Source organism: Stenotrophomonas sp. 05N37, assembly GCF_056397365.1.
In genome coordinates, this window is record NZ_JBFTNG010000003.1 from 392811 (window position 1) to 446957 (window position 54147).

Consider the following 54147-nt stretch of genomic DNA (forward strand, 5'->3'; position numbering starts at 1 on the left):
TGGTCGCGGGGCCAGAACAAGACCGAGGACGTGCCGCTGGAGTCGATCGACCCGCTGCGCGGCACCGTCGGCATCGCCTTCGATCGCGACACCTGGGGCGTGGAACTGGCCGGCACCTTCGCCAGGCGCAAGGACCGCCTGCCGCCGGCCGTCGGTGCCAGCGCACCGTTCGCCCCGGCCGGTTACGGCGTGCTGGACCTGATGGCGCACTGGGAATTCGCCCCGGGCGCGAAGCTCAACGTGGGCGTATTCAACCTCGGCGACCGCACCTACATCGATTACTCGGCGATCACCACGGCACTGGCCACCAACAGCACCGTGATCGACCGCTTCACCAACCCCGGCCGCACCGTGTCGGCCAATCTCTCCGTGAGCTGGTAGCCCTATGAGCCGCGCCCTGTCCGCATTGCGATCGACCGACCCGGCAGTATTTCCCGGTCGCCTTCCCACCGCGCGGCAGCTGGCGTCCCTGGGCACCGTGCTGTGCCTGTACCGCCCGGACAGCAGTGAACTGGGCGGCTGGAAACACGCCGTCTCCGCGCACGCCTGCCAGGGCATGGACAGCGAAGGCATCCGCGAGAGCCTGTGCTTCGCCGACGCACGCGGCCGTTGCTGCTGGCGGCTGTACCTGCTGCCCGACAGCGATTTCCTGGCCTGGGACCGCCTGGTCTCGGCCTTCCCCGCGCGGCCGGAACCGGTCAACGACGGCGGCGTGGCCGAACGCCTGTGGCGCCGCCTGGCCACGCGCCTGGGCGCCGAACCGTGGCGGATGTGCGCCTTGCGGCTGCACGCAGGCGATGGCCAGGGGTTGTCGGCCAGCCTGGCCGCGTTGTCCTCGCTGGGGGCCAGTGCCGCGCGCCGCATCGCCCACGTCGAGGGCGCCGACGGCGAGCTGTGGATCGACGACTGCTGCTGCGCCTCGGCGGCACGCCTTGCGCCGCCGCGGCGTGATCCCACCGAGGCGCCGTGGGTGCGGTTGTGATCGGCCCCGGGATTCTTGATCGGCCAGCGATGGCCAGAACGTTCTGCACGCCACTCCTGAAGGAAACCAGATGACATTCCAGACCGCCAGCGTAGCGATCCTGCTTGCCAGCAGTGCGGCCGCCTACGCCCAGCCCTCCACGCTGCAGCGCGACCACGACAGCATCCTGGCGATGAAGGGGGAATACGTGGTCGATTTCGCCTTCGACGAAACCGTCCTGCTCAAGCCGGGTTACGAGCGTGCGCCGGCCGTGCGCAGCGGTGGCAACGAGGTGGTGATCGTGGTCGAGGACACGCCCACGCGCGTGGTGCTGCAGCACCTGCTGGTGGATGCCAAGAGCGGCCACGTCACCAAGCATTGGCGACAGGACTGGGTCTATCAGGCACCGAGCCGCTTCGAGTTCAGCGCCGACCAGACCTGGCAGGTGCGCGCCATCCCGGCCGCGGTCAATGCCGGCGCGTGGACCCAGTGCGTGTATGAAGTGAGCGACGCGCCGCGCTACTGCGGCACCGGCAAATGGGCCTACGACCATGGCGTGGCCACCTGGACCAGCGACCTGAGCTGGCGCCCGCTGCCGCGTCGCGAGTACACCCGGCGCAGCGACTACAACGCGCTGGCGGTGATCAACCGGCACACCCTCACGCCCAACGGCTGGACCCACGAGCAGTTCAACACCAAGATCCTGCGCAATGCCGACGGCAGCCAGCAGGAAATCGCCCGCGAGTTCGGCTTCAACGATTACAACACAACCACCGAGGTCGACTTCAAACCCGCCTACGACTACTGGGCGGCAACGTCGGGCTACTGGGCCAAGGTGCGCCAGCGCTGGGACGGTTTCCTCGGCCAGGCCCCGGGCGTACACCTGAAGACCAAGCTGGACGGCATGGCGATGATCATCCCGTTGTTCACCCAGGCCCAGGACATCCAGGACGGCAAGCAGGTCAAGGACGCGAAGATCGACGCGGTGTTCAAACAGTGGGTGGAGAAGGCGCCCGCCGACCCCGCCCGGTAGAGCCGATCCACGCTCGGCTACCAAAGCTGCAAGCCCGGTAGAGCCGAGCCATGCTCGGCTGCTCTTACTCGATCACCGCCGTAGCGTCCGGCGAAAGAGGAACGTTGCTGCCGAGCATGGCTCGGCACTACCGAATCCGACGCACCCGCGCCCCACCGCATGGCTCGGCACCACCGCATCCGACGCACCCGCGACCCACCGCATGGCTCGGCACCACCGCATCCGACGCACCCGCGACCCACCGGGTGGGTCGGCCCGACGGAATCTGCAGGCCGGGTAGAGCCGAGCCATGCTCGGCTGCTCTTCCTCGATCACCGCCGTAGCGTCCGGCGAAAGAGGAACGTTGCTGCCGAGCATGGCTCGGCACTACCGAATCCGACGCACCCGCGACCCACCGCGTGGCTCGGCACCACCGCATCCGATGCACCCGCGCCCCACCGCGTGGGTCGGCCCTACGGAATCTGCAGACCGGGTAGAGCCGAGCCACGCTCGGCTGCTCTTCCTCGATCACCGCCGTAGCGTCCGGCGAAAGAGGAACGTTGCTGCCGAGCATGGCTCGGCACTACCGAATCCGACGCACCCGCGACCCACCGGGTGGGTCGGCCCGACGGAATCTGCAGACCGGGTAGAGCCGAGCCATGCTCGGCTGCTCTTCCTCGATCACCGCCGTAGCGTCCGGCGACAAAGGAACGTTGCTGCCGAGCATGGCTCGGCACTACCGATGCTGACCGCCCCGGCGCGCATCGCCCTCACACCTCGCGCAGTGCCAACGCCGGCGGCGTATGCAGGATGCGCCGCGTGCCCCACCAGCCGGCCAGCATGCTCAATGCAATCCCGATCGCGCCGCCGGCCAGCAACGGCGCCCACGGTGGGCTCAGCGTCAGCTCGAACACCTGCCGGGCCACCACGCTGCCCAACAGCGCCGCCGTGCCCACCGCCAGCAAGGCCGACAGCAGTCCCAGCGCACCGAACTCCACCAGCACCGCCCCGCGCAGCTGGGTGCGCGTGGCGCCCAGCGTGCGCAGCACCGCGCTGTCGTAACGGCGCTCGCCGGCGGTGGCCTGCAGCGCGGCCAACAGCACCAGCACGCCGGCCAGCAGGCTGAAGCCCATCACCAGCTGCACCGCCTGGGTCACCCGGTCGACCACCTCGCGCACCCGCTGCAGGATGCCGTCGATATCCAGCAGCGAGATGTTGGGCTGGTCGCGGGTCAGCGCCGCCAGCTGCGGTGCCTGCGCGCGCGGCAGGTGGAAGGCGGTGATCAGGTTGTACGGCGCATCACCCACCGCGCCTTCGTTGAGCAGCAGGAAGAAGTTGACCCGGAACGAATCCCAGTCGGCCTTGCGGATGCTGGTCACGGTGAAGCTGCGTTGCTGGTCGCCCATCTGCAGGGTCACCGTGTCGCCCAGCTTCATGCCGTAGCGCTCGGCCCAACCCTGTTCGATCGAGGCCTCCGCCGCGGTGCTGTCGGGCGTCCAGTAGCGACCGCTCAACAGGGTATTGGCCGGTGGGAAGTCATGCCGCCAGGAGAAATTGACCGGGCGGTTGGCGTCATCGTCATCGTTGCTGTTGTCTTCGCGTTGCTGGCGTTGCGGCGGACGGTCGTTGACCGCGAGCAGGCGCCCGGTGCTGAACGGCTCGATGCCCGGGGCCACCACCCCCAGCCCCTGCAGGGTGTTCAGCACCGTCGCGCGCTGCTCGGGCTGGATGTTCATCAGGAAGTAATTGGGCGTGTCCACCGGCAAGCGGTCGCGCCACTGCGCGAGCAGGCCCGGGCCGATCACCGACAGCAGCAACAGCGCGCACAGCGACAGCGACAGGCCCACCAGCTGCATCACCGCCAGCCCACGGCGGCGCGTAAGCGCGGCCAGGCCCAGCTTCCAGCGCCCGCGCAGGCGCGGTTGCAGGCCGCGCAGCAGCCACAGCAGCAGCGCGCCCAACGCCCCGGCCAGGGCCGCCAACGCGGCCAACCCGCCCAGCACCCAGGCCGCCAGCTTCACGTCGCCGGTGGCCTGCACGGTCAGCGCCACCGTGGCGGCCAGTGCGGCCAGGTAGACCAGCAGCGAGCTGGGCGGCATCGCCGCGAAACTGCGGTTGAGCACGCGCATCGGCGGTACCCGGCGCAGGCGCAACAGGGGCGGCAGGCCAAAGCCCAGCAGCAGGACCAGGCCGATCCCGGCGCCGGTCAGGGCCGGGGTGGCCTGCGGTAGCGGCAGCCGGTTGGGGATCAACCCGCCCAGTGCCTGCACCAGCCCGGCCTGGGCAGCCATGCCCAGCCCGATACCGACCAGGCAGGCCGGCACCGCCAGCATCACCAGTTGCAGGACCATCGCACTGAGGATGTCGCGCTGGCGTGCGCCCAGGCAGCGCAGGATGGCCACCTGGTCGATCCGGCGCAGGGCGAAGCGGTTGGCGGCCAGCGCGGTGGCCACGCCGGCCAGCAGCACCGCCAGCAGCGCCGCCAGCGACAGGAAGCGCCCGGCCAGGTCGAACGCACCGCGCACCCCACGCTGGGTGTCGGCGATGCCGACGATGCGGTAGCCCTTGGCCTGCGGTGCCAGCCACGCGCGGAAGTCGGCGATCGCGGCCGGTGGGCCGGCGAACATCATCCGGTAGGAGGCGCGGCTGCCCGGCCCGAGCAGGCCGGCCGCGTCGACGTCGGCGCGGTTGACCAGCAGCGGCGGCGACAACTGCATCAGCTCGCCGGAGGTATCCGGCTCGGCCTGCAGCACCCGGGTGACGGTGAGGCGGCCGGCACCGAACTCCAGCGCATCGCCCACCTTCAGGCCCAGCGCCTGCATCAGCCGGGGATCGGCATAGGCCTGGCCGGCGGGCGGCGTGGTGGCGGCCTCGTTGGCTCCCCCCTGCAGGCTGCGGCTCACCAGCAGTTGGCCACGCAGCGGGTAGCCTGCGCTGACCGCCTTGATGTTGGCCATCTGGCTGGCATCGCCATGGAACAGCACGCTGGGGAAGCTGACCATGCGCGTGTTGGCCAGCCCGCGTTCGCGCGCGGCCTCGGCGAAGGCGGCCGGGATGTCGTCGCGCGCGTTGAGCCCCAGGTCGCCGCCGAGCATCTCCGCGGCGCTGCCGGTCAAGGCCAGGGTGACCCGGTTGACCAGCGTGCCGACCGCGGTCATCACCGCCACGCCGAGCACCAGCGCGGCGAAGACGGTCAGCAGGTCACCGGCCAGGAACTCGCGGCGCAGCGCCCGCGCGGCATGCTTGACGACATTCATGCGGGCACGCCGGACGGGCTGTCGACCAGCCGGCCGCCGTCGAGGCGATAGACGCGCTCGCAGCGCTGCGCCAGGCGCAGGTCGTGGGTCACCAGCACCAGAGTGGTATCACTGGTGGCGTTGAGCGCGAACAGCAGGTCGCTGATCTGCTGGCCGGTGGCCTGGTCCAGGCTCCCGGTGGGCTCATCGGCGAACAGGATCCGCGGCCGCGCCACGAACGCCCGCGCCAGGGCCACGCGCTGCTGTTCGCCGCCGGACAACTGGCGCGGGTAGTGGCGTGCCCGGTGGGTCAGCCCGACCTGCTCCAGCACCTCGCGCACCCGCGCCGGGTCCTCGCGCCCGGCCAGTTCCAGCGGCAGGGCGATGTTTTCTTCGGCGGTCAGCGCCGGCAGCAGGTGGAAGCTCTGGAACACGAAGCCCACCTCGCGCGCGCGCAGCTGGGCGCGCGCTTCCTCGTCGAGCGTGTTGAGGTCGGCCCCGGCCAGGGAGATCTGCCCGCGGCTGGGCAGGTCCAGTCCGGCCAGCAGGCCGAGCAGGGTGGTCTTGCCCGACCCGGAGGCACCGACGATGGCAATGCTCTCTCCTTCATGGACGGTCATGCCGATGTTGTCCAGTATGTGGACTTCACCCTCCGGGCCACGCGCGGATTTGCCCACATCCAGGGCGGCGATGGCGACGGGAGCGCTGCGGGGGGACAGGCTGTCGATGAGGATTCTCCAATGTACGCAACGATAGGGAAGGGACGCGCGGCCGCGATGGTGTGGCTGCTGGCATGGTTGCTGCTGGCGCCGGTGCTGGCCTGTGCCAAAGGTGCCGACACGCGCGCGGCGGTGCTGGTGGTGGGGGACAGCCTCAGTGCCGCCCACAATATCCCGGCCGAATCGGGCTGGGTGAACCTGCTTCAGCAGCGGGTTAAGCAACAGGTCAAGCCGGTGCCGACCATCGTCAACGCCAGCATCAGCGGCGAGACCAGCGCCGGGGCGCTGACCCGCCTGCCGGCGCTGCTGGCCAGGCACCAGCCCTCGGTGGTGGTGATCGAACTGGGGGGCAACGATGCGCTGCGCGGGCTCAACCCGGCGCAGTTGCGCGGCAACCTGGAAAAGATGATCGTGGCCAGCCAGAAGGCCGGGGCCAAGGTCCTGCTGCTGGGCATCGACGTGCCGCCGAACTACGGCCCGGCCTATCGCCAGCGCCTGAAGGAGGTCTATGCCGGGCTGGCCAGCCAGTACAAGGTGGCGCTGCTGCCGTTCCTGCTGGACGGGGTGGCGTTGCAGCCGGCGCTGATGCAGTCCGACGGCCTGCACCCCACCGCGGCGGCCCAGCCGAAGGTGCTGGACAACGTCTGGCCGCACCTCAAGCCCCTGCTCTGATCCGCGATTCGATTCCATGTGAGCTACTTCACACCGCCTCCACCGCCGATACGGCATGTTTCACAAAGCTGAAGAAAGAGGGAATCCCATGCGTCAGACAAAGGAGACCTCCGGCCTCGTGCTGGTGGTCGAGGACAACCGCAATATCTCCGAGATGATCGGCGAGTATCTGGAAGGCCGCGGGTTCGAGGTCGATTACGCCCAGGACGGGCTGGACGGCTATCGGCTGGCGGCGGAGAACAGTTATGACGTGGTGGTGCTGGACCTGATGCTGCCGCGACTGGACGGCATCGAAGTCTGCCGCCGGCTGCGCAATGACGCCCGCAAGTCGACCCCGGTGCTGATGCTGACCGCGCGCGACACGCTGGACGACAAGCTGACCGGCCTGGGCTTCGGCGCCGACGATTACCTGACCAAGCCGTTCGCGATCCAGGAGCTGGAGGCACGCCTGCGTGCGCTGATCCGCCGCGAGCGTCGCCAGGTCGGGTCGGAAGTGCTCAAGGTTGCCGACCTGGTGCTCGACCCGGTAAGCATGCGGGCCACCCGCGCCGGCACCGAGCTGCAGCTGTCGCCGATCGGCCTGCGCCTGTTGACGATCCTGATGCGCGAATCGCCGCGCGTGGTGACCCGCCAGGAAATCGAGCGCGAGATCTGGGGCAACGGGTTGCCGGATTCGGACACCCTGCGCAGCCATCTGTACAACCTGCGCAAGATCATCGACAAGCCGTTCGACCGTCCGCTGCTGCACACCGTGCAGAGTGCCGGCTACCGCATTGCCGATATCGCCCAGCCGATGAGCTGACGCGGATCCTCGTGGCAGGCGCATGAGCGGAGGGGTCCTGCGGGGCCCCGATCGAGACGACGGCCCGGCCCCTGCCGGGTCGTTGTCGTTTTTTGCACGATGGAATCACGGCGCGCTTTCCTATAATCGCCGCGAACCGCTCTGGATCCCGTAATGCCGCACGGTCTGCCGCGCAAGATACGCATCGTCTTCATCCTCCAAGCCGTGCTGGCCAGCCTGGGCATCCTGCTGGGCGCCTGGCTGGTGTCGTTGGTGATCAAGCACAGCCTGGTCAGCAGCGCGCTGAAGGAAGAGGCGGCGTACTACTGGCAGCTTTACGATGCCTCGCCGATGCAGCCGCCGCCGAACACGCAGAACATCCGCGGCTACCTGCTGGAGACCGGGCGCTCGCCGTTGAACCTGCCGGCCAACCTGCGCGCGCTGCCGCCGGGCTTCCATGAACTGAAGGCCGACGATCAGCTGGTGCTGGTGGATGCACGCCCGGAGGGCCGCTTGTACCTGGTGTTCCTGCGCTCGCGCGCAGAGATGCTGGCGTTCTGGTTCGGCATCGTGCCGGTGCTGCTGACCTTGCTGGCGGTGTACGGGGTCACGTGGATCACTTACCGGGCGTCGAAGCGGTTGGTGTCGCCGGTGAACTGGCTGGCGCGGCGGGTGTCGCGCTGGAACCCGGGGCATCCGGAGGCGTCCGACCTGGCCCCGGACAAGCTGCCGGCGGACATGCAGGGCGAGACCCGGCAGTTGGCGGCGGCGCTGCATTCGCTGGCCACCCGGGTGACCGCGCACGTGGCGCGCGAGCGCAACTTCACCCGCGATGCGAGCCACGAACTGCGTACGCCGCTGACGGTGATCCGGGTGGCCAGCGACATGGCGCTGGGCGATCACGAGTTGTCGCCGCGGCTGCAGCGCAGCCTCAACCGCATCCAGCGCGCGGGCCGGGACATGGAAGCGGTGATCGATGCGTTCCTGATCCTGGCGCGCGAGGCGGACGTGGAGCCGCAGGTCGAGCTGTTCGACGTCAACGAGATCGTGCGCTACGAGGTGGACAACGCACGCGAGCTGATGGCGGGGCGGCCGGTGGAGATTTTCCTGCACAGCGTGGGCCCGGTGCAGTTGCATGCGCCGCCGCGGGTGCTGCAGGTGGTGGTGAGCAATCTGCTGCGCAATGCCTGCAGCTACACCGACGAGGGCCGCATCGACGTGGATGTGCTGGAGGACCGCGTGGTGGTGCGCGATACGGGGATCGGCATGTCGGCCGAGGCGTTGAGCCGGGCGTTCGAGCCGTTCTACCGGGCCGAGCCGACGCGGCCGCAGGGCACGGGGCTGGGGCTGTCGATCGTGCGGCGGTTGTGCGACCGGTTCGGCTGGAAGGTAAGTCTGGACAGCAAGCTGGGGCAGGGCACGCAGGCGGCTGTGTTGTACCGGTAGGGGAGCGTCAGGGCCACGGCGGAGGGTTCTGGCCGGGGGGCCGCGGCCTCACCCACCGCGGCCACCCCTCGGCAAACCCGCGTCCGCCGTTGCCTCAATCGCACGTCACCTTCGGCGCCAACGCCTTCCGCCAGATCGCATACCCCTCTGGCGTCATGTGCAGCATGTCCTCGCGGAACAGCGCCGCGCGGGGCTGCGCATCGCTGCCCAGCATCGGCGCGTAGATATCCGTGTAGCCCGTGTTCGGCAGCGTGGCCAGCGCCGCCTTGATCATCGCGTTGGCCTCGTTGATCGCCGGCAGCAGGTTCGCGCGCGACGGACTGGGCTTGATCGAGATGTACTCCACCGTCGTCTCCGGCAGGTCGCGGTGCACCCGCTGCACGAACGCCAGCACATCGTCGCGCACCTGCACCGCGCTGCGGCCGCTGTTGAGATCGTTGTCGCCCGCGTAGAAGAACACCTTGCACGGCGCGTACGGCACCACGATCTGGCCCGCATACCAAGTGCTGTCACGCACCTCCGAACCGCCGAAGCCGCGGTTGAACGCCGGCTGGCCGGGGAAGTCGGTGGCCAGCGTGTCCCACATCCGGATTGACGAACTGCCGATGAACTCGATGCCGCCGCGAGGTGGCGGGCTGGCTGCGTCGGCCTTGGCGAAGGCCGCCATGTCCTGCGCCCAGGCCACGTTGGATACCTCGGTCGGCACGTGCGGTGCGGGCGGCGGGGACAGGGCGGCGGCGGGCAGGGTGGCGCCCAGTGCCAGGGCCAGCAACAGGGGGCGGGTGCAGCGGTAACGCATCGGCAGGCTCCTCGGCTTGGCGCCCTCTGCGGCGCCCGGATGGGGTGACGCCCCATCATAGAAGCTGCCACCGCCGCCTGCTTTACCCGCCGTGGCGGGCGCCCGGCGCTTCCCACCGGGCCCATTACCACGCCCGCCCGCCCGGCGCCTTCGACGATCCCCCGGCGGGCTTGTGGCAAAATGACGGATTGCCTGCCCATTCAGCCATGCCCATGACCCCTCGTCGCGCGCTGTTCCCCTCGTCCCGGCCCGCGCCGCAGCACGGAGCGTGCGTCCGTGGCTGATGAAATCGGGCACATGCCGCGCGGCCCCAAGCGCATCTTCAAGGCCGCGGTGTGGTCCTGGCAGGGCCTGCGGGCGGCCTGGCTGCATGAATCCTCGTTCCGCCTGGAGGTCTACCTGCTGGTGGTGCTGGCCCCGCTGGCGCTGTGGCTGGGCCAGACCCCGGTCGAGCGCGCGCTGATGATCGGCTCGATGCTGCTGGTGCTGGCCATGGAACTGGCCAACTCGGCCATCGAAGCGGTGATCGAACGCTATGGCAGCGAGTTCCACGAGATGGCTGGTCGCGCCAAGGACATGGGTTCGGCGGCGGTGTTCGTGCTGATGATGAATGTCCTGCTGTGCTGGGCCCTGGTCCTGCTGCCACGCCTTTTCTGAGCTGCCCCCGGCTCATTTCCCCTTGTAAGGATCCCCGTCCATGTCCCTTGAGTTGCTGTCCGACCCGAATGTCTGGTTGACCCTGTTCACGCTGAGCGCCCTGGAAATCGTGCTCGGCATCGACAACCTGGTCTTCATTTCCATCGCCGTGAGCAAGCTGCCCGAAGCGCGCCGTCCGTTCGCACGCAAGCTCGGCATCGCGGTGGCCTGCATCACCCGCATCGCCCTGCTGGTGTCGCTGGCCTACCTGGCGCACATGGAAGCCAACCTGTTCACCGTGGCCGGCATCGGCATCTCCATCCGCGACCTGGTGCTGATCCTTGGCGGCCTGTTCCTGATCATCAAGGGCAGCATGGAAATCCGCGAGCTGATCACCGGCGGCGAAGACGAAGACCCCACCACCACCAAGGCCTCGGCGGTGTTCGGCATGGTGATCGCGCAGATCGCGGTGATCGACATCGTGTTCTCGCTGGATTCGGTGATCACCGCCGTCGGCATCGCCGACCACGTGCCGGTCATGGTCGCTGCGATCCTGCTGTCGGTGGCGGTCATGCTGCTGGCGGCCAACCCGCTGGGCCGCTTCATCGATGCCAACCCCACCGTGAAGATGCTGGCCCTGGCCTTCATCCTGCTGATCGGCGCGGTGCTGATCCTGGACGGCCTGGGCGTGCACGTGCCCAAGCCCTACATCTACGCCGCGATGGGCTTCTCGGTGCTGGTGGAATGGCTGAACCTGCTGATGCGCCGCCGCGCCGTCGAACACCACGTGCCGGGTGCCGGCAACTGGTAAGCGGAAGCGGCATCGCAGACGCGCTGTCGCCCCGCGTTACTGCGCACACCACAGGCCCCTTTCAGCATCACCCAGGCCCCCGCCGCGTCGCGGCAGCCCCCTTGCCCAGGGGGCCCAGGTGGTTACGCGGGCTTTACCGCAAACGTGGCATGCTCCGGGTCCCGTCCATCGAGATCCGGAGCCGGCCATGCGATCGTTCTCCCGTTTGTTGCTGCTGGCCGTGCTGGCCTCCCTGCTGTCCGGTTGCGGCTACAACGCCATCCAGCAGAAGGATGAGCAGGTCAAGGCCGGTTGGGCCGAGGTGCTCAACCAGTACAAGCGCCGCGCCGACCTCATCCCCAACCTGGTGCAGACCGTGGAAGGCTATGCCAACCAGGAACGCCAGGTGCTCACCGACGTGACCAACGCTCGTTCGCGGGTCGGCCAGATCAACGTCAACGCCGATGACGCCGAATCGCTCAAGCAGTTCCAGCAGGCCCAGGGCGAACTGAGCGGGGCGCTGTCGCGGTTGCTGGTGGTCACCGAGAACTACCCGAACCTGAAGTCCGACCAGGGCTTCCGCGACCTGCAGGCACAGCTGGAAGGCACCGAGAACCGCATCACCGTCGCGCGTGGCCGCTACATCCAGATGGTGCAGGACTACAACACCTACATCCGTTCCTTCCCGACGCTGGTGACCGCGAAGATCTTCGGCTATGCGGTCAAGCCGAACTTCACCGTCGAGAACGAAGCGCAGATTTCGCAGCCGCCAGCGGTCAAGTTCGGGTCGCAGGCACCGGCGCCGCAGCCGCAGCCGCAGCCCGCCCCGGCGCAGTGACCCGGTGAACATGCACCTGCTGCGTTCCGTGCTGCTGCTGTGCCTGTGCCTGGCGATGCCGGCCTGGGCGCAGACCGACGCGGCGATCCCCGCGCTGACCTCGCCGGTGGTCGATACCACCGGCACCCTGGACGCGGCGCAGCGCCAGGCATTGGAGGCCCAGGCGCTGGCGTTGCAGCAGCGCAAGGGCAGCCAGCTGCAGATCCTGATGGTGCCCAGCACCGCGCCGGAGACGATCGAGCAGTACACCCAGCGGGTGTTCGAGCAGTGGCAGATCGGACGCAAGGGGGTCGATGACGGTGTCCTGCTGGTGGTCGCCAAGGACGACCGGCGGGTTCGCATCGAGCCGGGCTACGGCCTGGAAGGCGCCATCCCCGATGCGATCGCCAACCGGGTCATCCAGGAATACCTGGCGCCGCGCTTCCGCGCCAACGATTACGCCGGTGGCCTGGCCGATGCCAGCGCCGCGCTGGTCAAGCTGATCGATGGCGAGGCGCTGCCTGCGCCGGTCAGCACGCATCGCGACGCCGCCCCGGCGGGCGGCAACTGGACGATGGCGCTGGGCATCGGGCTGTTCGCCGGCATGTTCCTGCGCGGCGTGCTGGGCTGGCTGCCGCGCCCACTGCGGGCACTGTTGAGCGGTGCCGGTGCGGGCCTGGCTGCATTCCTGTTCACCTCGCTGGTGGTCGCCAGTGGCGCGGCTGCCGTGGTGGGCCTGCTGGTAGGGCTGACGTCGGCCGGCCGCGGCGGCGCGTTCGCCCGAAGTGGCGGTTGGGGCGGCGGTGGGTGGGGCGGTGGCGGTTGGGGTGGTGGCGGAGGCGGAGGTTTCGGCGGCGGAGGCGGCTGGGGCGGTGGGGGTGGACGTTCGGGAGGCGGTGGCGCCTCGGGAGGCTGGTGATGCGTTGGTGGCGCCATCTCTTCTCACCGTCGGTCCGCCGCACCTTCCCGCCGGCACGGCTCCAGGCCATCACCGAGGCCATCACTGCCGGCGAGCGTCGCCACGGCGGCCAGGTGATGTTCGCGGTGGAAGCGGACCTGCCGCTGGCCGCGCTGTGGCAGCGGGTCAGCCCCCGCCAGCGCGCCGAACATGCCTTCGCCCAGCTGCGCACCTGGGACACCGAGCGCAACAACGGGGTGCTGGTCTACCTGCTGCTGGCCGACCACGCCATCGAGCTGGTCGCCGACCGCGGCCTCCGCGGCAAGGTGGGGGAGGCGCAGTGGGCGGACATCTGCGCCCACATGCAGCAGCGGCTGCACGACGGTGCGTTGCAGGACGCGGTGCTGCTGGCCATCGAGGAAGTCTCCGACCTGCTGGCCGGGCACTATCCGCCCATCCCGGGGTCCAAGGCCGATCACCTGCCCGATACGCCCCAACTGCTGGGTTGAGGCCGGGCTTAGAATACCCGCTGACCTGCAAGGCATCGCCCATGATCTATCTCCACGACATCGACCCCATCGCCCTTTCGCTCGGGCCGATCAAGGTGCATTGGTACGGCATCATGTATCTGCTCGGCTTCACCGCCGCCTGGTGGCTGGGGCGCAAGCGGATCGCCGCCGGGCGCCTGCCGGGGGTGGATGCCAACGGTTTCTCCGACCTGCTGTTCTACGCCATGCTCGGCGTGGTCGTGGGCGGTCGCGTGGGCTACATGCTGTTCTATGCGCTGTCGGACTTCCTGCACAACCCGCTGATCCTGTTCAAGGTCTGGGATGGCGGCATGAGCTTCCACGGCGGCCTGCTCGGCGTGCTGTTCGCCTCGTGGTACTGGTCGCGCAAGCACCGCCTGCACCTGTTCGACACCATCGATTTCATGGCCCCGCTGGTGCCGCTGGGGCTGGGGTTCGGCCGCATCGGCAACTTCATCGGCGCCGAACTGTGGGGCAAGTACACCGACGGCACCTGGGGCGTGGTGTTTCCCAGCGGCCTGCCGGAGCCGCTCACCCAGCTGGACATGACCATGCTGCGGGCGCAGTTCGCCACCGGCGCGCTCAACGAATACGCCCGCCATCCCTCGCAGCTGTATGAAGCGCTGCTGGAAGGCCTGGTCATGTTCGTGGTGCTGTGGACGGTGTCGGCCAAGCCGCGCCACCGCTATGTCATCGCCGGCCTGTTCGCGTTGATGTACGGCGCGTTCCGCTTCGCGGTGGAGTTCGTGCGCATGCCCGACAACGGCCTTTACGTCGCCTTCGGCTGGCTGACCAAGGGCCAGCTGCTGAGCCTGCCGCTGATCGCCTTCGGCCTGGTGCTGCTGGCGTTGTCGCGCCGCGCCCCGGTGCTGCAGCCGGTGCTGCCGGCGCAGCCCGCCGGAGCCCGCGCATGAAACCCTACCTGGACCTGCTGCAGCACGTGCTGGACCACGGCACGGATAAATCCGACCGTACCGGTACCGGCACCCGCAGCGTGTTCGGCTGGCAGATGCGCTTCAACCTCGGTGACGGCTTCCCGCTGGTCACCACCAAGAAGCTGCACCTGCGCTCGATCATCCATGAGCTGCTGTGGTTCCTGAAGGGCGATACCAACATCGGCTACCTCAAGGACCACCAGGTGCGGATCTGGGACGAGTGGGCCGATGCCAACGGCGACCTCGGCCCGATCTACGGCAAGCAGTGGCGCAACTGGGCCACTGCCGACGGTGGCAGCATCGACCAGATGCAGTGGCTGGTGGAGGAGATCAAGCGCAACCCGGACTCGCGGCGGCTGGTGGTCAGTGCCTGGAACGTGGGCGAGCTGTCGCAGATGGCGTTGATGCCGTGCCACAACCTGTTCCAGTTCTACGTGGTCGACGGCAAGCTCAGCTGCCAGCTCTACCAGCGCAGCGGCGACATCTTCCTCGGCGTGCCGTTCAACATCGCCAGCTACGCGCTGCTCACCCACATGGTGGCGCAGGCCACCGGGCTGGGCGTGGGCGATTTCGTGCATACCCTCGGCGATGCGCACCTGTACTCGAATCATGTCGAGCAGGCCCGCGAGCAGCTGGCCCGTGAACCGCGCGCGCTGCCCACCCTGTGGTTGAACCCGGACGTGACCGATCTGTTCGGGTTCCAGTTCGATGACATCCGCATCGACGGCTACGATCCGCATCCGGCGATCAAGGCGCCGGTGGCGGTGTGAGCGCGATGAAGCTGTCGCTGATCGCCGCGCTCGACCACGACCATGGCATCGGCCATGACAACCAGCTGCCGTGGCAGCTGCCGGACGACCTCAAGCGCTTCAAGGCGCTGACCCTGGGCAAGCCGATCCTGATGGGACGCAGGACGGCCGAATCGCTCGGCCGCGCGCTGCCCGGACGGCCCAACCTGGTGCTGACCCGCAGCGGGCAGGTGCCGTTCGCGGGCATGCAGGCGGTGGCGTCGATCGAACAGGCGCTGCAGTACGCCCGCGAGGCCGGCGCCGACGAGTTGTGCGTGATCGGCGGGGGCGAGATCTACCGGCTGGCGATGGCGCAGGCCACCGACCTGCACCTGACCTGGGTGGATACCACCGTGCAGGCCGACACCCACTTCCCGCCGGTGGCAATGGAGCAGTGGATCGAGGTCGCACGCGCACACCACCCCGCCGATGCGCGGCATGCGCTGGCGTTCGACTTCGTGGATTACCGCCGGCGCTGAGTGCGATGGCCGTGCGTGCTCAACGCCGCGGTTTGATCGCCAGCAGGGCAAGCGAGGCGGCCACCCGGGCCGGATCGGCGCCCTGTTGCAGCGCGTGGCGCAGGCAGGCCTGGTCCTGCGCGCCCAGCGCGGCGTGTGGCTGCAGCCCGGCGGCCGGGTCACGCGCGGGCGCCTGCAGCAGGGCCGACGGTTCGGCAAAGCGCTCGAACCACGGCAACAGGATGGTCGTCACGTAGCGCGCCAGGTCGGCATGGCATCGCGCCTCGCCGTCTCCGGAGGCCACGTTGAAGCGCAGGTGGAAGCGTGCATCACGCAGCACCAGCAGCGCATCGCGGGTGTCCGGACCGTTCAGGGCCAGCGCGGGGAAGTCGCTGTCCAGCACCCGGATGCCGGCCTGGAGCTGGATCTCGACCGTGTTGCGGATGCGTGCGCGGCCCGCGCCGTCGCGCTGTACGAAGACGAACGCGGCGGTATCGGCACGGCGCTGCACCCAGAGCGTCTTGCGGGTGCGCTCGAAGCCGGCGGGCGCCAGCAGCGCATCCACGCCGGCGTGGGCGCGTGCCAGCGCCGCGTTGACGTCGCCAAGGGAAGCCAGTTCGGGCATGCGGTTGCGTCCTTGCGGTTGCCGGCGCTCAGGCGGGCGGCCGGTAGTGGCCGATGATGGGGTGGGCGAACAGCAGGTCTTCTTCCTGCGTGCCGCGGGCGATGTTGTGCAGGATCAGCGGGGTGCCATCGCTGCGCTGGCGGTCGGAGACGATGCCCACGTGCAGCAGGCCGCTGCCGGTGAGTTTCCAGGCCACGATATCGCCGGCGGCGAAGTCGGCCGGGTGCGCGGAGGCCGGTTGCTGCCAGCCCTGCCGCTCGAACCAGCGCATCAGGTTGGGGACGCGACGATGGTCGATGTTGCGGTCCGGCCGCGACAGGCCCCATAGCGCCGGGTAGGCATTGAAATGCCCACGCATGTCCTCGTGGATGCGCTGTTGCAGGTCCAGGCCCTGGCTGCGCAGGGCGCGCACGATCACGTCGGTGCACACGCCGCGGTCGAGCGCGACATCACCCCCGGGGTAGGCCAGCACGGTATACGCCGGGTCGTAGCGCAGGGTCTGCCCGACCTGGCTGCGCGCGGCGGCCACCAACGGGGGCGAGGGAAGGGCGGCGGCGCGCGCCACTGGCAGTGCCGCAGCGGGGCCGGTGGCCACCGCCGGGTCCGGCGCGCGTTGGCAGGCGATGCCCATGCTGGCCACAAGCGCCACCAGCAGCCAGCGCGCCGTCGCCATCATGCGGGCGTGGGGGTGCTTCCGCCGTTGTCGCCGGCCGGCTCGGGGGCACGGCGCGGCTGCGGGTTGCGCGGTCCACGGTCGCGGCGCTGGCCTTGGCCCTGGCGCGGCGGCCGGGCGCTGCCCTCGCCCTCGGTGGCGGGGCGTCGCGCCGGCGGGCGCGGCGGCGTGACCGGCCGGGGCACGTCACGGCCGGGCACCTGCACCACGCGCAGTTCCTCGGTATCCAGCTGCAGCGCGGTCAGCTTGCCGCCCCAGACCGCGCCGGTGTCGATCGCGTGCACGCCCTGGGTGATGGTCAGCCCCAACGCGGACCAGTGGCCGCACACGATCTTCAGGTCGCGCTCGGCGCGGCCGGGCACTTCGAACCACGGGTACAGCCCCTGTTCCTGGGTGCCCGGTGTGCCCTTGTCCTCGATGCCGATCCGGCCACGCGGGGTGCAGTAACGCATGCGCGTGAACAGGTTGATGATCGCGCGCGAGCGGTCGTAGCCGGACAGCCCCGGCGACCAGCTCGGCTTGTCGCCGTACATGTTGCGGAACAGCTTGCGATAGCCGCTGCCGTGCAACTGCACCTCCACCTCGCGCGCATGCTTCTCGGCGAGCTGGGTGGTCCACTTGGGCGCCAGGCCGGCGTGGATCATCATCCAGCCGAGGTCGCGGTCGATATGCAGCAGCTTCTGCAGGCGCAGCCACTCCAGCAGCTCGTCGCGGTCCTCGGCCTGCACGATGCGCAGCAGGTCCGGGTTGACCTTGCGCTGCTCTTCCTCGGTGCGCGCACCGACGGCCAGCAGGCTCAGGTCGTGGTTGCCCAGCACCACCACGCTGCTCTCGCGCAACGAATGGACCAGGCGCAGGGTTTCCAGGGACTGGCCACCGCGGTTGACCAGGTCGCCGCAGAACCACAGCGTGTCCGCCGCCGGGTCGAAGCGGATTTTTTCCAGCAACCGCTGGGTGACGTCGTAGCAGCCCTGCAGGTCGCCGATGGCCCAGACACTCATGCGCGCGCCTCCATCAGTGCAGTGTGCGTGGAACGGTCAACACGAACGGCGCGATCGGTGCGGCGAACTCGGTGCCATCGTCGGCCACCATGTCGTAGTGCCCCTGCATCGTGCCGTGTTCGGTTTCCAGCATGACACCGGAGGTGTAACGGAAGTCTTCACCCGGGCGCAGTCGCGGCTGCTCGCCGATCACCCCGTCACCGTCCACATGTTCCGTGCGTCCATTGGCATCGGTGATGCGCCAGTGGCGCGCCACCAGGCGTGCAGCGACACGGCCGCCATTGTGGATGCGGATCGTGTAGGCGAACGCATAGCGCCCGTCCTCCGGCGTGGACTGGTCGTCGAGGAAACGCGGAGCGACCTCGACCGAGATCGCGTAGTGTGCAGCGTCGTTCATGCAGGCAGTTTAGAGAATGTCGTGCAGTTTGAGGTGAGCGCGCCCATCGATGACGCGCCCACGGCTGGGAATTCAGGCAGTTCTGCGTGCCAGCGGCCGGTCAAGGCCGCGTGGCGCGGCGTTCATCCCTGCGCCGGCGCATCGCCGTCGAGGCGGGGCACGTTGGCCAGTGCGATGAACTGCGCCACCTCCAACTGCTCGGCGCGCGCATCGCTGCGCACGCCGGCGGCCTCGAACTGCTCGGGCGTGCACACCCCGTTCAAGGCATTGCGCAGGGTCTTGCGGCGCTGGCCGAAGGCGGCCCGGACCACGTCGGCGAAACGCCTGCGGTCCACGATGCCGACCGTGGCCGGGTCGCGCGGGATCAACCGCACCACGGCCGAATCGACCTTCGGCGGCGGCCGGAAGGCGCCCGGCGGCACCACGAACAGCGCGGTGACCTTGCAGAACGCCTGCAGCATCACGCTCAGTCGGCCATAGACCTTGCTGCCCGGATCGGCGGCCATGCGGTCGACGACTTCCTTCTGCAGCATGAAGTGCATGTCGGTGATCACCGAGGCGTGGTCCAGCGCGTGGAACAGGATCGGCGAGGAGATGTTGTAGGGCAGGTTGCCGACCAGCCGGATCCGGCCGCCGGCGGCGAGTTCGGTGAAGTCCACCTGCAGCACGTCGCGGTGGATGATGGTCATCTCGCCCAGCGGTTCGGCGGCGGCGGCCAGCGGGCCGACCAGGTCGCGGTCGAACTCGATCACGGTCAGGCGCGGATGGCGGCGCAGCAGCGGCAGGGTGATGGCACCCTGGCCCGGGCCGATCTCGACCAGGCGGTCGTCGTCCTTCGGGTTGACCGCCAGCACGATCCTGTCGATATAGGTGCGGTCGGCCAGGAAGTGCTGGCCGAGCTGCTTTTTGGCCGGTCCGGTGAACCCGGCGGCAGAAGAAGAATACGGTGAAGTCATGGCACCAGTGTACGTTGCCGCGCCAGCCGGGCACACAGGCCGGTGGCAGCGAAGAGGCTGGACGGGTCGGCGACGCCACGGCCGGCCAGGTCCAGCGCGGTGCCATGGTCGACCGCCACGCGCGGGTAGGGCAGGCCCAGGGTGATGTTGACCGCCTGCTCGAACCCGCTGTACTTGAGCACCGGCAGGCCCTGGTCGTGGTACATGGCCACCACCGCGTCAACGCCGGCCAGCCTGGCCGGCAGGAAGGCGGTATCGGCCGGCAGCGGCCCGACCAGGTCCATGCCTTGCCCGCGCAGGCGGTCCAGCAGCGGAATGATCAGGTCCAGTTCTTCGCGGCCCAGGTGGCCGTCTTCGCCGGCATGGGGATTGAGCCCGAGCACGGCGATGCGCGGGGCGGCGATGCCGAACTGGCGCTGCATGGCGCTGTGCACGGTCGCCAGGGTGTGCGCCAGGCCCTCGGCGGTGATCGCGTCGGCGACGGCGCGCAACGGCAGGTGGGTGGTGGCCAGGGCCACCCGCACGATGTCGTTGGCCAGCATCATCACCACCGCCACCCCGGCCTGGTCGGCCAGCAGTTCGGTGGTGCCGCTGTAGGCGATCCCGCCCTGGTTGATGACGGCCTTGTGCACCGGTCCGGTCACCACCCCGTCCAGCTCGCCGGACAGGCAGGCCTGGCCGGCCTGCAACAGCGCGCCGATCACGGCGCCGGCGTTGGCCGGGTCCGCTTCGCCGAACCGGGAGGGGCGGGCATTGGGCACCGCGCGCAACCGCAGATCGCCCGGCTGGCGGGCGATGGCATCTTCAGGCAGGAGCTGCAGGGGCAGCGACAGCGCCGCGGCGGCGGCGTGCAGGGTATCGGGGTCGGCGAAAGCGAGCAGCCGGCAATCGGTGCGCGGCTGCTGGGCCAGGCGGACGCAGAGTTCAGGGCCGATCCCGGCGGGCTCGCCCGGTACCAGAGCGAGCTGCGGGATCATCGGCCAGACCTCAGGACTGCGGCGGCGGGGTGGTGGAGGTAGCGCCGTCGGCGTTGTCGGCGCCGGTGCGCAGATTCACATAGGCTTCGCCGCGCAGTTCCTGCAGGAAGCGGTTGTACTCTTCTTCCAGCTTGCGACGACCGATGGTCTCGCGGATCTGGGCGCGCTGGTTGTCGGTGGTGGCATCGGTCTGGCGCGTGGCAACGCGCTGCACGATGTGCCAGCCGGCATCGGTGCGGAACGGCTGGCTGACGCCGCCGTCGGCCACGCCGCTGACCTGCTTGCCGAAGTCCGGACCGAACGCGTCGGCCGGGAACCAGCCCAGATCGCCGCCCTGGCCCTTGCTGTTGGTGTCCTCGGAGGATTCCTTGGCCACTTCCTGGAAGTCGGCGCCGCCGGCGATGCGGGCACGCAGGGTGTCGATCTTGGCCTTGGCGGCGGCGTTGTCCTGCTGGTCGGTGACGCGCACCAGGATATGGCGGCCGTGGTACTCGGTGATGCTCTGGCCACCGGCGGCGGCGCTGGCATCGCGCACTTCCACCAGCTTGAGCAGCTGGAAGCCACTCGGGCCACGGATCGGGCCGACCACGTCGCCGGCCTTCATCTTGGTCATCATCTGCGCGAACGCGTTGGGGATTTCATCCAGCGAACGCCAGCCCAGGTCGCCGCCTTCCAGCGCGTTGGGGCTGTCGGAGTAGCGCACCGCGGCAGCGTTGAAGTCCAGCTCGTTCTTGTCCAGCAGTGCCTTGACGCCATCGGCCTTCTTCTGGCCGGTGCTGATCTGGTCAGCGGTGGCGCCTTCGGGCAGGGCGATCAGGATGTGCGCCAGGTGGTACTGGTTGCCCACGGTGGCCTGCTGCTTCAGCGCGGCATCCACTTCGCCCTCGCTGACGCTGATGCGGCTCTGCGCGAAGCTCTGGCGCAGGCGCTGCACGGTGATTTCATCGCGCACCGAAGCACGGAAATCGTTGAAATCGATGCCGTCGCGCGCCAGCCGCTGGCGCAGGGCGTCCAGGTTGGACCCGTTCTGCTGGGCGATCGTGTTCAGGGCCTGGTTGAGCTCCTGGTCACCGACCTTGATCCCGCTGCTCTCGGCGCGGGCCACCTGCAGCTTGACCAGCACCAGGCGCTCGAGCACCTGGCGGCTGAGTACCTCATCCGGCGGCAGCTGGTTCTCGCGGCCGGCGTACTGCGCCTTGATGTTCTGGATCGCGCGGTCCAGCTCGCTCTGCAGCACGACGTCCTCATCGACGATGGCGGCAATGCGATCCAGCGGCTGGCTCTGCTGCGCCAGCACCTGCAGCGGTGCGGAGACGGTGGAAACCGCCAGCAGGGAAGCGAGTAGAACGGGAAGGGTCTTGGTCATGGGATCAGGTTCGGATCGTAGTCGTCGCGGTCAGCCCCGGTATTGCTGGGCGGCACGAGATAGAGGTCGTCTCGGTAGTAGCCGAGAATAGCACGGCGCAAGGTGCGGTCCGTGTTCTGGCCGATGGAGCTCAGGCCCTTGAGCACGAACTCGATCTGGAAGGAATTGTTCAGGTCTCCCTCGCGGTTGCGCACGTAGCGGCGGGCAATCGCGCGGACGGCCAGGCAGCAGCTGTCCCACTGCACGCCACCGATGATTTCCAGCGGCTTCTTGTCTTCGATGGAGTAGTAGTAGCGCCCCACCAGGCTCCAGCGCGGGCTCAGCGGGTACAGGAAGGACAGGTCGGCCTGCTTGAGCAGGTCGGTGCCATCGGGGTTGAGGCGGTGGCGGTAGGTGATGTTGACGATGCCGTCGTTGGACATCAGGTAGCGCGCGCGCACGCTGGCCAGGTCCTCGCGCTTGTACTTGGGGTCCCACTGGTACGTGGCGCCCAGGTTCCAGCGGTCGTTGATGGCGTAATTGGCATCGGCGATCCAGGCCGACTTGCCCTGTTCCACCGGCGACTGCGCGTTGTTGATGGTCACCCGCGAGTCGTCGAAGTACAGGATCTGGCCGATGCTGCCCGAGAAACGCTCCTTGCCGGTGGTCTGGTCGATGAAGCGGGTGCTCAGCGCCATGGTCAGCTGGTTGGCATCGTTCTGGCGGTCCGCGCCGGTATAGCGCGAATCGCGGAACAGCTGGCCCCAGCTGAAGGTGAAGTCGCGGGTATCGAAGATCGGCAGATCGCTCTGGTCGCGGTAGGGCGTGCGCAGGTAGAACAGGCGCGGCTCCAGCGTATGCAGGAACGACTTGCCGCCGATGGTGGTTTCGCGGTCGAAGAACATGCCCGCGTCCAGGCTGGCGATCGGCATGCTGCGGCTGGGCGAGGTGTTGCCGCGGAGCTGCTCCGGGGTGGCTGTGGCCGGATCGATGCCTGCGGCACGCAGGTTGTCCGCTCGGATCTGGTCAGCCAGCCCACGATCCAGTTCATAGCCGGTGTAGCGGTAGGCCAGGGTCGGGGTGACATACCAGGCCGCGCCACTGAAGGGCATGGACACATACGGTTTGATGTCCAGTCGCGAGCCACCGAACATCTCGGTGCGGGTCCCGTCGCGCACGTACTCGCCGTCGGCATCGACGATCTTGCCGTTGATGTCCTTGTGGGTGAAGCGCACGGCCTCGGCGTACACGCCGGTTTCCAGCCACGGCAGGACCGGCTTGTCCCAGGTGAAGAAGGCGCGCGGCTGGCGCGCGTAGGGCAGCGCGGCTTCGGTCAGGGTGTAGTCGGTCAGCTGCCAGTAGTCGGCCATCAGGCCGCCGGTCCAGTTTTCCCCGGTGCCGTAGATGCCCACCTGGCTCTGCAGGTTGGACGCGGTCACCCCGAGCAGGCGGTTGGCGAAGTCTTCGGTATAGCGCTCGTCACTGACCCAGGCCAGGTTGGCGCGGGCCTGCCAGTGCGAATTGAGGTTGTGGTAGCCGCCGAACTCGAACTGGCCGCGATCGCGATCGCGCAGCTTGTCGTTGGGCAGGTAGCTGGTTTCCAGCTCGCCGCGGCCACCGTCGTACAGATAGCGGAACTCGTTGGTCAACATCAGGCCGCGCTTGCTCATGTAGCGCGGGGTCAGGGTGTCGTCGTAGTTCGGCGCCAGGTTGAAGTAGATCGGCTGGGCATAGTCGAAGCCGTTGCGCCCGGACAGGCCGATCTGCGGGTAGAGCAGGCCGGTCTGGCGACGGTCGTCGATCGGGAACTTGAAGTACGGCGCCCACAGCACCGGCACGTTGCCGATCCGCAGCACCGCGTTGCGCGCGGTACCGAAGCCTTCGTCGTTGTCCACTTCGATCTGCGGCGCGGTCAGCTTCCAGACCGGCTGCGACGGGTCGCAGGTGGTGTAGGTGGAGCGGTGCATCTGCCCCACCGCGCCCTGCAGGTCGACCGATTCGGCCACGCCGTTGCCGCGGCGGGACACCAGCTGGTACTGGATGTCGCTGATCTTGTGGGTGTCCGCGTCCTGGTTGCCTTCGGCGCGCTTGGCCACCATCCGGATCGAGGAGTCCTGGTAGCGGACATTGCCCTCGGCGATGTAGTTGCCGCTCTCGGTGTCGAAACTCAGGTGGTCGGTGCCCAGGAACTGGTCGCCGCGTTTGATCGCGACATTGCCCTGGTACTGCGGCACCGTGGTGGTGCCGAACAGCTGGTCCCCCTCGATGTCGGTGTCCTGCTGGTCGCGGGTGGCGGCAGCAGCCTTGTCGGCTTTGGGCGCATCGTCAAAGACTGGCAGGACGTCGGTGGCTGGGCACAGGCCCCAGTTCACCGGTTTGTCGTCGGCCAGGGCCGGCAGGCAGATGGCGATGCTCAGGGGGAGAGGCAGCAGGCGGAGGGCTCGGCGCACGCGGTAGTCGGATTCGGGCGAAAACGGATCGTAGCTTGCCCCATCCCTTGCATAGGGGCAATGAAGGCCTTGCCCGGGGAGAGGTTCAGGTTCATGCGCGGCCACCCACCGCGCCGTGGCTCAGCGCAGTTGGCCGACGTGGGCCACCGCGCATTCGGCCAGCGCCTGCAGGTCGTAGCCGCCCTCCAGCATCGACACCACCCGGCCGCCGCCATGCCGGCGCGCGAGGCCCCGCAGCTCGGCGGTGATCCAGGCGAAATCCTCGGTCTCCAGCATCAGGTCGGCCTGCGGATCGCGCAGATGTGCGTCGAACCCGGCCGAGATCAGCAGAAGCTGCGGGCGGAAGTCGTCGATGGCCGGCAGCATCTCGTCGGCCCAGGTGTTGCGGAAGCGGAAGCCGCCGCTGCCGGGCGGCAGCAGGATGTTCATCAGGTTGCCCGCGCCGCGGTCGCGGCGCAGGCCCGAGTTGGGGAACAGCCCGGCCTGGTGGGTGCTGTAGTACGCCACGCCGGGGTCGGCCATGAAGATGTCCTGGGTGCCGTTGCCGTGGTGCACGTCGAAATCGACGATGGCAATGCGCTCCAGGCCGTAGCGGTCGCGCGCATAGGCGGCGGCCACGGCGATGTTGTTGAACAGGCAGAAGCCCATCGCGGTGCTGGCCGTGGCGTGGTGGCCGGGCGGTCGCACCGCGCAGAACGCCACCGGGTCGTCACCGAGCATCACCGCATCCACTGCGGCCACGCCGGCGCCGGCGGCATGCAGGGCGGCACTGGCCGAGCCGGGCGAGGTCAGGGTGTCCATGTCGATCAGGCGCAGCGCATCGGTCTGCGGCTTGAGCACCAGGTCGATCAGTTCGCTGTCGTGGACCCGGGCCAGCTCGCCGAGCTTGGCCGCCGGCGCCTGGCGCCAGTCCAGCAGGTCGGGGAAGGCGGCCTGCAGCGCATCGAGCACCACCTGCAGGCGCTGCGGGGATTCAGGGTGGCCACGGCCGGGATCGTGTTGCAGACAGGCAGGGTGGGTGAAAACCAGCATGCGGGCAGGGGTTCCGGTGGGGTGGCAGGGCCGCTCAGGCGTGGCGGCGTTCGTGCCGCCACAGCACCTCGCCGTGGCCATCGGCCCGGGCCAGGACGCGGGCCAGCACGAACAGCAGGTCCGAGAGCCGGTTGAGGTAACCGATCGCCTCGGCGCGGACCGGCTCCAGCCGCGCCAGCGTCACCGTCTCGCGCTCGGCGCGGCGGACGATGGTGCGGGCCAGGTGGCAGCGGGCGGCCGCCTCGCCGCCGGCGGGCAGGATGAACTCCTTGAGCACGGGCAGATCGGCGTTGTACTGGTCCAGCTGGCGTTCCAGAGCCGTCACGTCGGCGGCCTGGATGGCGGCATGGCCGGGAATGCAGAGCTCGCCGCCGAGGTCGAACAGCTGGTGCTGCACGGTGGTGAGCAGGGCGCGCACGTCCTCGGGCAGGGCGACCGCCAGCAGCACGCCAAGCGCCGAGTTGGCCTCGTCCACGGTGCCGTACGCGTTGACCCGGGCCGCATCCTTGGGCACCCGGCTGCCATCGCCCAGGCCGGTGCTGCCGTCATCGCCGGTGCGGGTATAGATGCGCGAAAGCCGGTTGCCCATGGCCGTGCGGACTCAGTGCAGTGCGTCGTGGCGGGCCTGCAGCAACTTGCCCACCTGCTCGGTGGCCAGTTGCATCGCCGCGGCCAGGCCGACATACATCGCCGCGGTACGCAGATAGGGCACGAACCAGTCGCTGTAGTTCTTCAGCCAGCCGGCGACGCTCGGCTCGGCGACGCTGTCGCTGCTCCAGTAAAAGCCGCCCTGCGCGAACAGGTGGCACACCGCCACCGCCGCGACCAGCAGCAGCACGCCCTTGCCCAGGGTGCCCCAGCTCGCGCCGTGATAGCCCTGGCCCAGCAGCGTGCCGCCGGCCCACAGCGAGAAATACGCCGGCAGCAGCATCCAGGTGCCGGGCGAGACGCAGTAATGCTGCAGGTACTGCTGCCCGCTGCTGCGGATCACCAGCACGTCGACCACGATCGCCAGCACCATCAGCAGCGGAAACGCCCAGCGGGTCCAGCTGCGCAGGTAGAAGCCGCCGATGAAGAACACGGCCCAGGACGCATCCGGGATCGCCATGAAATGGTTGACGCGGGTCGCAGCCATCAGCAGCACGAGCACGGACAGGACGAAGGCGCGGTGGGCGGTGGTGGTCATGGTTGCCACGGGAAGGGGTTCAGCGTTCATTCTAGCGCCTGCTGCGGCAGGCCGCCGCACCCGCCCGCCACGGCCAACCGCTTATCATGGGCGGCATGAGTGAACGACATGATGTAGTGATCGTGGGCGGCGGGTTGGTCGGGGCCAGCCTGGCCATCGCGCTGGACCGCGCCGGGCGCGACGTCGGGTTGGTGGAAGCCACCCCGGCGGGCACGCTGCCGGCGGTGTTCGACCAGCGCAACCTCAGCTTCGCCGCCGCCACGGTCAACGCACTGACCGCCTTGGGCGTGATGCAGCTGCTGGCCACGGCCCCCGGTGCGATCCACCGCATCCATGTCAGCCGCGCCGGCGATTTCGGCCGCGTGCAGATGGACGCCGCGCAGTACCAGCGGCCGTGGTTCGGCCAGGTGGTGGTGGCGCGCGACTTCGGCAACGCGCTGGAAACCCGCCTGCAGGCGCTGGCCGGGCTGACCCGCTACCGTCCGGCGCGGTTCGTGCGCCTGGGCGATACGATCGACGGCTACCGCCAGGTGGTCATCGCCGATGAACACGGCGAGCGTTGCCTGCTGGCGCGCCTGGTGGTGGGCGCCGACGGCACCCGCAGCGGCGTGCGCGATGCGCTGGGCATCGCGGTGGACGAGCACGACTTCCTGCAGACCCTGTTCGTGGCCCGTGTGCGCAGTGCGCGCGCGCCGGATGGCACCGCCTACGAGCGCTTCACCGATACCGGCCCGACGGCGCTGCTGCCGCGTGGCGACCGCCACTATGGCGTGGTCCATGGCGTGGCCCGCGACGAGGCCGATGCGGTGCAGGCGCTGGACGAGGCGGCATGGCTGCAGCGCCTGCAGGACGCGATCGGCTGGCGTGCCGGGCGTTTGCTGGACAGCGGACCGCGCAGTGCCTATCCGCTGGTGCAGGTGCTCGCCCAGGCGCTGGTCGGCGAGCGCGCGGTGCTGCTCGGCAATGCCGCGCAGACCATCCACCCCCTGGGTGCACAGGGCTTCAACCTGGGCCTGCGCGATGCGCTGACCCTGGCCGAGCTGGTGGCCGCCGCGCAGGACCCGGGCAGCGACGCGCTGCTGCAGGCCCACGTGGCGCGCCGCAGCGAAGACCGCGAGCAGACCATTGCCTTCTCCGGCGGCCTGGCCCGGCTGACCAGCAACCCGGCGCCGCTGATGCGGCCGCTGCGCAGCCTCGGCCTGCTGGCCGCGCAGGCCACGCCGATGCAATCGATGCTGGTCGGCGGCGCGATGGGCTTCCGTGGGCAGGTGCCCGCGCTGTGCCGTGGAGCCGGCGCATGAGCCGGCGCGCGCGCGATGTCATCGTGGTCGGTGGCGGCGTGGTCGGTGCGGCCTGCGCGCTGGCACTGGCCGATGCGGGGCTGGATGTCACCCTCGTCGAGGGGCGCGAACCGGCGCCGTGGCACCCCCAACAGGCCGACCTGCGCGTCTACGCATTCGCCCCGGACAACGCGCAGTTGCTGGCCGCGCTCGGGGTGTGGCCGGCGGTCACCGCCGCGCGGGCCTGCGCCTACCGGCGCATGCGCGTGTGGGATGCGGCAGGCGGCGAGGAGCTGCGTTTCGACGCCGATACCCTGGGCCGCGAGCAGCTGGGCTGGATCGTGGAGAACGACCTGCTGGTGGACCGGCTGTGGGCCGCGTTGCCGGCGGCCGGCGTGCACCTGTGCTGTCCGGCGCGGGTCGAGGCGCTGGAGCAGGACGCCGATGGCGTGCGCCTGCGCCTGGACGATGGCCGGCGGCTGGAGGCTGGGCTGGCGATCGCTGCCGATGGCGCCGAGTCCACCCTGCGCCAGTTGGCTGGCCTGGCCGTCACGCGCCAGGACTACGGCCAGCGTGGCGTGGTCGCCTACGTGGACAGCGAGAAAGACAACGAAGCCACGGCATGGCAGCGGTTCCTGGTGACCGGGCCGCTGGCGGTGCTGCCGATCGGGCCGCGCCGCAGCTCGATCGTGTGGACCCTGCCCGATGCCGAAGCCGAGCGCGTGCTGGCATTGGACGAGGCTGCCTTCGGTCGCGAGCTGACCCTCGCCTTTGCCGGTCGCCTGGGCGCGATGACCCTGGCATCCAGGCGCGCCGCATTTCCCCTGCGTCGGCAGCTGGCCAGCGGCTACGTGGCCGGCCGTGTGCTGGCGCTGGGCGATGCCGCCCACGTGGTGCACCCGTTGGCCGGGCAGGGGGTCAACCTCGGCCTGCGCGATGTCGCGGCGCTACGGACGATGGTGCTGGCCGCGCAGCAGCGCCGGCAGGACTGGATGTCGCCGCATCGGCTGCAGCGCTGGGCCCGCGAGCGCCGCAGCGAAAACACCGTGGCTGCGTACAGCTTCGATGCGATCAACACGGTCTTCTCCAACGACGAGATGCACCTGACCCTGGCCCGTGGCCGCGTGCTGGGCTGCGCGGGCAAGCTGCCGCCGCTGGTATCGATGTTCTGGAAGCGCGCCGCCGGGGTGTAGTGCCGGGCGGTGCCCGGCGCCTTCAATCCACCAGCCAACCGGCCAGGTCGGCCCGATCCAGCCTGCCGCGCCGCTTCACGTCGAGCGCGGTGAACTCATCGGCCAGCGCCGGGTTGGCCTGGGCCTCGGCGCGGCTGATGACGCCATCGCCGTCCACGTCCAGCGCACTGAACGCAAACCGGTATTGCCCGACCACGCTTACCGGCTGCACCGAGCGCACCGTCACCTGCGCTTCGCCCGCGGCGGCGGGCAGGGTCACCTGGTCGGTGACGCGCCCTTCCGACAGCGCCTGCGTGCGCACGCTGGCCGGAACCTCGCGGAGCGGTTCGCTGATCGCTGGCGAGGGCGAGGGCGTGTGAACCTGTGCCGCGGCGAAGACCGGTAGCAGGGACAGCAGCAGGACCGGGGCAGGGCGACGTCGCATGGACACTCCGTTCTTTGACGTGGGGGAGCGCCGGGCATGGCCCGGCGCTGCCGGTGTGGTGCGTGGATCAGCGCAGCGGCGAGGCCAGCACCGTGATTTCTTCGCGGTCGTGGTACAGCTGCTTGGCACGCAGCACCAGCGGCTTGCCGGCCTGTTCCTGGAACAGGTCCAGGCACAGGCGGGTTTCGTCCCAGCGCTTCTTCATCGGCAGTTTGAGATTGAAGATCGCATGCTTGCACCAGCCCTCGCGGAACCAGGTGGCCATGCGCTCGGCCACGCGACGCGGCTGTTCGACCATGTCGCAGACCATCCAGTCCAGCGGCGTCTCCGGCTGCCAATGGAAGCCATCGGCACGCAGGTGCTCGACCAGTCCCGTTTCCAGCACGTGCTCGCGCAGCGGGCCGTTGTCCACGCTGATCACCCGCAGGTGCTGGCGGGTCAACACCCAGGTCCAGCCGCCGGGGGCGGCGCCAAGGTCGGCCGCGCGCATGCCCGGCTTGACCAGCAGTTCGCGCTCGTCCGGGGTCAGCAGGGTCAGCAGGGCCTCATCCAGCTTCAATGCCGAGCGCGATGGCGCGTCGGGCAGCAGCTTCAGGCGCGGAATGCCCAGCGCCCAGGGCGCGCTGTCGCGGGTATCGGCCACGCAGACGAAGGCGTGGCGGCCACCGACGAACACGATGTGCAGGCGCGGCAGCGCGGTGTTGGGCTTGTCGGTGAGCAGCCCGGCCTTGCGCAGCGCCGGGCGCAGCGCATTGCCGAACGCGCGGGCCAGGCCGGCCAGCGGCTTGCCTTCGTCCGAATCGGGGTGCTCCACCCACATGTCACCGAAGCGTTGCTGGCCCTGCAGCGCGGCGACGATCGGGGTGATCCGGTCGGCCGCATCCAGCTGCGGCAGTTCGGCCAGTACCGCCATCTTCTGGCGGGCGAAGATCAGCGAACGCCACGGCAGCGCCTTGGACAGCGCGGCGCCTTCCTCGGTGGCGAACAGCACGTAGCCATCGTTGCGCTGGGTGCGTGCGTAACCGGCGATGCCGGCATAGGCGGCACGCTCGGTCAGCTCACCGGCCAGTTCCGGCTCGAAGCCCTGGCGGCAGAGGCATAGCAGGCCGGTCATGCGCGTGCGCCCGAGGCGCGGCGGTCAGTAATGCGCACCGTTGGTCTCCCCGTACTGGCGCAGCACCGCGCGCGCTGCATCGCGCTCGATGTCGCGCACGACCTCGATGCCGCGCGCGTTGAGTTCACCGATCCAGTCGGCCGGCAGCGGGCCTTCGTCGAACGGCGTGAGTTCTTCCACGTCCTGTGCACTGGCCCCGATCAGCAGGCGGTCGATGCCGGCCCAGATGGTGGCGCCATAGCACTGGCAGCAGGGTTGGGAGGACGTGGCCAGGGTGATCGGGCTCAGCACATCGTTCAGGCGCGGGGTCTGCAGGCGCTGCTGGGCCAGCATGTAGGCCATGTTTTCGGCATGCGCCAGCGACGTGGTGTGCGGGACCACCCGGTTGACGCCGGCGGCGATGATGCGGTCGTCCGGGCCGAACACCACCGCGCCGAACGGGCCGCCGGTCTGCGCCTCGACATTCAGGCGCGACAGCTCGATCGCCAGCGCGACCTTGTCGGCATCACCGGGATAGGCACGGCCGAGGTCGACATGGTCGTGGATCCAGGCGGGCAGGGTGAGATGGACTTGCGCGTACAGCATCGGGACGTAGGCCTCTTCAAAAAGGGTACAGGCCGCACGTCCACGCAAGGCGTGGACGCTGTTGCCGGCCTGGTGAAACCCGGCCGGCTTACGCCGACCAGGTATCGCGCAGGGTCACGCTGCGGTTGAACACCGGCGTGGCGGCGGTGTGGTCGCGGCGGTCGGCGACGAAATAGCCGGTGCGTTCGAACTGGAACGACTGCTCCGGTGCCGCGCTGGCCGCGGCCGGCTCGACATAGCCGGTGACGGTGCGGCGCGACGCGGGGTTGAGGTAATCGCGGTAGGTCTTGCCCTCGGACTCATCATCCGGGTTGGGCACCGAGAACAGGCGGTCATACAGGCGGATCTCGGCCGGCACCGCATGCACCGCACTCACCCAGTGGATGGTGCCCTTGACCTTGCGGTTGGCGCCTTCCATGCCCGGGCGCGATTCCGGGTCCAGCCAGCCGTGCAGCGCGATGATGGTGCCATCGGCGTCCTTGACCACCTCGTCGCAGCGGATGATGCCGGCGCCGCGCAGGCGCACTTCGCCGCCCGGGACCAGGCGCTTCCAGCCCTTCGGCGGGACCTCGACGAAGTCCTCGCGTTCGATCCACAGTTCACGGGCGAACGGCACCTCGCGGGTCCCGAACGCCTCGTCCTTGGGATGGTTGGAGAACGTCAGCGTTTCTTCGTGGCCCTCGGGCAGATTGGTCAGCACCAGCTTGATCGGATCGACCACCGCCATGCGACGCGCGGCGGCACTGTCCAGGTCCTCGCGCAGGGCGCCTTCGAGCACGCTGAAATCGATCAGCGAGTTCTGCTTGCTGATGCCCACGCGTTCGGCAAACAGGCGCATCGCCGCCGGGGTGTAGCCGCGCCGACGCAGGCCCTGCAGGGTCGGCATGCGCGGATCTTCCCAGCCATCCACCAGCTGCTCGGTGACCAGCGCCATCAGCTTGCGCTTGCTCATCACCGTGTAGTTGATGTTCAACCGCGAGAATTCGATCTGGCGCGGCTTGGCCGCTTCGCGCGGCAGGCCGCGCTCGACCAGCGGGGCGGTCAGCGCGTCGTCGTGGGCGAAATCGACGTTGTCCACGCACCAGTCGTACAGCGGGCGATGGTCCTCGAACTCCAGCGTGCACAGCGAGTGGGTGATGCCTTCCAGCGAATCGCCCAGGGCATGGGCGAAGTCGTACATCGGGTAGATCGGCCACGCATTGCCGGTGTTCTGGTGCTCGACGTGCTTGATCCGGTACAGCGCCGGGTCGCGCAGGTTGATGTTGCCGCTGGCCATGTCGATCTTCGCGCGCACGGTGCGCGCACCGTCGGGGAACTCGCCGGCGCGCATGCGCGCGAACAGGTCCAGGTTTTCTTCAACGCTGCGATCGCGGTAAGGCGACGGGCGGCCCGGCTCGGTCAGGGTGCCGCGGTAGGCGCGCACTTCCTCGGCCGACAGGTCGCAGACGTAGGCCTTGCCATCGGCGATCAGCTTCTGCGCCGCCAGATAGTAGGCATCGAAGTAATCCGAGGCGTGGCGCAGCTCGTTCCATTCAAAGCCCAGCCAGCGCACGTCGTCCTGGATCGCGGCGACGTACTCGGGGTCTTCCTTGGCCGGGTTGGTGTCGTCGAAGCGCAGGTTGCACACCCCGCCGAACTCCCCGGCGATGCCGAAGTTCAGGCAGATCGACTTGGCATGGCCGATGTGCAGGTAGCCGTTGGGCTCGGGCGGGAAGCGCGTCTTGATCGCGGCATGCTTGCCGGCGGCCAGGTCCTCGCGGACGATCTGACGGATGAAGTCCCGTTTTTCCTGGGTTTCCGGAAGGGCGTCGGTGGGGGCGGCGGTAGGCTCGGACATGATGCGCGGTCGCAGTCTAAAAGGCAGAAAGACCAACAGTTTAGCCTGTCGGGGGCGCGTCATCGCATTCGCGCTGTCGCCCTGCGCGTTGCTGCGCGGATCGCGGGCCCGCCTCACCCCCAGCCCCCCGAGCCCCCGGCGCCACCCCGGCGCTGCGGGGGCAGGGCGGTCGCTGGTCCTGCCTGTAGCGCCGGCGGTTGGCCGCCTCCAGGTACGGTGCGATGTCCGTGCGGCCGGCCAACCCCCGGCCCCGGCGGGGCGGGCCTCCGGGTCGGTACGCCTTCAGCCCCCGGGCGTATGCTGGGCCGACGCCTTCCCGGAGCCCCCCATGCACGTGATTTACCAGGCCGACAACCTGTTCGACGCCCATCTGGTCAAGCATGCGCTGGAGGATGCCGGGATCCCGGCGTTCGTGTTCGGCGAGTCGCTGCTGGGCGGGATGGGCGAGCTGCCGCTGTTCGGGGTGTTGCGGGTCTGCGTGCCGGACCTGGCCCGGCCAGACGCCGAGGGCATCGTCGCCGGGCTGGACTTGAGCGGGGGCACCGACGACCCCATATTCGACGGAGATGAAAGCGCCGGCCTGTTGCCGGCCTAGGAGACCGCCATGTTGGGAATCGCCAAGGGCTTGTTGGGCATCGGCGCCTTCAAGCAACGCCTGCCACGCCCCGACGAGGCGCTGCCGGGCCGCGCGCACGCGCTGCCGCTGCATAACCAGCACTACGTCAACAGCCACCCGCTCAAGGACGGCTTCGCCGGCCTGCAGCGCATCCGCTTCGCCATGGGCTGCTTCTGGGGTGCCGAACGCAAGTTCTGGACCCTCCCGGGCGTCTACACCACTTCTGTCGGCTACGCCGGTGGCGTCACCCCGAACCCCACCTACGAAGAAGTCTGCTCGGGCCTGACCGGGCATACCGAGATCGTCGAGGTCGTGTTCGACCCGGCGGTCGTCTCCCTGGCCACGCTCCTGCAGGTGTTCTGGGAAAACCACGACCCCACCCAGGGCATGCGCCAGGGCAACGACACCGGCACCCAGTACCGCTCGGCCATCCACGCCACCAGCCAGGCCCAGTTCGATGCCGCCATCGCCAGCCGCGACGCCTACCAGCAGCGCCTGACCGACGCCGGCCACGGGACCATCACCACCGACATCGCCTTCCCGGCCCCCGAGTACTACTACGCCGAGGATTACCACCAGCAGTACCTGGCCAAAAACCCCAACGGCTACTGCGGCATCGGCGGCACCGGCGTCAGTTGCCCGATCGGCGTGGATGCCTGAACCGCCGGTGGGGGAGCGCCGAGCCACGCTCGGCTGCTTCCCCACCCACGCACCGCCTGCCGGCCCATCGGCCGGGCTGCGCCCGGCCAGCCGAGCATGGCTCGGCTCTACCGGTTACCCACGGCCCCAGGCGGTTCACCCACACGCCCCGGTCAGGCGGTTAGCCAAACGTCCCAGCCGAGCGATTCACCCAGACGCGCGGCCGTCATGCACGCGGACGGGGAGGTGTCGGCCGCGGTGCCCAAAGGTCTCGATGCGCGCACGCAGATGGGGTGGCCGCGTCCCCGCGCCCCAGCCAGGCGGTTTACCCAAGCACCCCCAGCCAAGCGGTTTACCCAATCGCCGCGGTCAGGCGGTTTACCCAAACGCTGCGGTCAGGCGGTTTACCCAAACGTCCCGGTCAGGCGGTTGACGCCCCATGCAAGCGGCCCACCCAAACGCCCTGGCGCTCCCGCTTTCCCAAACGCCCCGGCCAACTGTCGAGGGGGCGGTGTGGGGGGGATGGCGGGACCGTCATGCGCCATGGATGGCGCATGCGAGCCTCCACGGACGGATTCACGGCGTGTCCCGCCATCCCCCCCACGCCGACCCCAACAAGTCGACAGTGAGCGGTTGCCGTTGCCGTTGCCGTTGAAGTCGCAGTTGAAGTTGAAGTCGCAGTCGCAGTCAAACGTGCAGCGGCCCGAAAAAACAAAAAGCCCCGCAATGCGGGGCTTTTTACTGTCCAGACCACGCGAACCGCTTACAGCCGCTCGCGAATCGTCTGGCGCAGTGCTTCCAGATCCTTGGCGAACGCATCGATCCCCGTCGCCAGCTTCTCCGTTGCCATCGCATCGGCCGCCAGATCGCTGGCGAAACGCTCGGCATCGATCGGCGTCACCGCCACCTCTTCAGCCGCACCGGCCACCAGCTTGCGCGGCAGCTCGCCGTGGTCGGCATCCAGCTTCTCCAGCAGGTCCGGCGAAATGGTCAGCCGATCGCAACCGGCCAGCGCCTCGATCTGCGCGGTGGAACGGAACGATGCGCCCATCACCACCGTCGGCGAACCGCGCCGCTTGAACTCTGCATAGACCCCGCGCACGAACACCACGCCCGGATCCGCATCGATATCGGCCGGCGCCTGCCCATGGGCCACGTACCAGTCCAGGATCCGCCCCACGAACGGCGAAATCAGGAACGCCCCCGCCTCACTGCAGGCCAGCGCCTGCGTCGGATTGAAGATCAACGTCAGATTGCAGTCGATACCCTCCGCCTGCAGCACCCGCGCCGCCTCCACGCCTTCCCACGTCGCCGCGATCTTGATCAGCACCTTGCTGCGCGGCACGCCGGCCGCCTCGTACATTGCGATGAACTGGCGCGCCTTGGCCACCGTCGCCGCCGTATCGTGCGCCTGGTCCGCATCCACCTCCGTCGACACCCGGCCCGGCACCAGCGTGCTCAGCAGCGTGCCCACGCCCACCGTCAGCCGATCGGCCACCGCGTGCACGATCGTCTCGCGCTCGCCGGACTGCTCGCGGCCCCACGCAAGTTCCTTCTCGATCAGGTCCGCATACACCGGCAAGTCCAACGCCTTCTTCACCAGGGTCGGATTGGTCGTGCAGTCGACCGGCTTCAGGCGCTTGATCGCCTCGTAATCGCCGGTATCGGCCACCACGACGGAAAGGTCGCGCAACTGGGTGAGCTTGGACGGAGAAACGGTGTTCATTGCGACTCCTGGTACGAAACGGGGAGCCTGCCCGGTGGCAGGCGGGAATCAGGGGTGGGGCTGGTTGTGGACGGCCGTCACGCGAAGGCGCAGCTTGCGGCCACCCGGTGCATCCCAGTCCATGGTCTGGCCAACGGCCAGGCCCAGCAGCGCGGTGCCCACCGGCGCAAGGATCGACACCTTGCCCTGCTCGACATCGGCTTCGCGCGGGTAGACCAGCGTCAGCACGTGCTTCTCGTTCTGCAGCTCATCTTCGCATTCCACCCGCGAATGCATCATGACGATGCCGTTGGGCATCTCGTCCGGCGCCACCACGGTGGCCCGATTCAGTTCCTTGGCCAGTGCCTGCGCCGCGGGGGTCTGGCTGACCGCCGGGGCGTCGAGCATGGCGTCCAGCCGATCCATGTCGTGGCTGGAAACGATGATGGACGGGGGCAGCCCGCTGGAAGTGGACATGTAAAGCTCCTTGCGATTGATGATGGCCCATGCAAAAGGCGGCACCTGCTGGCGCCGCCTGGGTTCTATTGTGCTGCCTATCGAAGGCGGATGCGACCCGGGCCGCATCGCGCACGATGCGGCCGGTTCAGTGTCTACACCGACGGGGCGATCAGGCGGCGCCGCGCGCCGCGTGGCCGACGTCCGAATCGCTGTTTTCCAGCGCGAACAGCCCTTCCGGAAGGCGCTTGAACTGCTGCGCCAACTGCTGCAGGAAACCGGTCATCGCCGAACTGCGCCGCCATGCCATCGCGATGCGTCGGCTGGGGCGGTCATCGCCCTGGAAATCGAGCAGGCGGATGTTCTCCGAACGCGGCACCGGCGGCTTTACCGACAGGGTCGGCAGCAGGGTGATGCCCACGTCCGCGGCCACCATCTGGCGCAGCGTTTCCAGGCTGGTGGCACGGAATTCGGACTTCTCATTGGCACCGAACAGCCGGCACACCGCCAGCGCCTGGTCACGCAGGCAGTGGCCATCCTCGAGCAGCAGCAGCTTCTGGGCGGACAGCTCCTGCACGTCCAGATGATGGCGCCTGGCCAGCGGATGCTGCCCCGAGACGGCCAGCAGGAACGGCTCCTCGAACAGGAACTCGGCGTGCAGCTGGTCGTCTTCCAGCGGCAGGGCCAGCAGTGCCGCATCCAGCTTGCCCTCGCGCAGGCGCGCGAGCAGCTCGTCGCTCTTCTCCTCCACCAGCAACAGCTCCAGCTGCGGGAAGCGCTCGCGGATGTTGGGGATCACATGCGGCAACAGGTACGGCCCCAGCGTGGGGAAGATCCCCAGCCGCACCGTCCCGGCTTCCGGGTCGCGACTGCGTCGGGCAGCTTCTTTCATCTGCTCGACTTCAGCCACGATCGTGCGCGCACGCGCCGCCGCCTCGACCCCGGCCGGGGTCAGCATCACTTTGCGTGGCGCGCGCTCGACCAGGGGCAGGCCAAGCTCGTCCTCCAGCTTGCGGATCTGGGTGGACAGCGTGGGCTGGCTGACGAAGCATGCGGCCGCAGCGCGGCCGAAGTGCCGGTGGTCGGCCAGCGCCACCAGATATTTCAGATCACGTAGGTTCATTTCCTTGGACCTCTACACGGTAATGGACCGGGTGACGGCGTGGCTTACCCAGCAGGTGGGTCCCGGCGAACCGGGACCCTTACGTTTCAGGCAGCTTCGGCGACAACGCCGCTGCTCTTGGGAACGGATGTACGGATCAGGTGATCGAAAGCGCTCAGTGCGGCGGTCGAACCGGCGCCCATCGCGATGATGATCTGCTTGTAGGGAACGGTCGTGCAATCGCCCGCCGCGAACACGCCCGGGACATTGGTCTGGCCGCGGTCGTCGATCACGATCTCGCCACGCGGCGACAACGCCACCGCTCCCTTCAACCACTCGGTATTGGGCAGCAACCCGATCTGCACGAAGATCCCTTCGAGCTCGACCCGGTGCGCATCGCCACCGACGCGGTCCTGGTAGACCAGCCCCGTCACCTTCTGGCCATCGCCCAGCACTTCCTGGGTGAGGGCGCTGGTGATGATGGTGACGTTGCCCAGGCTGCGCAGCTTCTTCTGCAGCACTTCATCGGCCCGGAGTGTGTCATCAAATTCCAGAAGGGTCACATGCGTCACAATTCCGGCCAGGTCGATCGCCGCCTCGACGCCCGAGTTGCCGCCGCCGATCACCGCCACCCGCTTGCCCTTGAACAGCGGCCCATCGCAGTGCGGGCAATAGGCCACGCCCTTGTTGCGGTACTGCTCTTCGCCGGGGACGTTCATCTGGCGCCAGCGCGCGCCGGTGGACAGGATCACCGAGCGCGACTTCAGCACCGCCCCGTTTTCCAGGGTGATCCCGACCAGGCCGTCATCACCGGCCGGGGTCAGCGCGCTGGCACGCTGCAGGTTCATGATGTCCACCTCGTACTCGCGCACGTGCTGTTCCAGCGCGGTGGCGAGCTTGGGGCCTTCGGTTTCCTTGACCGAGATGAAGTTCTCGATCGCCATGGTGTCCAGCACCTGCCCGCCGAACCGCTCGGCGGCCACGCCGGTGCGGATGCCCTTGCGCGCGGCGTAGATGGCCGCTGCCGCGCCGGCCGGGCCGCCGCCGATCACCAGCACGTCGAACGGGGCCTTGGCCGCGATCCTGGCCGCGTCGCGCTTGGCCGAGCCGGTGTCCAGCTTGGCCACGATTTGCTCCAGGGTCATGCGGCCCTGGTCGAACATCTCGCCGTTGAGGTAGACGGTGGGCACCGACATGATCTGGCGCGCTTCCACTTCGGCCGGGAACAGGCCGCCGTCGATCGCCACGTGCTGGATGCGCGGGTTGAGCACCGCGGCCAGGTTCAGCGCCTGGACCACGTCCGGGCAGTTCTGGCAGGACAGCGAGAAGTACGTTTCGAACTTCAGCTCGCCCTCCAGGCCCTGCACCTGCTCGATCAGCTCGGCGGTGGCCTTGGACGGGTGCCCGCCCACCTGCAGCAGCGCCAGCACCAGCGAGGTGAATTCGTGGCCCATCGGCAGCCCGGCGAACGCCAGGTGGATGTCCTGGCCCGGGGTGGTCAGCGCAAACGAGGGGGTGCGCTCGGCGCCATCGCGGCGCACGTCCAGGCGGATCTGCGCCGACAGCGACACCAGCGTGTTCAGCAGCTCCAGCATCTCCTGCGACTTGGCGCCGTCATCCGCGTGCGCCGTGATCTGGATCGGACGGGTGACGCGTTCCAGATAGGTCTTGAGCTGGGACTGGAGGTTGGCATCCAACATCGAAAAACTCCTTGATTCAGGCAAGGGGACAGCGTCGACGTCACCCGAAGGTACATCTGCGCGGCGTGGGGGTGAACCCAAGCCGGCGCGCAGGCACCGGCTTGGGTTCACCCCCACTCCCGTCGAAACGGGAGTGGGGATGGGGACGGCTTAGATCTTGCCGACCAGGTCCAGCGACGGGGTCAGGGTCTTCTCGCCTTCCTTCCACTTGGCCGGGCAGACCTGGTTCGGGTTGGCGGCGGTGAACTGGGCAGCCTTCAGCTTGCGCAGGGTCTCGGACACGTCACGGGCGATCTCGTTGGAGTGGATCTCCAGGGTCTTGATCACGCCTTCCGGGTTGATGATGAAGGTACCGCGCAGGGCCAGGCCTTCTTCTTCAATGTGCACGCCGAAGGCGCGGGTCAGCTGGTGGGTCGGGTCGCCGACCAGCGGGAACTGGGCCTTGCCGACGGCCGGCGAGGTTTCGTGCCACACCTTGTGCGAGAAATGGGTGTCGGTGGTGACGATGTAGACCTCGGCGCCGGCCTTCTGGAACTCGGCGTAATGGTCGGCGGCGTCTTCGATCTCGGTCGGGCAGTTGAAGGTGAACGCGGCCGGCATGAAGATCAGCACGGACCACTGGCCCTTCAGGGTGCTGTCGGAAACCTTGATGAACTCGCCGTTCTGGTAGGCGTTGGCTTCGAACGGCTTGATCTGCGTATTGATGAGCGACATCGTTTTTCCTCTTGGTGAAGGGGTGGGTGAAGCGACCGATACAGATTAGCGGCTCCATTCCCATAAGGACAATCCATTGATTGCATCTATACGATAGATGGAGTCTATCAAAGGGTGATGATGCAGCGATGAATACCTTGCCAATAGGCGTGCGCAGCCCTTGTGCCGCAAGGCATTTCAGGACCTGGGGCCTCAAATGGGTGATAGCCACCGCTTATCCGTCGGGTCGACTGGCTGAACGAAAACCTGTCCACGTCCTGCCCGCCACCTCGGCACAGGCCGAATCGCGATAGGCCGCAATGCAGGTCATTAAGCGGCGCAATTCCTCCCATCAATCGCCTGGCGGTCGTTGGCAGCCCATTACCAGGCGAGCGGGCCCTGCGGCCCGGTGCTCTACACTTCCCGGCCCGTTTCCCACCCCGCCACCATGACTGCTGCCCCCCGTGACGTCCGCCAGCTGCTTGCCGATGCCGCCGCCGCCCTGCCCGGGGTGGAAGGTCGCCACGAGGCCGAGCTGCTGTTGCTGCACGTGCTGGGGCGGGAGCGCAGCTGGCTGTTCGCCCATGCCACCGATGCAGTCGGCGAGGCCGACGCGGCGCGCTTTGCCGGTCTGCTGGCGCGGCGCGTGGCGGGCGAACCGGTGGCCTACCTGGTGGGCAGTCGCGGCTTCTGGACCCTGGACCTGGCGGTCAACGCCGCTACGCTGATCCCGCGCCCGGAAACCGAGCTGCTGGTCGAGCTGGCGCTGGCGCGGCTGCCGCTGGACACCCCGCTGGCGGTGGCCGACCTGGGCACCGGCAGCGGGGCGATCGCATTGGCCCTGGCCAGTGAGCGGCCCCGCGCCACGCTGATCGCCACCGATGTCAGCAGCGCCGCGCTGAGCGTCGCGCGCGGCAATGCGCTGCGCAACGACGTGGCCAATGTCAGCTTCCGCCAGGGTGCGTGGTTCGAGTCGTTGCAGGGCGAGGTCTTCGACCTCATCGCCAGCAACCCGCCCTATATCGCCAGCGACGATCCCCATCTGCAGCAGGGCGACCTCCGCCATGAGCCCCCGGGTGCGCTGGCGTCGGGGCTGGACGGGCTGGATGACATCCGCTGCATTGTTGCCGCGGCGCCGGGTCACCTGGTGGCGCAGGGGTGGCTGCTGATCGAACACGGCTGGGACCAGGGCGCGGCGATCCGCGCGCTGTTCGAACAGGCCGGGTTCGAGCAGGTCCACACCGAACGCGACCTCGAACAACGCGAGCGGGTGACGCGCGGCTGTCTGCCAGGCGTGCGCTGACGCTGCCTGAAACATCGCGCGGGTAGAATGGCGGTCCACTCGAAAGGAAGCGCAATGACCCCTGCCAGCCCCTCTGTATCCAACGCGCAGTTGCAGTCCCATGAATTCCTGGCCGACATGGTCGAGGACGCGTATTTTCCGCCGGCGCTGGTGGCCCAAGGCCAGCAGATCCTGCTGCGCCTGTGCGAACGCATCGAGCGCGAACGCCCGGCCGACACTGCCGCGCTGATGGCGCTCACCCATGCGGCCACGCTGGAATTCAACGTGCTCGGCGAAGCGTTCGAAGCGCAGGACAGCGAGCTGGAAACCGCCGCGCGCGAGAACATCGGCGCTGATTTCGAGCTGATCGCGCAGAGTTATGGTTTCGACGTGGACGTGGACGAGCTGACCAGCCCGCGCGAGTGGTGAATCCGTTCACCGCACCTGTTCCCATCAACGGAGTTCCTGCCATGCGTACGCTGTATCCCGCCCTCACCCCCTACGACGTCGGCACCTTGAAGGTGGATGGCCGCCACACGCTGTATGTCGAGCAGTGCGGCAATCCCGAGGGCAAGCCGGTGGTGCTGCTGCACGGTGGCCCGGGCGGCGGCTGCAGCGAGAAAATGCGCCAGTTCCATGACCCGGCCAAGTACCGCATCATCCTGTTCGACCAGCGTGGCGCCGGGCGCTCCACCCCGCATGCCGACCTGGTGGACAACACGACCTGGGACCTGGTGGCCGACATCGAGAAACTGCGCGAGCACCTCAAGGTGGACCGCTGGCAGGTGTTCGGTGGCAGCTGGGGCTCCACCCTGGCGCTGGCGTACGCCCAGACCCATCCGCAGCGCGTGACCGAGCTGGTGCTGCGCGGCATCTTCATGCTGCGCCGCTGGGAGCTGGAGTGGTTCTACCAGGAGGGCGCCAACCGGCTGTTCCCGGATGCGTGGGAGCATTACCTCGCGCCGATCCCGGCAGTGGAGCGGCACGACCTGATCTCGGCCTTCCACCGCCGCCTGACCAGTGACGACGAAGCCACCCGCCTGGCCGCGGCCAAGGCCTGGAGCGTGTGGGAAGGGGCGACCAGTTTCCTGCATGTGGACGACGACTTCGTCAACAGCCACCAGGACCCGCAATTCGCGCTGGCGTTCGCCCGCATCGAGAACCACTACTTCGTCAACGGCGGGTTCTTCGAGGTGGAAGAACAGCTGCTGCGCGACGCGCACCGCATCGCCGACATCCCCGGCGTGATCGTGCACGGCCGCTACGACGTGGTGTGCCCGCTGCAGAGCGCGTGGGAACTGCACAAGGCGTGGCCGGCGTCGACGCTGGAGATCAGCCCGGCCTCGGGCCACTCGGCGTTCGAGGCCGAGAACGTGGACGCACTGGTGCGAGCCACGGATCGCTTCGCGGGTTGATCCCAACGTGCCGACCCTCGGTCGGCACCTACCACTGGCCGGCCAGCAACGCGTCGGCCAGCACCTTCAGCTTCGGCGAGGCCTGGCGCGAAGGCGGATACACCAGCGACAACGCGCGGCTGCGGCCTTCAAACGGCTGCAGCACGCGTTGCAGGCGGCCGTCGGCGAGCGCGTCGGCCACCGCGAAATCCATCACCTGCACGATGCCGACGCCGGCCAGCGCGCCTTCCACCAGCGGGTCGCCGCTGTCGAACACCATCCGTGCCGGGGGCGTGACGTCGCGCAGCCCATCTCCGTCGCGGAACTGCCAGTCCACCAGCCGTCCGCTGCGCAGGTTGCGCACCGCCAGGCAGGTATGGTCCTGCAGCGCATCGACCGTGGCCGGCGCGCCGTGACGGGCGATGTAGTCCGGCGACGCCACGGTGACCCAGTGCAGCGGCCGCAGCGGCCGCGCCACCATGCGCACGTCGCTGATCGGCCCGGTGCGCAGGGCCGCGTCGAAGCCTTCCTCGACCAGATCGACCAGGCGGTCGTTGAGCACCAGCTCGAACTGCAACTGCGGGTGCACGGCCATCAACTGCCCGGCCAGCGGCACCAGCACCTTGCGCCCGAACATCGATGGCGCGGTCAGCTTCAGCACGCCCGACGGCGTGCAGGGGCGATCGCCCAGTCGCCGTTCGGCATCTTCCAGCCCGCACAGCAGGGGCGTGCAGTGATCGACGAACTGGCGGCCGTCCGGGGTCAGGCTGACGTTGCGGGTGTTGCGATGGAGAAGGCGCACGCCCAGCTCGGCCTCCAGCCGGCCGATCGCCCGTGACAGCCCGGACTGGCTGAGGCCCAGTTGCCCGGCGGCCACGGTGAAACTGCGCGCTTCGGCGACCTGCACCAGCATGCGCACGGCATTGAGATCCATGATGGCGTCCGATTGATGCGGAAATGCATGACAGAAATCGAAGTATCCGGGTTTATTTGTATGGCGTCATCAATGAGACTGCCCGCCTTCCCCTCGTCCGCATCGGCATGACCCACTCCCCGCATTCCTTCCCGCCCCGGCTGGCGTTGACCCTGCTGGCCATGGCCCAACTGATCATCGCGCTGGACGCCACCATCATCTTCGTCGCCCTGCATGAGATGGGCGTGCAGCTGCAGATCAACGCGCAGCAACTGCAGTGGATCGTCAGCGGCTACACCGTGGCCTTCGGCGGTTGCCTGCTGCTGGGCGGGCGCGCGGCCGACCTGCTCGGCCGCCGCCGGGTCTACCGGCTGGGCATGGCGCTGTTCGCGCTGGCCTCGCTGGTGGGCGGCTTCAGCAACAGCGCCTGGCTGCTGATCGGCGCGCGCGCGGTGCAGGGCATCGGCGCGGCGTTGCTGTTCCCGGCCACGCTGTCGCTGATCAACACGCTGTATGCCGAAGGCGCGCCGCGCAACCGCGCGCTGGCGATCTGGTCGATGGCCAGCGCCGGCGGGCTGGCGCTGGGCACGCTGCTGGGCGGCGTGCTCACCCAGAGCTTTGGCTGGTCCTCGGTGCTGCTGGTGATCGTGCCGTTCGCCGGTGCGTGCGCGGTGCTGGGTGGCTGGTGGTTGCCGCGCGATCCGGCACGCCAGTCCGGGCGCTCGTTCGACCTGGCCGGCTGCCTCACCGTCACCCTCGGCGGCAGCCTGCTGGTCACCACGCTGGTGCAGGGGCCGGAGTGGGGCTGGTTGGCGCCGCGCACGCTGGGCTGCCTGGTGGTGTCGGCGCTGCTGCTGGCCGCCTTCGTGCAGATCGAGCAGCGCAGCCGCGACCCGCTGATGCAGTTCGCGCTGCTGCGCCTGCGCAGCCTGCGCGCGGCCATGCTGCTGACCATGGTGTTCATGAGCAGCTTCGGCGTGCAGTACTACTTCCTGGCGCTGTACTTCCAGGATGGCTACGGCTGGAGCGCGCTGCAGGCCGGGCTGGCGTTCCTGCCGCCGACGCTGGTGTGCACGTTCGGCATCCGGATCACCGAGCGCATGCTTGCCCGGCGTTCGCCGCGCCAGGTGCTGGCACTGGGCATGGCAGCCGGCGCGGTCGGCATCGCCGCGGTCGCGCTGGCACTGCCGTTTGGCGCCACCTACTGGGCGCTGCTGCCGGGCATCGTGGTGCTGAGCATCGGCCAGGGCATGACCTGGACGGCGATGTGGATCGTGGCCGGGCAGGGCGTGCCGGCGGCGCAGCAGGGCGTGGCCTCGGGCATGGCCGCCACCGCGCAGCAGATCGGCGGTGCGCTGGGCCTGGCGGTGCTGGTGATGCTGGCCAATGCCGGGCGCGGTGTGCATGCGGCCGGCAGCAGTCCCGAAGCGCTGCAGGGGCTGGTCAACGCGCAGTACGGGGCGGCGGTGTTCGCGCTGCTCGGGGTGGGCGTGGCGCTGTGGTTGCGGCCGCAGGAGGACGATGCGGCGCTGGCGGCAGTGGGGGTTGGCGAAAGATAGGGCGATCGCACACGGCGTGGGTCGCGCACCAGGAAGAACTGCGTGCAGCCGACCAACGGTCGGCTCTACCATGGGGGTTTCCGGTGCGGCACTGACGTCGATGGCTGAACTACTTACCCTGTGCCAGGCCCTTGAGGCCATCGCGGCCTGCCACGACGATCGCGATGTGTGGGACCGCTACGGCTGGGTCTACGCAACCGACGGCGATGAGCAGGAGGCGATGTTCTGGCTGTCCGGCCACGACGTCGAGGATGACGATCCCGCCGTGCAGGCCTTTGTCGCCGAGCATGGCCTGAGCCCGTATCTGGAAGCGGCCACCTTCGCCGATGTGCTGGAGGTACAGAAGCGCCAGCGTCCCCTGTCCACGCTGGACGCGTATGCGCACGCGCTGGCGTACTACAGCGAGTACGACGCCTTCGCGCAGGTGGCGGGCATCGAGGAAGCATTGGATGAGGCGCCGGCCGAGGAGCAGCAGGCAGCGCGCGCGCTGGGCGTGGGGCGCGGCATCTTCGCCGCGTTCGACGTGGTGCTGGCGCAATGCCCGGAAACCAGGGTCAAGGACGCGGCCCGTCTTGTCGCTGGCGTGCTGGAGGTTGCGGTGGGCCAGGCGCTGCCGTTGTGCCGTGCACTGCCACTGCAACTGGGGCGCGATCTGCAACGCACGCGTGCCGCGGCCATCGTTGCCGACTTCCAGGCGCTGGGTATCGGTCCGGAGGTACGCGGCTACCGCGCATTTCCGTGGATGACGGCGCCTGCGCTGTAGGGGCTGCGGTTGCCGGCCAGCGGCCGGCACGACCGGGTAGGTGGGCGCCGGGATTACGGGGGCGGGAATGCGTCCAGCTGCGGCTGCAGCGCAGTGAATATCCGCGCCAGTCGTTGCGCCCACGCCTGCTGGCCGGCCGCATCGGCGATGAGGTCCTGGCGGATCTCCAGCTCCACATGCACCAGCCCGCGGCCTTCGCCATGTACCGGCACGGCATAGTCGCTGGTACTGCTGACGGCATAGGGCTGGTTGTCGCCGACCACCAGGTCGCCCTCATCGCGCAGCGCCTGCAGCAGCACGCGCGCGAAGCGGGTATCGCGGTGATACAGCACGCCGGCATGCCACGGCCGCGCGGCGTCGTTCATGACCGGGGTGAAGCTGTGCATCATCACCAGCAGCGTCGGCCGGGCCTGCGCCAGGCGGGCAGCCAGCTCGGCGTCGATGCGGGCATGGTAGGGCGCGTGGATCGCGTCGATGCGTTGCTGTCGCTGCAGCGGTGACAGCGCCTGGTTGCCGGGCACCAGCGTGCGGTCGCTGGTCTCCGGCATCAGCGTGGGCGATGCCAGCGGCCGGTTGCAGTCGATCACCAGCCGCGAATAGGTCTGGGTGATCGCCCATGCGTCGAGCAGGCGTGCCAGCGCAACGGTGACGCCGGCGATGCCGATGTCCCAGCCGATGTGCCGGTCCAGTTCGGCCTGCGGCAGGCCCAGGCTGGCCAGCCCTGCCGGCACCTGCTGCCCGGCGTGGTCGGCGATCAATACGTACGACGAACGCCCCTGTGGCTGGTGCACCACGAAGGGCACCGGGTCGGACGGCCCCAGCAGGGCGCCGGCGGCCGTCGCGTGGGCGAGCGAATCAGCCACGCGGGGTGCCGTCCAGGTGGTGCTCGATCATCCACAGCCCGGCCCACAGCTTGGCGTCCAGCTCGTAGCCCTGGCCGATCTTCTCCACCAGCCATGCAGCGGCGCGGGCGCGCGGGACTTCGTGCACGGTGATGTTCTCGCTGGCATCGCCGCCGCCGTCGCCGACCTTGCGCAGGCCGGTGGCGCGTACGAAGGCGATCTTTTCGCTGCTCGCACCCGACGAGGTCGGGCCGATCATCAGTACCTCGGCGTGCGCGGCGGTCCAGCCGGTTTCCTCCTCCAGCTCGCGCACGGCCGATACCTCGATCGACTCGCCGGCGTCGATGTCACCGACCAGGCCGGCCGGCATCTCGATGGTGTTGGCCTGCAGCGGCACCCGGAACTGTTCCACGAACAGCACGTTGTCCTCCGGGGTGACCGCGATGATGATCGCGGCCAGCCCACCGGCGTGGGTGCGTTCGCTGTACTCCCACGTGCCGCGCACGACCATGCGCTGGTACTTGCCTTCGTAGACGATCCTGGGGGCTTGGGTGTTGGGGCTCATGCGAACTCGCTGGCAACGGAAGGGGAATCGGGCAGGCCGGCCGCGCTGAACAGTCGGCGTCGGGTCAACGGCCCGAACCGCAGTGCATCGCACAGGCCCTGCAGCATCTGCGGGTCGGCGCTGCCGCGGCTGAAATCGGCGTCGGCCACGTCCAGCGGCGCATCCAGCGCGATGGTGGTCAATTGCCGCCACAGCAGGGCGTGCTCGCGCTGTTCGCGCAACCGTACCGCCATCTGCGCGGCGCCGCGCAGGCGCAGGAAGGGCACTTCGTCCAGGCGCTCGAACAGCACGTCCATGCTGCCGAAATGCGCCAGCAGCACGGCTGCCGACTTGGCGCCCACGCCGGTCACGCCGGGAATGTTGTCCACCGCATCGCCGCACAGCGCCAGGTAATCGGCGATCTGGTGCGCATGCACGCCATGCCGGGCCTTGACCCCGGCCATGCCCCAGCGCTGGTTGCGCGCGTAGTCCCACTGCTCGTCGTGCTCGAACAGCAGTTGGGACAGGTCCTTGTCGGCGGAGATGATCACCCCGCGCATGCCGGCGTCGCGGCGCGCATGCAGGGCGCTGCCGATCAGGTCGTCGGCTTCGTATTCGGCGTGGGCCAGCACCGGCAGGCCCAGGGCGAGGCACAGCGCCTTGCAGTGTGCGAACTGGCGGCGCAGGGCGTCCGGGGCCGGATCGCGGTTGGCCTTGTAGGCGGCATACAGGCGGTGGCGGAAGCAGCTGTCCAAGGCCTCATCGAAGGCGATGGCGATGTGCCGCGGGCGCTCGCGCTCCAGCAGGTCCAGCAGGAACCGGGCGAAGCCGTGCACCGCGTTGGTCGGCCAGCCCTGCTGGTCCTGGAACTCATCGGGCATCGAGTGCCAGGCGCGGAATACGTACAGACTGGCATCGACCAGGTACAGCGGCGGGCGCGGCGTGACGCCGGGTGCGGCAGGCAGAGTCACCTCAGCCCACCCAGTCCTGCAGCAGCGCCGCCGGGTCCGGGCGCTCGCGCTCGGGGGCCTCGGTGCGCGGGGTGCCGATATGGATGAAGCCGGCGATCCGCTCGTCCCCGGCCAGGCCCAGATGGGCGCGCACGGCGGGATCGAAGGCCATCCACGCGGTCAGCCACTGCGCGCCAAAGCCCAGTGCCTGCGCCGCCTGCAGCAGCGCAAAGCACACGCAGCCGGCGGTCATCAGCTGTTCTTCTTCGGGCACCTTGGGGTTGGGGCGCGGCCGGGCCACCACGGTGATGACCAGCGGGGCATGCGAAAAACGCAGCCGGTCCTTTTCCAACTGGGCGGCCGACACGTTCGGATCGCGTTCGCGGCTGCGCTGGACCAGGTACTCGCCCAGACTGTGACGTGCATCGCCAGCGATCCGCAGGAAACGGAACGGCACCAGCTTGCCGTGGTCGGGCACGCGCACCGCAGAGGTGAGCATCCGCAACAGGGTGTCCGGGTCCGGCCCGGGCTCGCCCAATTGCCTGGACGGTAAGGAGCGGCGGGCGTCCAGGGCTTGCAACGCGGGGGAGTCGGGCATGGGGTCTCGATCAGATGTCACGGTCGAACAAGTATAGTCGCGGCAGTTTGTGACGCGGCTCGGGGCCATCTCCGGGTCATTTGCGACAAAGCGTGATGAACATCACTTAATCAACGGCATTCCTTCACGTGGCTGTACTCGCTTCCCAAGGACGCTGGCCTTACGATACAAGGCCTGCCGGCACCCGGTCATGAGGTTCAACGTGCGGACTGTTTCGCTGTCCCTGACCGGTCGGCTGGCCTGGTATGCGGATGCGGGTGCCTGGGGGGTGCCGGTGTTCATCGATTCCACGTTGCATTCTGTACCTGCGAAGCTGGGGAGCCTTTTCGCATGATCGCCACGCCCATTCCATCGGGGCAGCCAGGCCGCGACCCGGCCCTGTTGAGGCAGGCCCGCGACGCCGCGTTGCCGGCGCTTGCCGAGTCGTTTGCAACGGTGCTGGCGCGCTTCGATGACGTGCTGTTCGACCGTGCCGGCACCGCTGGCGCGTCGCAGCTGCTGTTCCTGGATGGCATGCGCGAACTGCGCCGCCGCCGCGAGGACATCGTGCGCGGCTTCCGCGGCCACCTGCTCGAGGCGTGGGATGCGCTGGAGCGCGGCCAGCCGGCCTCGGCCGAGGCCACCCTGGCCGGGCAGATCGAGGACGGGCTGAGCCTGGTGCCCGAGCACGTGCTGGAATCGCGCTTGGCGGTCCGCAACTTCGCCACGGTGCTGCTGCGCGACTGGAAGCCGGTGCTGTCGCGGCTGGACCGACGCCTGGGCTGGATCGCCGGCGGGCTGGAACTCAACGCCGACAGCAACCCGATCAGCCCCGAACACATCGGCGTGGCCATCCATGAGGCCTTCGCCGACTGTGAACTGGCCCCGGAAGTGCGGCTGGTGTTGATCAAGCTGTGCGAGCGCGACCTGCACGCCCCGATCGGCAAGCGGTACGAGGCCCTGGACGAGCAGCTGGCTGCCGCCGGGGTGATGCCGCAGATGGCCGCGCCGCGCCGCGCGGCGCCGCGCCCGCCGTCCCCGCGCCATGAACTGGACGACCTGGTCGACGCGCTGGATCCCGAATCGCTGGGCGGTGCCGACGATGCCGCCGCCCCGGCCTGGGCGCGGCGCTTCGCCGATCGCTGGGCCGAGAGCCGGGGGCGCATCCAGTCCTCCCAGCAGGGCCAGGCGGTGGCCGATGCCGCCGACGGCATGAGCAACAACCAGGGCATGCTGCTGGAAGCCCTGCACGAACTGCTGCAGCAGACCCGCCACGTGCGCGAGGACGCGACCTCCGCGGCCAGCGTCGCGGTCGGCCAGCAGCGCCCCTTGAGCCAGCGCGAGATGATGTCGGTGCTGTCGCTGCTGCAGGCCACCCCGAGTGCGACCCTGCGCGCGGCGATCGGCGAAGACGGCGAGTCGCTGGCGCAGCGGCTGAAGAGTGAAGTACTGTCCGGCGCCACCCGCCTCGGCGTGGACCCGGCGCAGGCGCGGCTGGACCCGCAGGACGAAGATGCGATCGACCTGGTCGGCATGCTGTTCGACGTGATGCTGGACGAGCGCGACCTGGAAGGCCGCTCTCGTGAGCTGATCGGCCGCCTGGTGGTGCCCTTCGTCAAGGTCGCCATGCTCGACCGCCGCATGTTCGTGCAGAAGACCCACCCGGCGCGCAAGCTGCTCAACTCGCTGGCCGAAGCCTGCGAAGGCAATACCGGCGAAAGCCAGGCCGAGCGCGTGCTGATGGGCAAGGTCGAGGAGATCATCGAGCGGCTGGTCGCCGAGTTCAACGAGAACCTGGCGATCTTCCTCACCCTCGAAGAAGAATTCCGCGATTTCCTCACCCAGCACCGCCGCCGCATCGAAATCGCCGAGCGCCGTGCGGCCGAGACCCAGCGCGGCCAGGAAAAGCTGGAAATGGCCCGCACCCGTTCGGCCGCCGAGCTCGACCGGCGCATCGCCGATGCCACGCTGCCGCAGGCCATCGGCGAGTTCCTGCGCCAGCCGTGGCAGCACCACCTCACCCTGACCGTGCTGCGCGAAGGCGAAGACGGTGCCTCGGTGGGCGAAGCGCTGGCACTGGCCGACGGCATGCTGGAGGAAGTGGCCGAAGCGCGCCGGCAGATCGTCGGCAAACCATGGCTGCAGGCGTGGCACCCGGCCCTGCGCAAGGTATTTGCCAGCGTGGGCGTGCACGCCGACGCCGCCACCGGTGCGATCGACGCCCTGCACGACACCCTGCAGGCCATCGCCGAATCGCGTCCGGAGCTGGAACGCGCGCTGCCCGAATTGCCGCAGGTGGTCCTGCCCGCGCCGCCGACGCAGGAAAGCGCTGCGGTGGAGCTGGGCAGCAAGGTGGACGTGAGCGATTTCGACAACGCCGATGCCGACCGTTTCCGCGGCCTGGAGATCGGCAGTTGGCTGGATTTCGTCGACAAGGACGGCAAGGTCCAGGCCGGCAAGCTGTCCTGGGTGAGCCCGATTTCCTCGCGCCTGCTGTTCGTCAATCGGCGGGGCGTGCGCTTCTGCGTGGCCTCGCCGGAAGAACTGGCGGTGATGGTGCGGCTGGGTCGCCTGCGCGCGCATATCGACGACGGTGCCTTCGACAGTGCGATGCAGGGCGTGATCGATCGGCTGGACAACAAGAACGCTACGGTGCATTGAGCGCCTTGAGCGCTGGATGCGGTTGAATCGAAACGCCGGGCAGTGCCCGGCGTTTTTGTTTTCTTACGACCTTGTCTGGCTGGAGCTGGAGGTGGGCGTCACTTGGGGACGTCGGAAAATCTGGACTGTCCGAGGGTGTAACGGATGCCGGGGACAGCCGATCGATCGACGCCAGTTTCTGTGGGCACCAGCCCGCGCCAATGCGATGACTGGATCGCTTCGGCGGACGTTGCGTATCAATACGCTTCCATGGAGGGATTACTTGATGGAGTGCAGCTCTTCGCGACTCGGCTGCGCGTTGTCTGTGGGGCTTGCGGTGTTTGGCTTGGCTGCCTGGATTGAGCTCAATCAGCTGCCCGCTGATGTCGAGAGTGGTCCGAGAATCTTAGTCCCGGGTTATGGATGTCATCGATGACCTGATCCAGGCGGACGGCGCGTTGGCCTGGCGCGTGATCGATGGGATCAGGCGGATAAACGGAAGTGACAGGGTTTTGGCCAGTCTTGCGGCAGGGCCGCTTGAGGATTTTCTCGTCGCCCATGGAGAAGATTGCACCTCTGGAATTGAGGCGCTGGCTCGACATGATGTCCAGTTGGGGAGGCTGCTTCTTGGCGTGTGGCAGGGCCGGCTGAGTGAGGCGCTATGGGCGCGGATCCAATCGATTTCGCTAACTGGCCGTTGAGTTGAATATCTACATTGCCGGCAGGGAGGATGGAGATTTCGTGCAATAAGCGCGTCGAATGGAGGCGCTCGCAGGAAATGCCACGTGCTGGCCCAGCGTGCAGTGCTCGGATAGCAAAGCCGTCGACCTTGGCCCGTACCCGGGGGCGTAAGGTACGATCCCCCCACACTCTGCTGATCGTCGGGGATATGCCATGGCTGTCGATGTGCTGGTGGTACGGGAACGCGCGCCGGGCGAGCGACGCGTGGCGATGACGCCGGAAACGGCGCGCAAGCTGTCCGCATTGGGCGCGACGGTATGGTTCGAGCCCGCCGCCGGACAGGCCGCCGGGTTTCCTGATCAAGCGTATCTGGACGTCGGCGCGCAGTTGGCCGACGACGCACGCTTGGCCCTGGCCGACATCGTGCTGTGCGTGCAACCGCCGGACAATGCGCGGTTGGCCCAGCTCAAATCCGGCGCCAGCCTGGTGGGCATGCTGCACCCGCAGGCCGATGCCGAACGCGCCGGGTTGATCCAGTCGCGCGGGCTGCAGGCCTTCCCGCTGGAACGCCTGCCGCGCACCACCCGCGCCCAGTCGATGGACGTGCTGAGCTCGCAGGCCGGCATGGCCGGTTACAAGGCCACGCTGATCGCCGCGCAGCGCGCCCCGCGCTTCTTCCCGATGCTGACCACGGCTGCCGGCACCATTCGGCCGTCGCGGGTGCTGGTAGTCGGGGCCGGTGTGGCCGGCCTGCAGACCATCGCCACCGCACGTCGGCTGGGCGCGCAGGTGGAGGGCTTCGACGTGCGGCCGGAGACCCGCGAGCAGATCGAATCGCTGGGCGGCAAGTTCCTCGACCTTGGCGTGAGCGCGGTCGGCGAGGGCGGCTATGCGCGGCCGCTGACCGAGGAAGAACGCGCCGAGCAGCAGCGTCGGCTCGGCGAGCACCTGCGCCTGGTCGATGTGGTGATCTGCACCGCGGCGGTGCCCGGGCGGCCGGCGCCGAAGATCGTCACCACGGCGATGGTGCAGGGCATGAAGCCGGGCAGCGTGATCGTCGACCTGGCCGCCGAGACCGGCGGCAACTGCGAGGCGACCCGGCCGGGGGAGGTGGTGGACGTCAACGGGGTCACCATCGACGGGCCGCTCGACCTGGCCAGCCTGGGCGCGGTGCACGCCAGCGAGATGTACGCGCGCAACCTGTACAACTTCGTCGCGCTGTTCCTGAAGGACGGGGCGATCGGTTTCGACTGGGACGACGAACTGCTGGCCAGGACCCGCTGGGTGGCCGGCGGTTGAGGGAGAAGCAGCCACGTATGGCGTGGCGCTACCGGGTTGCTGCTGGCATTACCGGGTCTCTGCCACCACACGCGTGGTGACGCGACCCCGCCAACGCCGTCAGCGCTTCGGCGGCGGGGTGTCCTTGGCCGGATTGGCCTTGAGCCAGTCCTGGCGCTGGTCGGGCGTCATCTTCGACCAGCGCTCGCGCAGCTCGTCGCGCTGGGCCGGGGTCAGCCCGCGCATCTGCGAGAACAGCGCACGGGCCTGTTCGCGCTGTTCCGGGCTCATGTTCTCGAAACGGTGCCGACCGCGCCGGGCCAGCTCGCGCTGTTCGGGGGTCATGCTCTGCCAGCGCTGGCCGTGCTGGAGCATGCGCTCGCGCTGCGGGGGCGGAGCATCGTTCCAGCGGTCGCGCACGGGCGCGATGAGCGCCTCGCGCTGCTGCGGGGTGAGGCGCTCCCAGTCGGGCAGGGGCGCACTCTGTGCCCAGCCGGCCGCGCTTGCCGACAGCAGGACCAGCGCCAGGATCAGTCGCGGTGTCATGTTCACTCCATTGCCAGGTCGGTCGTGCCCAGCCACACGTACAGGTCGGGATTCTCGTCCAGCACGTCGCTGCTGTCATCCACCGTGGCGGCGGCCGTGGGCGCAGCCGGCGTGGTCGGCGGGTTGACGGTGAAACTGTAGCCCAGGGCCAGGGCGGCCACGGCCGAGCAGGCGGTGGCCATCCACCAGCCGTGCGCCCGCGTATGTCGCGGCGCGGCAGCGCTGCGTGCGCTGCGCAGGCGGGCCAGCGTCGCCGGTGAGAGCTGCTGCAGGGCCTGTGCATGCAGCGCGCGCAGGGCGGTGTCATCGTGGATGGGCGGGGTGACGGGGCGGCTCACAGTTCGATCTCCAGGTGCTGCTGCAGCGCTTGTCGGGCGCGCGAAAGATGGGTTTTGACCGCGCCCTCGCTGCAGCCCATGGCCTTGGCGGTGGTGGCGCCGTCCAGCTGCTGCAGTACCCGCAGGGTGAAAGCTTCGCGCTGGCGCGCCGGCAGTTCGCGCAGCGCCTGTACCAGTTGCGCGTACTGCTCGCGCTGCTCGTGCGCTTGCGCCGGGCCGGGCGCGGAATCGGCCCAGTCGATGTCATGGTCGCCGCCTTCCTCGTCGCTGCTGCGCCAGAAGCGCAGGCGGAAGCCGCGTCGGCGCTGCAGGTCGACCACGCGCCGGCGCAGGATGCTCCAGAACAACGGCGCCCACTCGGCGGCCGGCTTGTCCTGGT

57 protein-coding genes (2 of these 57 running past the window's edge) are annotated in these 54147 nt (G+C 68.9%); 26 read left to right on the forward strand and 31 right to left on the reverse strand.

What is annotated here, in order from left to right; all coding sequences use genetic code 11:
- From AC1DGC_RS12335 to AC1DGC_RS12345, 3 genes are all read left to right on the forward strand, one after another.
- Nucleotides 1-381, forward strand: partial view of a TonB-dependent hemoglobin/transferrin/lactoferrin family receptor gene (locus AC1DGC_RS12335; RefSeq protein ID WP_478047966.1) — the 3' end only. It extends 1866 nt beyond the left edge of the window; only the last 381 of its 2247 coding nucleotides appear in the window; its start codon lies beyond the left edge, outside the window; the stop codon is at nucleotides 379-381.
- A gap of 4 nt (nucleotides 382-385) precedes the next feature.
- Entirely contained in the window at nucleotides 386-982 is a 597-nt protein-coding gene (locus AC1DGC_RS12340; RefSeq protein ID WP_449335379.1) for a Hemin transport protein, read from the forward strand.
- Between the two features lie 70 nt (nucleotides 983-1052).
- Nucleotides 1053-1994, forward strand: a complete 942-nt coding sequence (locus tag AC1DGC_RS12345; protein ID WP_478047967.1) for a DUF6607 family protein — start codon at nucleotides 1053-1055, stop codon at nucleotides 1992-1994.
- Between the two features lie 749 nt (nucleotides 1995-2743).
- On the opposite strand, the gene AC1DGC_RS12350 is transcribed toward AC1DGC_RS12345, so the two are convergent.
- Both AC1DGC_RS12350 and AC1DGC_RS12355 read right to left on the reverse strand, forming a co-directional pair.
- Nucleotides 2744-5230, reverse strand: coding sequence for an ABC transporter permease (locus AC1DGC_RS12350; protein WP_478047968.1), 2487 nt, complete (start codon nucleotides 5228-5230; stop codon nucleotides 2744-2746).
- Nucleotides 5227-5829 (reverse strand): ABC transporter ATP-binding protein, encoded by a 603-nt coding sequence (locus AC1DGC_RS12355; RefSeq protein ID WP_259209146.1) that lies wholly within the window; start codon nucleotides 5827-5829, stop codon nucleotides 5227-5229. The genes AC1DGC_RS12350 and AC1DGC_RS12355 overlap by 4 nt, the downstream gene beginning before the upstream one ends.
- Nucleotides 5830-5949: 120 nt before the next feature.
- Here AC1DGC_RS12355 and AC1DGC_RS12360 point away from each other — a divergent pair, with 120 nt between their 5' ends.
- From AC1DGC_RS12360 to AC1DGC_RS12370, 3 genes are all read left to right on the forward strand, one after another.
- Nucleotides 5950-6600, forward strand: coding sequence for an arylesterase (locus tag AC1DGC_RS12360; RefSeq protein WP_259209144.1), 651 nt, complete (start codon nucleotides 5950-5952; stop codon nucleotides 6598-6600).
- Between the two features lie 88 nt (nucleotides 6601-6688).
- The gene (locus AC1DGC_RS12365) at nucleotides 6689-7402 is read left to right on the forward strand and encodes a response regulator transcription factor (RefSeq protein ID WP_019182442.1); all 714 of its coding nucleotides are present in this window, start codon (nucleotides 6689-6691) and stop codon (nucleotides 7400-7402) included.
- A gap of 153 nt (nucleotides 7403-7555) precedes the next feature.
- Nucleotides 7556-8827, forward strand: coding sequence for a sensor histidine kinase (locus tag AC1DGC_RS12370; protein WP_478047969.1), 1272 nt, complete (start codon nucleotides 7556-7558; stop codon nucleotides 8825-8827).
- 94 nt (nucleotides 8828-8921) lie between these two features.
- Here the strand turns inward: AC1DGC_RS12370 and AC1DGC_RS12375 are convergent, their stop codons facing one another.
- The gene (locus AC1DGC_RS12375) at nucleotides 8922-9626 is read right to left on the reverse strand and encodes an SGNH/GDSL hydrolase family protein (protein WP_478047970.1); all 705 of its coding nucleotides are present in this window, start codon (nucleotides 9624-9626) and stop codon (nucleotides 8922-8924) included.
- A 276-nt stretch (nucleotides 9627-9902) separates the two neighbouring features.
- Between AC1DGC_RS12375 and AC1DGC_RS12380 the strand changes: the two genes are divergently transcribed.
- From AC1DGC_RS12380 to AC1DGC_RS12415, 8 genes are all read left to right on the forward strand, one after another.
- Nucleotides 9903-10283 carry a diacylglycerol kinase gene (locus AC1DGC_RS12380; protein WP_259209133.1) on the forward strand — a complete coding sequence of 127 codons (381 nt, stop codon included), beginning with the start codon at nucleotides 9903-9905 and terminating at the stop codon, nucleotides 10281-10283.
- Nucleotides 10284-10323: 40 nt separating this feature from the next.
- Nucleotides 10324-11073 (forward strand): TerC family protein, encoded by a 750-nt coding sequence (locus AC1DGC_RS12385; protein WP_259209130.1) that lies wholly within the window; start codon nucleotides 10324-10326, stop codon nucleotides 11071-11073.
- Nucleotides 11074-11260: 187 nt separating this feature from the next.
- Nucleotides 11261-11890, forward strand: coding sequence for a LemA family protein (locus AC1DGC_RS12390; protein WP_478047971.1), 630 nt, complete (start codon nucleotides 11261-11263; stop codon nucleotides 11888-11890).
- Nucleotides 11891-11900: 10 nt separating this feature from the next.
- The gene (locus AC1DGC_RS12395; RefSeq protein WP_394164603.1) at nucleotides 11901-12788 is read left to right on the forward strand and encodes a TPM domain-containing protein; all 888 of its coding nucleotides are present in this window, start codon (nucleotides 11901-11903) and stop codon (nucleotides 12786-12788) included.
- The gene (locus AC1DGC_RS12400) at nucleotides 12788-13276 is read left to right on the forward strand and encodes a TPM domain-containing protein (RefSeq protein WP_478047972.1); all 489 of its coding nucleotides are present in this window, start codon (nucleotides 12788-12790) and stop codon (nucleotides 13274-13276) included. Before AC1DGC_RS12395 ends, AC1DGC_RS12400 begins: the two co-directional genes overlap by 1 nt.
- 41 nt (nucleotides 13277-13317) lie before the next feature.
- Nucleotides 13318-14208, forward strand: a complete 891-nt coding sequence (gene lgt, locus AC1DGC_RS12405) for a prolipoprotein diacylglyceryl transferase (RefSeq protein WP_259209123.1) — start codon at nucleotides 13318-13320, stop codon at nucleotides 14206-14208.
- Nucleotides 14205-14999, forward strand: a complete 795-nt coding sequence (locus AC1DGC_RS12410; protein WP_394164605.1) for a thymidylate synthase — start codon at nucleotides 14205-14207, stop codon at nucleotides 14997-14999. The genes lgt and AC1DGC_RS12410 overlap by 4 nt, the downstream gene beginning before the upstream one ends.
- A gap of 5 nt (nucleotides 15000-15004) precedes the next feature.
- Nucleotides 15005-15496 carry a dihydrofolate reductase gene (locus AC1DGC_RS12415; RefSeq protein WP_478048005.1) on the forward strand — a complete coding sequence of 164 codons (492 nt, stop codon included), beginning with the start codon at nucleotides 15005-15007 and terminating at the stop codon, nucleotides 15494-15496.
- A 19-nt stretch (nucleotides 15497-15515) separates the two neighbouring features.
- On the opposite strand, the gene AC1DGC_RS12420 is transcribed toward AC1DGC_RS12415, so the two are convergent.
- The 11 genes from AC1DGC_RS12420 to AC1DGC_RS12470 all read right to left on the reverse strand — a co-directional run bounded on the left by AC1DGC_RS12420 (nucleotide 15516) and on the right by AC1DGC_RS12470 (nucleotide 26117).
- Nucleotides 15516-16100: a hypothetical protein gene (locus AC1DGC_RS12420; RefSeq protein ID WP_478047973.1), complete on the reverse strand. Its 585-nt coding sequence runs from the start codon at nucleotides 16098-16100 to the stop codon at nucleotides 15516-15518.
- 28 nt (nucleotides 16101-16128) lie between these two features.
- Complete coding sequence (locus AC1DGC_RS12425; RefSeq protein ID WP_478047974.1) at nucleotides 16129-16776, reverse strand: DUF1287 domain-containing protein; 648 nt, start codon at nucleotides 16774-16776, stop codon at nucleotides 16129-16131.
- The gene (locus AC1DGC_RS12430; RefSeq protein WP_259209114.1) at nucleotides 16773-17774 is read right to left on the reverse strand and encodes a symmetrical bis(5'-nucleosyl)-tetraphosphatase; all 1002 of its coding nucleotides are present in this window, start codon (nucleotides 17772-17774) and stop codon (nucleotides 16773-16775) included. The genes AC1DGC_RS12425 and AC1DGC_RS12430 overlap by 4 nt, the downstream gene beginning before the upstream one ends.
- 13 nt (nucleotides 17775-17787) lie before the next feature.
- Nucleotides 17788-18171 (reverse strand): Co2+/Mg2+ efflux protein ApaG, encoded by a 384-nt coding sequence (gene apaG / locus AC1DGC_RS12435; RefSeq protein ID WP_259209111.1) that lies wholly within the window; start codon nucleotides 18169-18171, stop codon nucleotides 17788-17790.
- Nucleotides 18172-18293: 122 nt separating this feature from the next.
- A complete protein-coding gene (gene rsmA / locus AC1DGC_RS12440; RefSeq protein WP_259209108.1) occupies nucleotides 18294-19127 on the reverse strand; it encodes a 16S rRNA (adenine(1518)-N(6)/adenine(1519)-N(6))-dimethyltransferase RsmA in 834 nt (277 codons plus the stop codon).
- A complete protein-coding gene (gene pdxA, locus AC1DGC_RS12445) occupies nucleotides 19124-20104 on the reverse strand; it encodes a 4-hydroxythreonine-4-phosphate dehydrogenase PdxA (protein WP_478047975.1) in 981 nt (326 codons plus the stop codon). Before pdxA ends, rsmA begins: the two co-directional genes overlap by 4 nt.
- A 10-nt stretch (nucleotides 20105-20114) precedes the next feature.
- Entirely contained in the window at nucleotides 20115-21470 is a 1356-nt protein-coding gene (locus AC1DGC_RS12450; protein WP_259209104.1) for a peptidylprolyl isomerase, read from the reverse strand.
- Nucleotides 21467-23899: an LPS-assembly protein LptD gene (gene lptD, locus AC1DGC_RS12455; RefSeq protein WP_449335370.1), complete on the reverse strand. Its 2433-nt coding sequence runs from the start codon at nucleotides 23897-23899 to the stop codon at nucleotides 21467-21469. Before lptD ends, AC1DGC_RS12450 begins: the two co-directional genes overlap by 4 nt.
- A 120-nt stretch (nucleotides 23900-24019) precedes the next feature.
- Entirely contained in the window at nucleotides 24020-24931 is a 912-nt protein-coding gene (locus AC1DGC_RS12460; RefSeq protein WP_394164610.1) for a histone deacetylase family protein, read from the reverse strand.
- Between the two features lie 34 nt (nucleotides 24932-24965).
- A complete protein-coding gene (locus tag AC1DGC_RS12465; protein WP_394164611.1) occupies nucleotides 24966-25520 on the reverse strand; it encodes a cob(I)yrinic acid a,c-diamide adenosyltransferase in 555 nt (184 codons plus the stop codon).
- A gap of 12 nt (nucleotides 25521-25532) precedes the next feature.
- A complete protein-coding gene (locus AC1DGC_RS12470; protein WP_478047976.1) occupies nucleotides 25533-26117 on the reverse strand; it encodes a hypothetical protein in 585 nt (194 codons plus the stop codon).
- A gap of 95 nt (nucleotides 26118-26212) precedes the next feature.
- Here AC1DGC_RS12470 and ubiH point away from each other — a divergent pair, with 95 nt between their 5' ends.
- Complete coding sequence (gene ubiH / locus AC1DGC_RS12475; protein ID WP_478047977.1) at nucleotides 26213-27418, forward strand: 2-octaprenyl-6-methoxyphenyl hydroxylase; 1206 nt, start codon at nucleotides 26213-26215, stop codon at nucleotides 27416-27418.
- Entirely contained in the window at nucleotides 27415-28590 is a 1176-nt protein-coding gene (locus AC1DGC_RS12480) for a UbiH/UbiF family hydroxylase (protein WP_394164613.1), read from the forward strand. The genes ubiH and AC1DGC_RS12480 overlap by 4 nt, the downstream gene beginning before the upstream one ends.
- Before the next feature lie 22 nt (nucleotides 28591-28612).
- Here AC1DGC_RS12480 and AC1DGC_RS12485 read toward each other — a convergent pair whose 3' ends face one another.
- From AC1DGC_RS12485 to AC1DGC_RS12500, 4 genes are all read right to left on the reverse strand, one after another.
- Nucleotides 28613-29014, reverse strand: coding sequence for an EF-hand domain-containing protein (locus tag AC1DGC_RS12485; RefSeq protein WP_478047978.1), 402 nt, complete (start codon nucleotides 29012-29014; stop codon nucleotides 28613-28615).
- A 67-nt stretch (nucleotides 29015-29081) separates the two neighbouring features.
- The gene (rlmM, locus tag AC1DGC_RS12490) at nucleotides 29082-30128 is read right to left on the reverse strand and encodes a 23S rRNA (cytidine(2498)-2'-O)-methyltransferase RlmM (RefSeq protein ID WP_478047979.1); all 1047 of its coding nucleotides are present in this window, start codon (nucleotides 30126-30128) and stop codon (nucleotides 29082-29084) included.
- A gap of 24 nt (nucleotides 30129-30152) precedes the next feature.
- On the reverse strand, nucleotides 30153-30713 hold the full coding sequence (locus AC1DGC_RS12495) for a nucleoside deaminase (RefSeq protein WP_394164616.1): 561 nt from the start codon (nucleotides 30711-30713) through the stop codon (nucleotides 30153-30155).
- 88 nt (nucleotides 30714-30801) lie between these two features.
- Nucleotides 30802-32550 (reverse strand): glutamine--tRNA ligase/YqeY domain fusion protein, encoded by a 1749-nt coding sequence (locus tag AC1DGC_RS12500; protein ID WP_478047980.1) that lies wholly within the window; start codon nucleotides 32548-32550, stop codon nucleotides 30802-30804.
- A 328-nt stretch (nucleotides 32551-32878) separates the two neighbouring features.
- On the opposite strand from AC1DGC_RS12500, the gene AC1DGC_RS12505 reads away from it, so the two are divergent.
- Nucleotides 32879-33145: a putative signal transducing protein gene (locus AC1DGC_RS12505; RefSeq protein ID WP_478047981.1), complete on the forward strand. Its 267-nt coding sequence runs from the start codon at nucleotides 32879-32881 to the stop codon at nucleotides 33143-33145.
- Between the two features lie 30 nt (nucleotides 33146-33175).
- Nucleotides 33176-33826, forward strand: a complete 651-nt coding sequence (msrA, locus tag AC1DGC_RS12510) for a peptide-methionine (S)-S-oxide reductase MsrA (RefSeq protein ID WP_259209307.1) — start codon at nucleotides 33176-33178, stop codon at nucleotides 33824-33826.
- Between the two features lie 742 nt (nucleotides 33827-34568).
- Here msrA and AC1DGC_RS12515 read toward each other — a convergent pair.
- The 5 genes from AC1DGC_RS12515 to ahpC form a co-directional block, all read right to left on the reverse strand.
- A complete protein-coding gene (locus AC1DGC_RS12515) occupies nucleotides 34569-35531 on the reverse strand; it encodes a transaldolase (protein WP_259209079.1) in 963 nt (320 codons plus the stop codon).
- Between the two features lie 48 nt (nucleotides 35532-35579).
- Nucleotides 35580-35987 carry a nucleoside diphosphate kinase regulator gene (gene rnk, locus AC1DGC_RS12520; RefSeq protein ID WP_478047982.1) on the reverse strand — a complete coding sequence of 136 codons (408 nt, stop codon included), beginning with the start codon at nucleotides 35985-35987 and terminating at the stop codon, nucleotides 35580-35582.
- 151 nt (nucleotides 35988-36138) lie between these two features.
- Entirely contained in the window at nucleotides 36139-37089 is a 951-nt protein-coding gene (gene oxyR / locus AC1DGC_RS12525) for a DNA-binding transcriptional regulator OxyR (protein WP_259209076.1), read from the reverse strand.
- 86 nt (nucleotides 37090-37175) lie between these two features.
- Nucleotides 37176-38768 (reverse strand): alkyl hydroperoxide reductase subunit F, encoded by a 1593-nt coding sequence (ahpF, locus tag AC1DGC_RS12530; protein WP_394164619.1) that lies wholly within the window; start codon nucleotides 38766-38768, stop codon nucleotides 37176-37178.
- Nucleotides 38769-38918: 150 nt separating this feature from the next.
- Nucleotides 38919-39482 (reverse strand): alkyl hydroperoxide reductase subunit C, encoded by a 564-nt coding sequence (gene ahpC / locus AC1DGC_RS12535; RefSeq protein WP_038690387.1) that lies wholly within the window; start codon nucleotides 39480-39482, stop codon nucleotides 38919-38921.
- Between the two features lie 427 nt (nucleotides 39483-39909).
- Between ahpC and prmC the strand changes: the two genes are divergently transcribed.
- Genes prmC through pip form a run of 3 tightly spaced genes read left to right on the forward strand, consistent with a single transcriptional unit; the run spans nucleotide 39910 to nucleotide 42158 of the window.
- Entirely contained in the window at nucleotides 39910-40764 is an 855-nt protein-coding gene (prmC, locus tag AC1DGC_RS12540) for a peptide chain release factor N(5)-glutamine methyltransferase (RefSeq protein ID WP_478047983.1), read from the forward strand.
- A 54-nt stretch (nucleotides 40765-40818) separates the two neighbouring features.
- A complete protein-coding gene (locus tag AC1DGC_RS12545) occupies nucleotides 40819-41172 on the forward strand; it encodes a DUF5713 family protein (protein WP_394164621.1) in 354 nt (117 codons plus the stop codon).
- Between the two features lie 41 nt (nucleotides 41173-41213).
- Nucleotides 41214-42158, forward strand: a complete 945-nt coding sequence (pip, locus tag AC1DGC_RS12550; protein WP_394164622.1) for a prolyl aminopeptidase — start codon at nucleotides 41214-41216, stop codon at nucleotides 42156-42158.
- Nucleotides 42159-42186: 28 nt separating this feature from the next.
- Here pip and AC1DGC_RS12555 read toward each other — a convergent pair whose 3' ends face one another.
- On the reverse strand, nucleotides 42187-43071 hold the full coding sequence (locus AC1DGC_RS12555; RefSeq protein ID WP_259209065.1) for a LysR family transcriptional regulator: 885 nt from the start codon (nucleotides 43069-43071) through the stop codon (nucleotides 42187-42189).
- A 107-nt stretch (nucleotides 43072-43178) separates the two neighbouring features.
- Here AC1DGC_RS12555 and AC1DGC_RS12560 point away from each other — a divergent pair, with 107 nt between their 5' ends.
- Nucleotides 43179-44609, forward strand: coding sequence for an MFS transporter (locus AC1DGC_RS12560; protein WP_394164623.1), 1431 nt, complete (start codon nucleotides 43179-43181; stop codon nucleotides 44607-44609).
- Between the two features lie 100 nt (nucleotides 44610-44709).
- Nucleotides 44710-45372: a DUF7716 domain-containing protein gene (locus AC1DGC_RS12565; RefSeq protein WP_478047984.1), complete on the forward strand. Its 663-nt coding sequence runs from the start codon at nucleotides 44710-44712 to the stop codon at nucleotides 45370-45372.
- A 53-nt stretch (nucleotides 45373-45425) separates the two neighbouring features.
- Here the strand turns inward: AC1DGC_RS12565 and AC1DGC_RS12570 are convergent, their stop codons facing one another.
- From AC1DGC_RS12570 to AC1DGC_RS12585, 4 genes are read right to left on the reverse strand one after another with little or no spacing between them, the layout of a single operon-like run.
- Entirely contained in the window at nucleotides 45426-46235 is an 810-nt protein-coding gene (locus AC1DGC_RS12570; RefSeq protein ID WP_478047985.1) for an N-formylglutamate amidohydrolase, read from the reverse strand.
- Nucleotides 46228-46779: an NUDIX hydrolase gene (locus AC1DGC_RS12575; RefSeq protein WP_259209056.1), complete on the reverse strand. Its 552-nt coding sequence runs from the start codon at nucleotides 46777-46779 to the stop codon at nucleotides 46228-46230. Before AC1DGC_RS12575 ends, AC1DGC_RS12570 begins: the two co-directional genes overlap by 8 nt.
- Entirely contained in the window at nucleotides 46776-47729 is a 954-nt protein-coding gene (locus tag AC1DGC_RS12580) for a 5'-3' exonuclease (protein ID WP_259209054.1), read from the reverse strand. Before AC1DGC_RS12580 ends, AC1DGC_RS12575 begins: the two co-directional genes overlap by 4 nt.
- A gap of 1 nt (nucleotide 47730) precedes the next feature.
- Entirely contained in the window at nucleotides 47731-48306 is a 576-nt protein-coding gene (locus AC1DGC_RS12585; RefSeq protein WP_259209052.1) for a nitroreductase family protein, read from the reverse strand.
- A gap of 330 nt (nucleotides 48307-48636) precedes the next feature.
- On the opposite strand from AC1DGC_RS12585, the gene AC1DGC_RS12590 reads away from it, so the two are divergent.
- The 3 genes from AC1DGC_RS12590 to AC1DGC_RS12600 all read left to right on the forward strand — a co-directional run bounded on the left by AC1DGC_RS12590 (nucleotide 48637) and on the right by AC1DGC_RS12600 (nucleotide 52905).
- The gene (locus tag AC1DGC_RS12590; RefSeq protein ID WP_394164628.1) at nucleotides 48637-50946 is read left to right on the forward strand and encodes a DUF1631 domain-containing protein; all 2310 of its coding nucleotides are present in this window, start codon (nucleotides 48637-48639) and stop codon (nucleotides 50944-50946) included.
- Nucleotides 50947-51344: 398 nt separating this feature from the next.
- Nucleotides 51345-51626 carry a DUF6869 domain-containing protein gene (locus AC1DGC_RS12595; RefSeq protein WP_394164629.1) on the forward strand — a complete coding sequence of 94 codons (282 nt, stop codon included), beginning with the start codon at nucleotides 51345-51347 and terminating at the stop codon, nucleotides 51624-51626.
- A 193-nt stretch (nucleotides 51627-51819) separates the two neighbouring features.
- Complete coding sequence (locus tag AC1DGC_RS12600) at nucleotides 51820-52905, forward strand: NAD(P) transhydrogenase subunit alpha (protein ID WP_478047986.1); 1086 nt, start codon at nucleotides 51820-51822, stop codon at nucleotides 52903-52905.
- A gap of 99 nt (nucleotides 52906-53004) precedes the next feature.
- Here the strand turns inward: AC1DGC_RS12600 and AC1DGC_RS12605 are convergent, their stop codons facing one another.
- The 3 genes in view from AC1DGC_RS12605 to AC1DGC_RS12615 are tightly spaced (at most 2 nt apart) and all read right to left on the reverse strand, a layout consistent with a single transcriptional unit that may run on beyond the window.
- Nucleotides 53005-53430, reverse strand: a complete 426-nt coding sequence (locus AC1DGC_RS12605) for a DUF3106 domain-containing protein (protein WP_394164631.1) — start codon at nucleotides 53428-53430, stop codon at nucleotides 53005-53007.
- Between the two features lie 2 nt (nucleotides 53431-53432).
- Nucleotides 53433-53768: a hypothetical protein gene (locus AC1DGC_RS12610; RefSeq protein WP_394164632.1), complete on the reverse strand. Its 336-nt coding sequence runs from the start codon at nucleotides 53766-53768 to the stop codon at nucleotides 53433-53435.
- Nucleotides 53765-54147: the 3' portion of an RNA polymerase sigma factor gene (locus AC1DGC_RS12615; RefSeq protein ID WP_394164633.1), read on the reverse strand. Its footprint extends 163 nt past the window's final position; only the last 383 of its 546 coding nucleotides appear in the window; the start codon falls outside the window, past its right edge — the gene reads right to left on this strand; it ends in the stop codon at nucleotides 53765-53767. Before AC1DGC_RS12615 ends, AC1DGC_RS12610 begins: the two co-directional genes overlap by 4 nt.

Bases quoted from the DNA above. Each gene is read 5' to 3' on its own strand.
- AC1DGC_RS12340 (WP_449335379.1), top strand. From the start codon at position 386: ATGAGCCGCGCCCTGTCCGCATTGCGATCGACCGACCCGGCAGTATTT.
- AC1DGC_RS12345 (WP_478047967.1), top strand. From the start codon at position 1,053: ATGACATTCCAGACCGCCAGCGTAGCGATCCTGCTTGCCAGCAGTGCG.
- AC1DGC_RS12350 (WP_478047968.1), bottom strand. From the start codon at position 5,230: ATGAATGTCGTCAAGCATGCCGCGCGGGCGCTGCGCCGCGAGTTCCTG.
- AC1DGC_RS12355 (WP_259209146.1), bottom strand. From the start codon at position 5,829: ATGACCGTCCATGAAGGAGAGAGCATTGCCATCGTCGGTGCCTCCGGG.
- AC1DGC_RS12360 (WP_259209144.1), top strand. From the start codon at position 5,950: ATGTACGCAACGATAGGGAAGGGACGCGCGGCCGCGATGGTGTGGCTG.
- AC1DGC_RS12365 (WP_019182442.1), top strand. From the start codon at position 6,689: ATGCGTCAGACAAAGGAGACCTCCGGCCTCGTGCTGGTGGTCGAGGAC.
- AC1DGC_RS12370 (WP_478047969.1), top strand. From the start codon at position 7,556: ATGCCGCACGGTCTGCCGCGCAAGATACGCATCGTCTTCATCCTCCAA.
- AC1DGC_RS12375 (WP_478047970.1), bottom strand. From the start codon at position 9,626: ATGCGTTACCGCTGCACCCGCCCCCTGTTGCTGGCCCTGGCACTGGGC.
- AC1DGC_RS12385 (WP_259209130.1), top strand. From the start codon at position 10,324: ATGTCCCTTGAGTTGCTGTCCGACCCGAATGTCTGGTTGACCCTGTTC.
- AC1DGC_RS12390 (WP_478047971.1), top strand. From the start codon at position 11,261: ATGCGATCGTTCTCCCGTTTGTTGCTGCTGGCCGTGCTGGCCTCCCTG.
- AC1DGC_RS12395 (WP_394164603.1), top strand. From the start codon at position 11,901: ATGCACCTGCTGCGTTCCGTGCTGCTGCTGTGCCTGTGCCTGGCGATG.
- AC1DGC_RS12400 (WP_478047972.1), top strand. From the start codon at position 12,788: ATGCGTTGGTGGCGCCATCTCTTCTCACCGTCGGTCCGCCGCACCTTC.
- lgt (WP_259209123.1), top strand. From the start codon at position 13,318: ATGATCTATCTCCACGACATCGACCCCATCGCCCTTTCGCTCGGGCCG.
- AC1DGC_RS12410 (WP_394164605.1), top strand. From the start codon at position 14,205: ATGAAACCCTACCTGGACCTGCTGCAGCACGTGCTGGACCACGGCACG.
- AC1DGC_RS12415 (WP_478048005.1), top strand. From the start codon at position 15,005: ATGAAGCTGTCGCTGATCGCCGCGCTCGACCACGACCATGGCATCGGC.
- AC1DGC_RS12420 (WP_478047973.1), bottom strand. From the start codon at position 16,100: ATGCCCGAACTGGCTTCCCTTGGCGACGTCAACGCGGCGCTGGCACGC.
- AC1DGC_RS12425 (WP_478047974.1), bottom strand. From the start codon at position 16,776: ATGATGGCGACGGCGCGCTGGCTGCTGGTGGCGCTTGTGGCCAGCATG.
- AC1DGC_RS12430 (WP_259209114.1), bottom strand. From the start codon at position 17,774: ATGAGTGTCTGGGCCATCGGCGACCTGCAGGGCTGCTACGACGTCACC.
- apaG (WP_259209111.1), bottom strand. From the start codon at position 18,171: ATGAACGACGCTGCACACTACGCGATCTCGGTCGAGGTCGCTCCGCGT.
- rsmA (WP_259209108.1), bottom strand. From the start codon at position 19,127: ATGACTTCACCGTATTCTTCTTCTGCCGCCGGGTTCACCGGACCGGCC.
- pdxA (WP_478047975.1), bottom strand. From the start codon at position 20,104: ATGATCCCGCAGCTCGCTCTGGTACCGGGCGAGCCCGCCGGGATCGGC.
- AC1DGC_RS12450 (WP_259209104.1), bottom strand. From the start codon at position 21,470: ATGACCAAGACCCTTCCCGTTCTACTCGCTTCCCTGCTGGCGGTTTCC.
- AC1DGC_RS12460 (WP_394164610.1), bottom strand. From the start codon at position 24,931: ATGCTGGTTTTCACCCACCCTGCCTGTCTGCAACACGATCCCGGCCGT.
- AC1DGC_RS12465 (WP_394164611.1), bottom strand. From the start codon at position 25,520: ATGGGCAACCGGCTTTCGCGCATCTATACCCGCACCGGCGATGACGGC.
- AC1DGC_RS12470 (WP_478047976.1), bottom strand. From the start codon at position 26,117: ATGACCACCACCGCCCACCGCGCCTTCGTCCTGTCCGTGCTCGTGCTG.
- ubiH (WP_478047977.1), top strand. From the start codon at position 26,213: ATGAGTGAACGACATGATGTAGTGATCGTGGGCGGCGGGTTGGTCGGG.
- AC1DGC_RS12480 (WP_394164613.1), top strand. From the start codon at position 27,415: ATGAGCCGGCGCGCGCGCGATGTCATCGTGGTCGGTGGCGGCGTGGTC.
- AC1DGC_RS12485 (WP_478047978.1), bottom strand. From the start codon at position 29,014: ATGCGACGTCGCCCTGCCCCGGTCCTGCTGCTGTCCCTGCTACCGGTC.
- rlmM (WP_478047979.1), bottom strand. From the start codon at position 30,128: ATGACCGGCCTGCTATGCCTCTGCCGCCAGGGCTTCGAGCCGGAACTG.
- AC1DGC_RS12495 (WP_394164616.1), bottom strand. From the start codon at position 30,713: ATGCTGTACGCGCAAGTCCATCTCACCCTGCCCGCCTGGATCCACGAC.
- AC1DGC_RS12500 (WP_478047980.1), bottom strand. From the start codon at position 32,550: ATGTCCGAGCCTACCGCCGCCCCCACCGACGCCCTTCCGGAAACCCAG.
- AC1DGC_RS12505 (WP_478047981.1), top strand. From the start codon at position 32,879: ATGCACGTGATTTACCAGGCCGACAACCTGTTCGACGCCCATCTGGTC.
- AC1DGC_RS12515 (WP_259209079.1), bottom strand. From the start codon at position 35,531: ATGAACACCGTTTCTCCGTCCAAGCTCACCCAGTTGCGCGACCTTTCC.
- rnk (WP_478047982.1), bottom strand. From the start codon at position 35,987: ATGTCCACTTCCAGCGGGCTGCCCCCGTCCATCATCGTTTCCAGCCAC.
- oxyR (WP_259209076.1), bottom strand. From the start codon at position 37,089: ATGAACCTACGTGATCTGAAATATCTGGTGGCGCTGGCCGACCACCGG.
- ahpF (WP_394164619.1), bottom strand. From the start codon at position 38,768: ATGTTGGATGCCAACCTCCAGTCCCAGCTCAAGACCTATCTGGAACGC.
- ahpC (WP_038690387.1), bottom strand. From the start codon at position 39,482: ATGTCGCTCATCAATACGCAGATCAAGCCGTTCGAAGCCAACGCCTAC.
- prmC (WP_478047983.1), top strand. From the start codon at position 39,910: ATGACTGCTGCCCCCCGTGACGTCCGCCAGCTGCTTGCCGATGCCGCC.
- AC1DGC_RS12545 (WP_394164621.1), top strand. From the start codon at position 40,819: ATGACCCCTGCCAGCCCCTCTGTATCCAACGCGCAGTTGCAGTCCCAT.
- pip (WP_394164622.1), top strand. From the start codon at position 41,214: ATGCGTACGCTGTATCCCGCCCTCACCCCCTACGACGTCGGCACCTTG.
- AC1DGC_RS12555 (WP_259209065.1), bottom strand. From the start codon at position 43,071: ATGGATCTCAATGCCGTGCGCATGCTGGTGCAGGTCGCCGAAGCGCGC.
- AC1DGC_RS12560 (WP_394164623.1), top strand. From the start codon at position 43,179: ATGACCCACTCCCCGCATTCCTTCCCGCCCCGGCTGGCGTTGACCCTG.
- AC1DGC_RS12565 (WP_478047984.1), top strand. From the start codon at position 44,710: ATGGCTGAACTACTTACCCTGTGCCAGGCCCTTGAGGCCATCGCGGCC.
- AC1DGC_RS12575 (WP_259209056.1), bottom strand. From the start codon at position 46,779: ATGAGCCCCAACACCCAAGCCCCCAGGATCGTCTACGAAGGCAAGTAC.
- AC1DGC_RS12585 (WP_259209052.1), bottom strand. From the start codon at position 48,306: ATGCCCGACTCCCCCGCGTTGCAAGCCCTGGACGCCCGCCGCTCCTTA.
- AC1DGC_RS12590 (WP_394164628.1), top strand. From the start codon at position 48,637: ATGATCGCCACGCCCATTCCATCGGGGCAGCCAGGCCGCGACCCGGCC.
- AC1DGC_RS12595 (WP_394164629.1), top strand. From the start codon at position 51,345: ATGGATGTCATCGATGACCTGATCCAGGCGGACGGCGCGTTGGCCTGG.
- AC1DGC_RS12600 (WP_478047986.1), top strand. From the start codon at position 51,820: ATGGCTGTCGATGTGCTGGTGGTACGGGAACGCGCGCCGGGCGAGCGA.
- AC1DGC_RS12605 (WP_394164631.1), bottom strand. From the start codon at position 53,430: ATGACACCGCGACTGATCCTGGCGCTGGTCCTGCTGTCGGCAAGCGCG.